General features: G+C 65.0%; 53 protein-coding genes, 1 tRNA gene and 1 riboswitch (2 of these 55 cut by a window edge). Of the genes, 27 read left to right on the top strand and 27 right to left on the bottom strand.

Translation table 11 applies throughout. From position 1 onward, the window contains the following. The 3 genes from BTJ49_RS02840 to BTJ49_RS02830 all read left to right on the top strand — a co-directional run. Positions 1–189, top strand: the 3' end of a protein-coding gene (locus BTJ49_RS02840) for an ABC transporter ATP-binding protein (RefSeq protein WP_113063820.1). The gene continues 498 nt to the left of window position 1, outside the view; the window shows 189 of its 687 coding nt (coding positions 499–687); its start codon lies beyond the left edge, outside the window; its stop codon occupies positions 187–189. A gap of 37 nt (positions 190–226) precedes the next feature. Beyond that, a complete protein-coding gene (locus BTJ49_RS02835; RefSeq protein WP_113063819.1) occupies positions 227–1,390 on the top strand; it encodes an ABC transporter permease in 1,164 nt (387 codons plus the stop codon). Between the two features lie 112 nt (positions 1,391–1,502). After that, complete coding sequence (locus tag BTJ49_RS02830; RefSeq protein ID WP_113063818.1) at positions 1,503–2,858, top strand: ABC transporter permease; 1,356 nt, start codon at positions 1,503–1,505, stop codon at positions 2,856–2,858. Between the two features lie 11 nt (positions 2,859–2,869). On the opposite strand, the gene yedA is transcribed toward BTJ49_RS02830, so the two are convergent. Continuing rightward, positions 2,870–3,790 (bottom strand): drug/metabolite exporter YedA, encoded by a 921-nt coding sequence (gene yedA, locus BTJ49_RS02825; protein ID WP_113063817.1) that lies wholly within the window; start codon positions 3,788–3,790, stop codon positions 2,870–2,872. Between the two features lie 71 nt (positions 3,791–3,861). Further along, positions 3,862–4,143 (bottom strand): hypothetical protein, encoded by a 282-nt coding sequence (locus BTJ49_RS02820; RefSeq protein WP_113063816.1) that lies wholly within the window; start codon positions 4,141–4,143, stop codon positions 3,862–3,864. Here BTJ49_RS02820 and BTJ49_RS02815 point away from each other — a divergent pair. Beyond that, positions 4,142–4,564, top strand: a complete 423-nt coding sequence (locus BTJ49_RS02815) for a Rieske 2Fe-2S domain-containing protein (RefSeq protein ID WP_113063815.1) — start codon at positions 4,142–4,144, stop codon at positions 4,562–4,564. The genes BTJ49_RS02820 and BTJ49_RS02815 overlap by 2 nt on opposite strands. A 7-nt stretch (positions 4,565–4,571) precedes the next feature. On the opposite strand, the gene BTJ49_RS02810 is transcribed toward BTJ49_RS02815, so the two are convergent. Both BTJ49_RS02810 and trmB read right to left on the bottom strand, forming a co-directional pair. Beyond that, entirely contained in the window at positions 4,572–6,428 is a 1,857-nt protein-coding gene (locus BTJ49_RS02810) for an SLC13 family permease (RefSeq protein ID WP_193568467.1), read from the bottom strand. Positions 6,429–6,555: 127 nt separating this feature from the next. Continuing rightward, positions 6,556–7,269: a tRNA (guanosine(46)-N7)-methyltransferase TrmB gene (trmB, locus tag BTJ49_RS02805; protein WP_113063814.1), complete on the bottom strand. Its 714-nt coding sequence runs from the start codon at positions 7,267–7,269 to the stop codon at positions 6,556–6,558. Positions 7,270–7,546: 277 nt separating this feature from the next. Here trmB and BTJ49_RS02795 point away from each other — a divergent pair. The 3 genes from BTJ49_RS02795 (at position 7,547) to BTJ49_RS02785 (ending at position 9,878) form a co-directional block, all read left to right on the top strand. After that, a tRNA-Gly gene (locus BTJ49_RS02795) sits at positions 7,547–7,620 on the top strand. 289 nt (positions 7,621–7,909) lie between these two features. Further along, a complete protein-coding gene (locus BTJ49_RS02790) occupies positions 7,910–8,596 on the top strand; it encodes a response regulator transcription factor (RefSeq protein ID WP_113063812.1) in 687 nt (228 codons plus the stop codon). Continuing rightward, the gene (locus tag BTJ49_RS02785) at positions 8,580–9,878 is read left to right on the top strand and encodes a sensor histidine kinase (RefSeq protein WP_113063811.1); all 1,299 of its coding nucleotides are present in this window, start codon (positions 8,580–8,582) and stop codon (positions 9,876–9,878) included. Before BTJ49_RS02790 ends, BTJ49_RS02785 begins: the two co-directional genes overlap by 17 nt. A 246-nt stretch (positions 9,879–10,124) precedes the next feature. On the opposite strand, the gene BTJ49_RS02780 is transcribed toward BTJ49_RS02785, so the two are convergent. From BTJ49_RS02780 to BTJ49_RS02735, 10 genes are all read right to left on the bottom strand, one after another. Then, positions 10,125–11,888, bottom strand: a complete 1,764-nt coding sequence (locus BTJ49_RS02780) for a GGDEF domain-containing protein (protein WP_168184640.1) — start codon at positions 11,886–11,888, stop codon at positions 10,125–10,127. A 45-nt stretch (positions 11,889–11,933) separates the two neighbouring features. Then, the gene (locus BTJ49_RS02775; RefSeq protein ID WP_146742244.1) at positions 11,934–12,221 is read right to left on the bottom strand and encodes a hypothetical protein; all 288 of its coding nucleotides are present in this window, start codon (positions 12,219–12,221) and stop codon (positions 11,934–11,936) included. Between the two features lie 196 nt (positions 12,222–12,417). After that, on the bottom strand, positions 12,418–13,236 hold the full coding sequence (locus BTJ49_RS02770; protein ID WP_255420368.1) for an SAM-dependent methyltransferase: 819 nt from the start codon (positions 13,234–13,236) through the stop codon (positions 12,418–12,420). Positions 13,237–13,294: 58 nt separating this feature from the next. After that, entirely contained in the window at positions 13,295–15,112 is a 1,818-nt protein-coding gene (locus BTJ49_RS02765) for a GGDEF domain-containing protein (protein WP_168184639.1), read from the bottom strand. Between the two features lie 22 nt (positions 15,113–15,134). Beyond that, the gene (locus BTJ49_RS02760) at positions 15,135–15,410 is read right to left on the bottom strand and encodes a hypothetical protein (RefSeq protein ID WP_113063806.1); all 276 of its coding nucleotides are present in this window, start codon (positions 15,408–15,410) and stop codon (positions 15,135–15,137) included. Positions 15,411–15,530: 120 nt separating this feature from the next. Continuing rightward, complete coding sequence (locus tag BTJ49_RS02755) at positions 15,531–16,373, bottom strand: SAM-dependent methyltransferase (RefSeq protein WP_206098355.1); 843 nt, start codon at positions 16,371–16,373, stop codon at positions 15,531–15,533. Positions 16,374–16,462: 89 nt separating this feature from the next. Next, positions 16,463–17,380 carry a branched-chain amino acid transaminase gene (locus BTJ49_RS02750; protein WP_113063805.1) on the bottom strand — a complete coding sequence of 306 codons (918 nt, stop codon included), beginning with the start codon at positions 17,378–17,380 and terminating at the stop codon, positions 16,463–16,465. 84 nt (positions 17,381–17,464) lie between these two features. Then, entirely contained in the window at positions 17,465–18,004 is a 540-nt protein-coding gene (locus BTJ49_RS02745) for a DUF4124 domain-containing protein (protein ID WP_113063804.1), read from the bottom strand. 46 nt (positions 18,005–18,050) lie between these two features. Further along, a complete protein-coding gene (gene metF, locus BTJ49_RS02740) occupies positions 18,051–18,872 on the bottom strand; it encodes a methylenetetrahydrofolate reductase [NAD(P)H] (RefSeq protein WP_113063803.1) in 822 nt (273 codons plus the stop codon). Between the two features lie 19 nt (positions 18,873–18,891). Continuing rightward, positions 18,892–19,158, bottom strand: coding sequence for a hypothetical protein (locus BTJ49_RS02735; protein WP_146742243.1), 267 nt, complete (start codon positions 19,156–19,158; stop codon positions 18,892–18,894). Between the two features lie 18 nt (positions 19,159–19,176). On the opposite strand from BTJ49_RS02735, the gene BTJ49_RS02730 reads away from it, so the two are divergent. The 4 genes from BTJ49_RS02730 to arsB are packed head-to-tail and all read left to right on the top strand — an operon-like array spanning position 19,177 to position 21,545. Next, entirely contained in the window at positions 19,177–19,518 is a 342-nt protein-coding gene (locus BTJ49_RS02730) for a metalloregulator ArsR/SmtB family transcription factor (RefSeq protein WP_113063801.1), read from the top strand. Next, entirely contained in the window at positions 19,515–19,967 is a 453-nt protein-coding gene (locus tag BTJ49_RS02725) for an ArsI/CadI family heavy metal resistance metalloenzyme (protein ID WP_113063800.1), read from the top strand. Before BTJ49_RS02730 ends, BTJ49_RS02725 begins: the two co-directional genes overlap by 4 nt. 1 nt (position 19,968) lies before the next feature. Further along, positions 19,969–20,472 (top strand): arsenate reductase ArsC, encoded by a 504-nt coding sequence (locus BTJ49_RS02720; protein ID WP_113063799.1) that lies wholly within the window; start codon positions 19,969–19,971, stop codon positions 20,470–20,472. Further along, positions 20,469–21,545: an ACR3 family arsenite efflux transporter gene (arsB, locus tag BTJ49_RS02715; RefSeq protein ID WP_113063798.1), complete on the top strand. Its 1,077-nt coding sequence runs from the start codon at positions 20,469–20,471 to the stop codon at positions 21,543–21,545. Before BTJ49_RS02720 ends, arsB begins: the two co-directional genes overlap by 4 nt. A gap of 83 nt (positions 21,546–21,628) precedes the next feature. Here the strand turns inward: arsB and BTJ49_RS02710 are convergent, their stop codons facing one another. Next, a complete protein-coding gene (locus BTJ49_RS02710; RefSeq protein WP_255420367.1) occupies positions 21,629–22,060 on the bottom strand; it encodes a VOC family protein in 432 nt (143 codons plus the stop codon). 16 nt (positions 22,061–22,076) lie between these two features. Continuing rightward, complete coding sequence (gene ahcY / locus BTJ49_RS02705; protein WP_113063797.1) at positions 22,077–23,504, bottom strand: adenosylhomocysteinase; 1,428 nt, start codon at positions 23,502–23,504, stop codon at positions 22,077–22,079. Positions 23,505–23,523: 19 nt separating this feature from the next. Beyond that, positions 23,524–23,628, bottom strand: a riboswitch (S-adenosyl-L-homocysteine riboswitch). Positions 23,629–23,753: 125 nt separating this feature from the next. Here ahcY and ppc point away from each other — a divergent pair. The 3 genes from ppc to BTJ49_RS02690 all read left to right on the top strand — a co-directional run bounded on the left by ppc (position 23,754) and on the right by BTJ49_RS02690 (position 27,334). Beyond that, positions 23,754–26,477: a phosphoenolpyruvate carboxylase gene (gene ppc, locus BTJ49_RS02700; protein ID WP_113063796.1), complete on the top strand. Its 2,724-nt coding sequence runs from the start codon at positions 23,754–23,756 to the stop codon at positions 26,475–26,477. Between the two features lie 2 nt (positions 26,478–26,479). Next, positions 26,480–26,953, top strand: coding sequence for a hypothetical protein (locus tag BTJ49_RS02695; protein ID WP_113063795.1), 474 nt, complete (start codon positions 26,480–26,482; stop codon positions 26,951–26,953). Positions 26,954–27,025: 72 nt separating this feature from the next. Beyond that, positions 27,026–27,334, top strand: a complete 309-nt coding sequence (locus BTJ49_RS02690; protein ID WP_113063794.1) for a hypothetical protein — start codon at positions 27,026–27,028, stop codon at positions 27,332–27,334. Between the two features lie 6 nt (positions 27,335–27,340). Here BTJ49_RS02690 and BTJ49_RS02685 read toward each other — a convergent pair whose 3' ends face one another. Both BTJ49_RS02685 and BTJ49_RS02680 read right to left on the bottom strand, forming a co-directional pair. Next, entirely contained in the window at positions 27,341–27,610 is a 270-nt protein-coding gene (locus BTJ49_RS02685; protein ID WP_240601699.1) for a GIY-YIG nuclease family protein, read from the bottom strand. Then, positions 27,607–28,236, bottom strand: coding sequence for a glutathione S-transferase family protein (locus tag BTJ49_RS02680; protein WP_113063792.1), 630 nt, complete (start codon positions 28,234–28,236; stop codon positions 27,607–27,609). Before BTJ49_RS02680 ends, BTJ49_RS02685 begins: the two co-directional genes overlap by 4 nt. Before the next feature lie 231 nt (positions 28,237–28,467). Between BTJ49_RS02680 and BTJ49_RS02675 the strand changes: the two genes are divergently transcribed. The 9 genes from BTJ49_RS02675 to BTJ49_RS02635 all read left to right on the top strand — a co-directional run bounded on the left by BTJ49_RS02675 (position 28,468) and on the right by BTJ49_RS02635 (position 43,599). Then, entirely contained in the window at positions 28,468–29,721 is a 1,254-nt protein-coding gene (locus BTJ49_RS02675) for an HlyD family efflux transporter periplasmic adaptor subunit (RefSeq protein WP_113063791.1), read from the top strand. A 279-nt stretch (positions 29,722–30,000) separates the two neighbouring features. Then, positions 30,001–30,762 (top strand): ABC transporter ATP-binding protein, encoded by a 762-nt coding sequence (locus BTJ49_RS02670; RefSeq protein ID WP_113063790.1) that lies wholly within the window; start codon positions 30,001–30,003, stop codon positions 30,760–30,762. Further along, positions 30,762–33,212, top strand: a complete 2,451-nt coding sequence (locus tag BTJ49_RS02665; protein ID WP_113063789.1) for an ABC transporter permease — start codon at positions 30,762–30,764, stop codon at positions 33,210–33,212. Before BTJ49_RS02670 ends, BTJ49_RS02665 begins: the two co-directional genes overlap by 1 nt. Beyond that, entirely contained in the window at positions 33,164–35,683 is a 2,520-nt protein-coding gene (locus BTJ49_RS02660; protein ID WP_240601698.1) for an ABC transporter permease, read from the top strand. Before BTJ49_RS02665 ends, BTJ49_RS02660 begins: the two co-directional genes overlap by 49 nt. A gap of 16 nt (positions 35,684–35,699) precedes the next feature. Next, entirely contained in the window at positions 35,700–38,120 is a 2,421-nt protein-coding gene (locus BTJ49_RS02655) for an ABC transporter permease (RefSeq protein WP_240601697.1), read from the top strand. A gap of 4 nt (positions 38,121–38,124) precedes the next feature. Then, entirely contained in the window at positions 38,125–40,560 is a 2,436-nt protein-coding gene (locus BTJ49_RS02650; protein WP_113063787.1) for an ABC transporter permease, read from the top strand. A gap of 4 nt (positions 40,561–40,564) precedes the next feature. Further along, positions 40,565–40,837 carry a hypothetical protein gene (locus BTJ49_RS02645; protein WP_146742242.1) on the top strand — a complete coding sequence of 91 codons (273 nt, stop codon included), beginning with the start codon at positions 40,565–40,567 and terminating at the stop codon, positions 40,835–40,837. Between the two features lie 28 nt (positions 40,838–40,865). Next, positions 40,866–42,266: a sigma-54 dependent transcriptional regulator gene (locus BTJ49_RS02640; protein WP_240151727.1), complete on the top strand. Its 1,401-nt coding sequence runs from the start codon at positions 40,866–40,868 to the stop codon at positions 42,264–42,266. Then, the gene (locus tag BTJ49_RS02635) at positions 42,256–43,599 is read left to right on the top strand and encodes an ATP-binding protein (RefSeq protein WP_240601696.1); all 1,344 of its coding nucleotides are present in this window, start codon (positions 42,256–42,258) and stop codon (positions 43,597–43,599) included. Before BTJ49_RS02640 ends, BTJ49_RS02635 begins: the two co-directional genes overlap by 11 nt. Before the next feature lie 236 nt (positions 43,600–43,835). On the opposite strand, the gene BTJ49_RS02630 is transcribed toward BTJ49_RS02635, so the two are convergent. Beyond that, on the bottom strand, positions 43,836–45,728 hold the full coding sequence (locus tag BTJ49_RS02630) for an ATP-binding cassette domain-containing protein (protein WP_113063784.1): 1,893 nt from the start codon (positions 45,726–45,728) through the stop codon (positions 43,836–43,838). A 67-nt stretch (positions 45,729–45,795) separates the two neighbouring features. On the opposite strand from BTJ49_RS02630, the gene BTJ49_RS02625 reads away from it, so the two are divergent. The 4 genes from BTJ49_RS02625 (at position 45,796) to BTJ49_RS02610 (ending at position 49,455) form a co-directional block, all read left to right on the top strand. Then, complete coding sequence (locus BTJ49_RS02625) at positions 45,796–46,401, top strand: class I SAM-dependent methyltransferase (RefSeq protein WP_113063783.1); 606 nt, start codon at positions 45,796–45,798, stop codon at positions 46,399–46,401. A 68-nt stretch (positions 46,402–46,469) separates the two neighbouring features. Continuing rightward, complete coding sequence (locus tag BTJ49_RS02620) at positions 46,470–47,258, top strand: glutaminyl-peptide cyclotransferase (protein WP_113063782.1); 789 nt, start codon at positions 46,470–46,472, stop codon at positions 47,256–47,258. Between the two features lie 91 nt (positions 47,259–47,349). Beyond that, the gene (locus BTJ49_RS02615; RefSeq protein ID WP_113063781.1) at positions 47,350–48,480 is read left to right on the top strand and encodes an oxidoreductase; all 1,131 of its coding nucleotides are present in this window, start codon (positions 47,350–47,352) and stop codon (positions 48,478–48,480) included. An 87-nt stretch (positions 48,481–48,567) separates the two neighbouring features. Further along, positions 48,568–49,455, top strand: coding sequence for an alpha/beta hydrolase (locus tag BTJ49_RS02610; RefSeq protein ID WP_113063780.1), 888 nt, complete (start codon positions 48,568–48,570; stop codon positions 49,453–49,455). A 134-nt stretch (positions 49,456–49,589) separates the two neighbouring features. Here BTJ49_RS02610 and BTJ49_RS02605 read toward each other — a convergent pair whose 3' ends face one another. From BTJ49_RS02605 to BTJ49_RS02570, 8 genes are all read right to left on the bottom strand, one after another. Beyond that, positions 49,590–50,525, bottom strand: a complete 936-nt coding sequence (locus BTJ49_RS02605) for an SPFH domain-containing protein (protein ID WP_113063779.1) — start codon at positions 50,523–50,525, stop codon at positions 49,590–49,592. A gap of 42 nt (positions 50,526–50,567) precedes the next feature. Next, complete coding sequence (locus tag BTJ49_RS02600; RefSeq protein ID WP_113063778.1) at positions 50,568–51,008, bottom strand: NfeD family protein; 441 nt, start codon at positions 51,006–51,008, stop codon at positions 50,568–50,570. A 268-nt stretch (positions 51,009–51,276) separates the two neighbouring features. Next, positions 51,277–52,158, bottom strand: a complete 882-nt coding sequence (locus tag BTJ49_RS02595) for an aldo/keto reductase (protein WP_240601695.1) — start codon at positions 52,156–52,158, stop codon at positions 51,277–51,279. A gap of 73 nt (positions 52,159–52,231) precedes the next feature. Beyond that, on the bottom strand, positions 52,232–52,663 hold the full coding sequence (locus tag BTJ49_RS02590) for a hypothetical protein (RefSeq protein ID WP_113063777.1): 432 nt from the start codon (positions 52,661–52,663) through the stop codon (positions 52,232–52,234). Next, the gene (locus tag BTJ49_RS02585) at positions 52,664–53,020 is read right to left on the bottom strand and encodes a DUF1304 domain-containing protein (RefSeq protein ID WP_113063776.1); all 357 of its coding nucleotides are present in this window, start codon (positions 53,018–53,020) and stop codon (positions 52,664–52,666) included. Between the two features lie 67 nt (positions 53,021–53,087). Next, on the bottom strand, positions 53,088–55,298 hold the full coding sequence (locus BTJ49_RS02580) for a patatin-like phospholipase family protein (protein WP_146742241.1): 2,211 nt from the start codon (positions 55,296–55,298) through the stop codon (positions 53,088–53,090). 243 nt (positions 55,299–55,541) lie between these two features. Beyond that, the gene (locus BTJ49_RS02575; RefSeq protein ID WP_113063774.1) at positions 55,542–56,300 is read right to left on the bottom strand and encodes a siderophore-interacting protein; all 759 of its coding nucleotides are present in this window, start codon (positions 56,298–56,300) and stop codon (positions 55,542–55,544) included. Between the two features lie 2 nt (positions 56,301–56,302). Further along, a protein-coding gene (locus BTJ49_RS02570) for a MarR family winged helix-turn-helix transcriptional regulator (RefSeq protein WP_113063773.1) crosses the window boundary here: on the bottom strand, positions 56,303–56,344 show its 3' portion. It continues 393 nt past the right edge of the window; the window shows 42 of its 435 coding nt (coding positions 394–435); the start codon falls outside the window, past its right edge — the gene reads right to left on this strand; its stop codon occupies positions 56,303–56,305.

Below are 56,344 nucleotides of genomic sequence, written 5' to 3'. Positions count from 1 at the left end.
GTCTGCGACGAACCGACCGGCGACCTGGATCGCGAATCGGCCGAGGAGGTGCTCGGCCTGCTGCGCACGCTCAATCGCGAGCACGGCAAGACCATCGTGATGGTCACGCATGACCCCAAGGCGGCCGAGTACGCCGATCACATCCTGCATCTGGACAAGGGCACGCTGGTGGAGCAGGCCACGGCCTGAGGGTCGTGAATGCCGTTTCCGTGGGAGGGGACGCCACATGAAATACCTGCATCTGATTTGGGCCGCGCTGTTCCGTCGCAAGACGCGGACGATCCTGACCATCGTCTCGATCGTCGCGGCCTTTCTGTTGTTCGGCATGCTGGACTCGGTGCGCACGGCGTTCGAGAGCGGCAGCACCAGCGCGGTCGGCGCGCGACGGCTGGTCACTTCGTCGCGTTACTCGATCATTCAGCCGCTGCCGCAGGCGCTGCGCAACCGCATCGCCGCGATACCCGGCGTGCGCAAGGTCGGCTACGCGAACTGGTTCGGCGGTGTGTATCAGGACCCGAAGAACTTCGTCTTCAGCTATGCCATCAGCCCGGAATACCTGGACCTGTATCCGGAGATCCTGCTCGATCCGGCGCAGCGCAAGGCGTTCGACGCCACGCGCACCGGCGCGGTGGTCGGGCGCACGCTGGCCAAGCGCTATGGCTGGAAGGTCGGCGACAAGATTCCGCTGCAATCGACCATTTTCCCGCAGAAGAATGGCGACAAGACCTGGCCGATGGACATCGTCGGCATCTTCGATGTGAGCAAGGACGCGGCCAACGGACTGGATCAGGCGTTGTTCTTCCACTGGACCTATTTCAACGAGGCCAACGCCTTCGGTCAGGGCACGGTGGGTTGGTACATCGAGGAACTGTCCGATCCGGCACTGGCCGACCGAACCGCCAACCGCATCGACGCGCTTTCGGCCAACTCGCCCAACGAGACCAAGACGCAGACCGAGCAGGCCTTCCAGGCTTCCTTCGCCAAGCAGATCGGCAACATCGGCCTGATCGTGGTCGGCATCATGGGCGCCGTGTTCTTCACCCTGATTCTGCTGGCCGGCAACACCATGGCGCAGGCGGTGCGCGAGCGCACTTCGGAGCTGGCGGTGCTGAAGACCATCGGGTTCTCCAGTCGCAGCGTCCTGATGATGGTACTTGCCGAATCCGTGCTGCTGCTGCTGATCGGTGGGCTCATCGGGCTCGGCGTGGCGTCGGCGCTCGGACCGCTGGTTACCCAGGGCAGCGGCGGGCTGGTGAATCTGCCGTCACTGGGAGCGGCCACCTGGGGCATGGGCGTCGCGCTGATGGTGCTGATCGGGCTGCTGGTCGGTGCGCTGCCGGCCCTGCGCGGCATGCGTCTGAACATTGTCGATGCACTGGCTGGACGTTGAGGAGAAAGTTATGAGGAGCTTTCTTGCCCATTCCTTCATACAGCTCTTGTTGATAGCTGCATTGATTACATGGATCGCTTTCCCTGCGTTGCCGAGAGCGGGGCTGGTTTCCATGGGTGTGGTCACGGTTATCGTGTTGTGGTTGTGGACGGCATTCACTTCAGCACGAGTCCATCCGACCCTGATCACGGCTGGCGCCGTATTGCTCTTCGGCTGGACGCGCATGCCCTGGTATGGCGCGGTGGCGCTGGTGGTGGTCATGGGAATTTGGCTGGCGCTTTCACGGCAGGGTAGGCAGTCGGCTTCGGCCACTGCTGTCGGCATTAGCACACTGCGCCAGCGCCTCGGCGCCTCGTCGGTCATCGTCATCGGCATCGCCGGTGTGGTCGGCGTGCTGGTCGCGCTGCTGGCCATGGCCGAAGGCTTCCAGAGCACCCTGCAGCGCACCGGTTCGGATGACACCGCCATCGTGCTGCGCGGTGGCTCGCAGGCCGAGCTCAACTCGGTGCTCGGCCGCAACGACGTGGACATCATCTCGCAGGCGGCGGGCGTCGCCCGCGACGCGTCCGGCAAGCCGATCGCCTCGCCGGAAGTGGTGGTGGTCGCCAATCTGCCGAAGAAGAGCGACGCCAGCATCGAGGCGAATGTGCAGATCCGCGGCGTTGGCGAGCAGGCGTGGGCGTTGCGGCCGAACGTCACCCTGATCGACGGTCGGCGATTCAAGCCGGGATTGCGCGAACTGGTGGTCGGCCAGGGCGCGCAGCGCCAGTTTGCCGGGCTGACGGTGGGCCACCAGCTGCGCCTGGGCGGTCAGGAATGGACCGTGGTCGGCACGTTCGTCTCCCATGACTCGCATGATTCCGAACTCTGGGGCGATGTGAAGACCGTGGCCTCCGCCTACCGGCGCGGCAGCAGCGTGCAATCGGTGACGGCCAAGCTGACATCGCCGGCGGCCTTCGACACGTTCAAGGCGGCGCTGACCAGCGATCCGCGCCTGAAGGTCGACGCCAGTACCACGCGTACCTATTTCGCCAAGCAGTCAGAGAACCTGACCAAGACGCTGCGCATCGTCGGACTCGTGGTCGGTATCATCATGGCGATCGGCGCGGTGTTCGGCGCGCTCAACACCATGTTCGCGGCCGTTGCGACGCGGGCGCGCGAGATCGCGACCCTGCGCGCGATCGGCTTCCGCAGCGTGCCGGTGGTGGTGTCGGTGATGCTGGAGACGCTGCTGCTGGCGGCGCTGGGTGGTCTGCTCGGCGGGCTGGTGACGTGGTTGATCTTCAATGGCTACACCGCATCCACACTGGGTGCGAATTTCAGCCAGGTGGTGTTCCAGTTCCGCGTCTCCCCGGGACTGCTCTGGAACGGACTGAAGTGGGCGCTGGCCATCGGCTTCATCGGCGGACTGTTCCCTGCCGTGCGCGCGGCGCGGTTGCCGGTGACGACGGCTCTGCGCGAGTCCTGACGGAGCGAGCTTCAGCCGCCGGCTTTCGCGGCACGCGCCGCGCGTCCGCGCGAGAAGATCACGATGGCGACGCCGACCAGGATCACCGCCATGCCCGCCAGGTCGACTGGGCCGACGTGTTCGCCGCCGAGCATCAGGCCGAACAGCACGGCCACGGGCGGATTGACGTAGGCGTAGCTGGTCGACAGCGCCGGGCGCACGGTCTTCAGCAGATAGACATAGGAGCTGAAGCCGATCAGCGAACCGAACACGACCAGGTAGCCGATCGCCAGCGTGGCATGCAGTTCGGGATGCGCGGGCAGGCGCTCGCCGGTGAGGAAGGCCGTGAGGGTGAGTGCGATGCTGGCGCACAGCATCTGCGCGGCGGTGTTCATGGGGCCGGCCGGCATGTCCTGGCGGCGGCTCCACGAGGAGCCGAAGGCCCACAGCGCAGCGGCACTGACGAGTGCCAGTGCGCCGAGACGCGATCCGGACAGCGTGCTGCCAAGATTCAGCACCACCACGCCGATGAAGCCGATGACCAGACCGAGGATTTCATTGCGTTGCGGCCACTCGCCGTAGAAACCGTTGAACAGCGTGGCGAACAGCGGCATCGAGGCCACCGCGACGGCGGCGATGCCCGAACTGACGCTCTGCTCCGCGTAGCAGACCAGGCCGTTGCCGCCGAGCAGCAGGAGGGTGCCGGTGATGGCGGCATTGCGCCATTGCCGTCGCGTCGGCGGCGCCGCGCCGCGCAGTCGCAGCCAGGCATACAGCAGGACGCCGGCGAGGGCGAAGCGGATCGCCGCCAGCATGAACGGGGGCCAGCTGACCAGCGCGAAACGGATGCCGAGGTAGGTCGAGCCCCACACCACGTACAGCGAGACCAGCGCCAGAGGCACCAGCCAGCGTTGCTCGGCCGGGGCAGCCGGGGAGTCTGCGGTCGGGGTCATGCGCGCATCGGATCAGGGGACGGGCGCGCAGTGTAGCGCTGTCGGGCCGGCAACGCCCGAGTGAACGCGGGTCAGGAGTGCCGGACGTGGCGACTTTCGCGGATCACCACGTACTCGCCTTCCAGCACCTCTGGATCGGCCGGGCGTGAGCCGTCATCCGGCGCGTTGCCGTCGGCATGGCGGCCGCGCCAGGCGCGTACCAGCATCAGCACGCCGCCGACGGCCACCAGCACGGCCAGCGCGATCAGACCGAAGACCAGCAGGGCGCCGAACACGGCCAAGCCCAGCAGCGCCAGCGCCAGACGGGCGAGTGGGTGGCGGGGGCGTTGCAGGATGAACAAGCGCGTGCGCATGGCAATTCTCGCAAGAAGCTACAATCTCGCCTTCCACCATGAGGTCGATGACGCCGTGACACAAGTGCCAGAGGTTGCCGATTCCGTTTTTCCCGTGCATCTGTGTGCGGTGGAAGATGTCGCCGAAGGTGCCGCGATCGGCATCGAAAAGGAGCTTTCCGGCGAGCAACATGCCTTCATCGTGACCTGTGCGGACGGCCAGATCCACGCTTACCACAATGTCTGCCCCCACGCGGGCCGGCGGCTGGACTGGGCGCCGGGCCGTTTCCTGCTGAAGGACCGTGTGCTGGTCTGCGCTGCGCACGGCGCCAGCTTCCGCATCGAGAGCGGCCTGTGCACGGGTGGCCCGTGTCAGGGCGACCATCTGGCGCGCGTGGGCATCGAGATCGAGAACGACGAGGTGCTCCTGACCGGCCTCTAGGCGCGGGTCAGTGGTACATCAGATTGATGCCGACCAGTGTTGCAGCCAGCATCAGAATGGTCAGCGGCAGGCCGACGCGAAGGAAATCGCGTGAGCGGTAGCCGCCCGGTCCGGCGATCATCATCAGCGCCGGGTGACCCGAGCTGATCAGGAAGGTGTTGGACGAGGACAGCGCCACGATCAGCGCGTAGGCGGCCGGGTTGCCGCCGGTCGCCACGGCCACGCTGATGGCGATGGGCACCATCATCACCGTGGCGCCGACGTTCGACATCACCTGCGAGAACAGCAGCGTCAGTACGGCGATGGCCAGCTGCAGCGACCATTGCGGGGCGCCGTGCGAGTAGTGCAGCACTTCCTGCGCCAACCAGGCGGCGGCGCCCGTGGAGTCCATCGACCAGCCCAGCGGAATCAGGCAGGCGGTGACGAAGATGGTCTTCCAGTTCACTGCGCGGTAGGCCTCGTCCATGGTCAGCACGCCCGTGAGCAGCATGCCGATCGCGCCGCTCATCATGGCCACCGGCAGGTCCAGGTCGGTGAACAGGGCCAGCCCCATCGCCAGCAGGAAGAAGCCCAGCGCCTGCCACAGCTTGCCCGGGCGCTGCTCGACCTTGGGCACGTCGGTGATGACGACCAGGTCGCGGTCGGCCTGCATCATCGCCAGGTCGTTCCAGTGGCTGTGCAGCACCAGGGTGTCGCCGGCGCGCAGGCTGATGCCGCGGATGTCCTCGCGGAACACCTGCTCGCCGCGGTTGACCGCCAGCACTGCAATGCCGAAGCGCTTGCGCAGGTGCAGGTCGCCGATGCGCTGCTTGATGACGCTGGAGCTGGGCGGTACCACCGCCTCGGAAATGCCCGCACGGGCCGGGTTGAACAGGTCGGCCAGCTGGCGCATGCGCGGCGAGACCCGGCACAGCTGATTGTTGGCGAATTCGTTGACCTGTTCGCGCGCGCCGAGCACGCCGAGCACGGTGCCGACCCAGATCATCTCCTCGGCCGGCGGCGCCATGCGCGATTCGTTGCCGTTCTTCATGGCCAGGATCAGCGGCGCGCCGTGCAGCTGTTCCACCTCGCCCACGCTCATGCCGACCAGCGCGCTCTCGGCGGTGACGGTCAGTTCGGCGGGTGTGCCGACGATGCCGTAGGTCTCGGCGAAGTAGCTCTCGGTACGGCCCGGCGTGACTTTCTGCCGGTCGTCCTCGCGCGCCGGCAGCAGGCGTTTGGCGAACAGTGCGAAGTAGGTAACGCCGATCACGGCCAGGGTCACACCGATGGGGGTCACGCTGAACAGGCTGAAGCGGGCGATGGTGTGCGCGCCGGGCGGCAGATTGCGGTTGGCGCTGGCGATCAGGTCGTTCAGCAGGATCAGCGGCGAGTTGGCGATCAGCGTGGTGTTGGTGGCGGTGAGGATGCAGAACGCCATCGGTAGCAGCATGCGCGTCAGCGGCACGCCGGTGCGTGCGGACAGGCGGCTGGTGACCGGAATCATCAGCGCCGCCAGCGCCTGGCTGGGGATGATGGCGCTGAACACGCTGGTCACGCCGTTGACGACGATGCCCAGCCGCGACTCGCGTCCGCCGGACATGCGCATGACGAAGGCCGCGGCCTTGGACAGCGCGCCGGCGCGATCCAGTCCCGCGCCCATGATCATGATCGCCAGGATGGCGATCACCGCGTTGCCGGCGAAACCCTGAAACACCTGCGTGGCCGGCATGAGTCCGGTCAGGCCGATCACCACCACCACCAGCAGCGCGACCATGTCCGCGCGGATCCACTCCAGCACCAACATGGCCATGGTGAAGGCCACCAGCCCGAGGACCAGGATCATGTCGGGAGTCAGTGTCATGCCGGCGGCGGTGCTGTCCATGGGGGCGTCGTCGTGGCGAACCGTTCAGCGCCGCTCGCGTGCGGCCGGGCGCTGCGTGGCGGGTGGAATCGGGCGTCGGATCAATGAGTTCACCGCGATGCGTGTCCGAGGGGGCTCGTGAAAAGGCTCATTGGCGTTCGTAGATCAGGTCGCAGACGTCGTGACCGAGTCGCAGGCCACGGCGTTCGAAATGCGTCTCGATGCGCCAGGCCGGTCGTTCCGATACGTTGCCCGGTCCTTCCCGGTTGCGCCATGCGGAGGAGGCTTCCATGACTTCGATCATGTGTTCAGCATACTCGGCCCAGTCGGTGGCCAGGTGCAACAGGCCGCCTGGCCGTACGCGCGTGGCGATCAGGGCGACGAAGTCGGGCTGGATCAGGCGTCGCTTGTGGTGCCGCTTCTTCGGCCACGGGTCGGGGAACCACACGCGCACTTCGTCCAGGCTCTCGGGCGCGATCTCCTCGCGCAGCACTTCGACGGCGTCATGGCGGTAGATGCGCACGTTCGTGGCTTCGGCCTCGGCCAGAGCGTTCATGAGTCGTCCGACGCCCGGTCGGTGCACTTCGACGCCGATGTAGTCACGGTCCGGATCGTGGGTCGCCGCCCAGGCCAGGGCCTCGCCGTTGCCGAAGCCGATCTCCAGCACACGCGGTGCACGGCGGTCGAACACCGCGTCCAGATCCCGTGGCTGGCCCTTGTAGTCCAGGCCGAAACGCGCCCAGTGCGCATCGAAGGCGCGTTGCTGGGCCGGCGTGATGCGGCCTTCACGCAGCACGAAGCTGCGCACGGGACGGCGGCGGTCGGTGTCCTTGTGGTCGCTGGACGGATCGGAACCAGTCATCGCTCGCGCTCCGGGGCGGCGATCGACGCGAAGATGTGCATCGGAATACCTTGTCGAATCGGGTGTTTCGGGCGTGCGCGCCTATCGGTCGAAGCGTGCGCGTTCCGGACGGCCGGCAACAGCCGGGTGCCGGATCGCGATGCGCGGTCGAGAAGGCGGACCCCCATGCGCGCATTGTAGCCGAGCGTGCCGCGCCGATGCGTGTCGTCGGTTCGCGCGTTTGCGACATCGGGCTTGCGCGGACGAAGCAAACCCGATGTAATCGCCCTGCATCCGCGCGGGTGTAGTTCAATGGTAGAACCTCAGCTTCCCAAGCTGATGACACGGGTTCGATTCCCGTCACCCGCTCCACCTCGGCCATTCGGCCGAGTGTCCCCTGATTTAACGCTTCCATCTCTGGCGGTTAACGGCCGTTTAAACCGTGCGCGCCTAGAAAGGAATCGTCACGGGTCCGCGACCGGCCTTCCCCAGGCCGCACGCTTCGCGACCGTGACGATCGGGGCAGCGACTTGGGCCCGGACGCGGCGACTTCCCCCAGCCTTCCGTCCGGGCCTTTTCTTGTCCGGTGTCCCGGTTTGCCCCGATTCCCGTTAAGCTTGAACCGCCGGCGTCATGTCCGGCGCTGTACCGAGGACGTCGCATGCGCGTATTGGTCATCGAAGACAACAACGACCTGGCCACCAACATCGGTGACTATCTGGAGGATCGTCACCACATCGTCGATTTCGCCGGCGACGGCGTGACAGGGCTGCATCTGGCCGTGGTGCACGATTTCGACGTCATTGTGCTGGATCTGACCCTGCCAGGGATGGACGGCCTGGAAGTGGCCCGCAAGCTGCGTCACGAGGCGCACAAGCAGACGCCGATTCTGATGCTGACCGCGCGCGACGCGCTGGAGCAGAAGATCACCGGTTTCGAATCGGGCGCCGACGACTACATGACCAAACCCTTCGCGCTGCAGGAACTGGGCGTGCGCCTTGAAGTGCTGGCGCGACGCGGAAAGGGGCCGCAGAGCCGCGTGCTCAAGGTCGCCGATCTGACCTACAACCTCGACACGCTCACGGTGACCCGCGCCGGGACCTCGATCCAGCTCAATCCGATCGGCCTGAAGTTGCTGCAGGCGTTGATGGACGCCAGCCCGTCCGTGGTCACCCGGCACGATCTGGAGCAGAAGGTCTGGGGCGAGGAATTGCCCGACAGCGACAGCCTGCGTGTGCATATCCACGGTCTGCGCGCGGCCATCGACAAGCCGTTCGAGAAGCCGCTGATCCACACCCGCCACGGCATCGGTTACCGCATGGTCGATCCGGATGCGCTCCCGACGTAAGCTGCGCACTCGCCTGATCGTCTCGTTCGCGCTGTTCGGCATCGGCCTTTCGGTGCTGTTCGCCATGGCCGCGCTCTACGTGCGCGCCAAGGTCGAGGACCAGTTGGTCGTCAATGCCTTGCAGCATGATGTCGACAACAACATCGAGCGGCTGCACGCCAATCCCAACTATCAGGCGCACTCGGAGCTGGTGGAAGGCTGGTTCAAGAGCGATCGCACCTTGTACAAGATGCCGCTGGCCTGGCAGGACCTGGCCAGCGGCGTGCACGATATTTCCGAGGTCGGGCCGGACGGCAACATGCACCACTACAAGCTGGCGGTGCGGCGCAAGTACGGCCTGATCGGCTTCATCCGCTACGACGTCAGTCGCGACGAGCAGGGCAAGCGCCAGTTGATGATCGGCCTGGTCGCGGCGGTGGTGCTGTTCAGCCTGTTTTCGCTGGCGCTGGGAATCTGGTTGTCGAGACGGGTATTGCGCCCGGTGACCGAGTTGGCCGCCCGGCTCCGGGATTTCCGCCGCATCGGCAAGGCCGAGCCGCTGGCGCCGCATGTCGCCGATGACGAGATCGGCGAATTGGCCCAGGCGCTGGACGAATATTCCGAGCGCCTGACGGCGCTGGTCGAGCGTGATCGCGAGTTCAATTCCGACGTCAGCCACGAGCTGCGCACGCCGCTGGCGGTGATTTCCAGTACTACCGAATTGCTGCAGGCCTCGCCGGATCTCAACGACAAGCTGCGTGAGCGGCTCAAGCGCATCGAGCGATCCTCGCGGCAGGCGACGGAGATGATCGAGGCACTGCTGCTGCTGTCGCGCGCCGAGCGCCGCGGTCCGACGTTCGGTGAAATCACCGAGGCCGCGAAGGTGGCCGAAGACGTGATCGAGAGCCAGCGCCCGCACATGCGTGGCAAGCCGGTCGATCTGCGCCTGCGCAGCGTGCAGCCGTTGAAGGTGGACGCGCCGGCTTCAGTGCTGGCGGTGGTGCTGACGAACCTGGTCGGCAATGCGATCAAGTACACGCAGCACGGCGAAGTGGAAGTCAGCATTCTCGAGGATCGCATCGTCATCGAGGACACCGGGCGCGGCATCAAGGCGGAAGAGGCCGACGCGCTGTTCCAGCGCGGCACGCGCGGCGAGGGTGCGACAGGCAGCGGTGCCGGATTGGGACTGGCCATCGTGCGTCGACTCTGCGAGCTGTATGGCTGGCACGTGGCCATCCGTCCGCGCGAGGATGTGGTGGGCGTGGTCGCGACCGTGCTGTTCCCGCGCACGCACCGTTCCTGACGGATCTTTTCAGCTGGTTGCGTTCTTGGTCGGGCTTCCGTGATGCCGCGGATCGGTCGACTGTGACCATTGTGCTGGGCCATTGAAGCGCTGTGCAGACCCCCTTGTATCAAGAGACGGCACGCATCGGTTGTTGCCGTGGGTGTCGGAGGTGTGGGGCTTCATGCTTTTGGATGGGCCCGAGCGATGGGGACGTGTGCCTGCTCCGGGCGGCATGGGGCGCTGTCGAGTCGTATTTCCAGTTGCTCAGGCCATCGCCGTGGCAGTGTTTCCCGAGCTGATCATGAGCTGATTGCGGCCATTGCGCTTGGCTTCGTAAAGCGCTTCGTCAGCGTGAAGCATCATGCGCATGAGCTGATACCCGGATGTGCGCGTACTGGCCAGCCCGATGCTGGCGGTGATCGTCAGGCTCTCGTTTTCCAGTACGCGGACCGGGGCATTCATCAATGCGCGACGCATACGGTCGCCGATTTCCTTGCCCTGTTGCGGCGTGCAGCCGGGCATCAGGACACCGAACTCCTCGCCGCCGAGGCGGCCGAACACATCCGAGGAGCGAAGTTCATGCTGGCATATGCTTGTCGCGTGCTTGAGTACGGAATCGCCCGTGATGTGCCCGTACACGTCGTTCACGCGTTTGAAGTGATCCATGTCGAGGATCATCAGGCAGGCTTCGTTGTCGTTTTTCTGCATACGACGCAGAATGTGTTCGGCCTGTTCGAAAAAGTGCTGACGAGTGAACGCTCCGGTCAGATCGTCCTCGCGCGCCATGCGCCGGAACCGGAGCTGCGAATGCTTGATCTTGTACAGCAGGAATCCGATGCTGGCGAGCAGTAGAAGCAGGATCAGCACGTACAGGCGATTGGTTTCGGCTTGCTTGGAATCGAGGGCGTGACGCAGTTGCAGGATGCGATTCTGCTTGCTGAGGGTATCCAGCTTCGTCTTCTTGGCCAACACCTCTTGTTTGACCATCTGGTAAGCCAGTGCGCGTGCTTTGGCCTTTCGAGTGGAAGCTTGGTCGAGCGCCACATATTTCTCGTAATAGGCAAGCGCATCGGCTTGCTGCCCGGTCCTTTTGTTGACCAGGTAGAGGGTGTGGTAGGCCTCGCTGATGTCTTCCTCGAAATTTTCGGCATGCTCGAGAGACAGCGTCTCCAATGCATACCGACGTGCGCGAACATCGTCGTTTTTTTTCAGATAAGCCTTTGCGAGAAGCACGTGGTATTCGACTACGTGGCGCTGGTATCCACTTTTGCGTGCACTCGGGGCAAGCTGTTCCAGCAATGCGATAGCCGGGTCCGGGTGACCTTCCTTGATCAGCAGGTTCGCTTTGTCTATGCGCAAGACATTGGCATAGACGATCTGTTTGGCCTTCAGGCAGGAATCGATGGCCCGGTTGAGGGCGGGGCTCGAGGATCGCAGTGTGTGGCTTTCGATTTGTGTACTGGCTTCCAGGGTCAACGCTTTGCACTTGCTTGCGCCCTGCGGAAGTTCGTCTTCGATCTGTCGGGCGTATTTCAACGCAAGTTCGTACTGTCCGGCCAGCGCGAGCATCTGTGACACTTGCACCAGGACCACGATTCGGGTTTTGGAGTCGTTGATTCTCGGAAGGTCCGCTATTAATCGACTGGCCAGTTTGTACGAGGCCTCATAGTGCTGACCTGCGTTCAGGATATAGATCCGCAGGGCCGACGCCCTTGCAGATACGGAAGGGTCCGTGGAATCGGAAATGATCTTTCGGAGTGCTTTATCGGACTCGCGATAATTCCCATCGAATGCGACCTGCCATGCGTCGAGGTATCGCAACCTCCAGCGCTGGCTGTCAGACAGCGAACTCTCCCGCTGATGCAACAATCCCAGCGTACGCATGAATTCAGCATGGTTCTTTGTCTTGATTTCGTCTGCGCGTTCCAGCAGCGCATGGGATGTTGTCGAGGCGGGCGCCGGCACGCTTCGTGTGCTCGCACTCGCCATGACGGGTACGAAGGCGATCGAGAATGCGGCGATGAACATCCAGTGTCTTCGCATCGGGAAACCCTGCCTGCAGAACGCTGATCCTCAGGAGTCCGGCGAGGATGGCGTCCTTTCGTCTTCACCGTCTCGCTCCGGACACGGCTCTTCGTCTTCCTGATCTTCCTCGTACCCGCCCTGGATCTGACTTTGGACCATGGACACGATCTCTTGTCCGAATTCGGCCACGAGATAGTGTTGATTTCCGGTTTTCGCGGTGCGTCTGAGACTCTCGCTGGCACTCATTTCGGAAAGAATTTCACCCAGACGTTCGCTGGATGCATGGCGGTATGATGCATTCTTGCCGATGGCTTCCAATATTTCGATGGTGTCCACCGTATCCCCCTTTCATCGTCGTCAGTCCGCGGTCTCCAGTTCCGTATGATCGGACAGGAGGCGTTCCATTCAACTACAGCCGTACTCAATCGTACGGCTCTGAATGGGAGCCGGTTCCGGGATCATGCGCTGAAAGGCGCAGACCGGCTCAGGGTACAAGATCAGCGCCAGACTGGCATGAGGTTGTCCTGCACGTCTATCTCTGGTCCTGGAACAGGCGGTCCAGTGCATCCAGTCGTGCCATCATCGCTCGATTGCGACGTGGTCGCGAGAGCGGAGGAATCACCACCGTTTCCTCTGCCGTAAGGTCGACGTTGGGCAGTTCGCCGAGCGTGATCCGACGAACACGAGCTTGCTCTATGGGCAATGTCGCGCCGCGATAGACGATCGCTTCATGACTCAGCGGATAGTCCTTGTTCAGTACCTCGACAAGCAACTGGCGATAGGCCGGTTCTGTCCTCAGGCGCTTGAATGAGCGGTCTCCGACCAGTCCTGCTTGCCACAGTATGAGATAGGCGTCGGTATTGATGCGGGTATCGAAGAACAGCAGCTGGTTGGCCTCGAAGTGCTGACACCCGCAGCGCCCTGGATCGATGCCGAGGTCGGCGTACAGGCAGTCATCGGCGGAGATGCCGGGTTCCATGTGCGCTTCATACCCTTCTGATCGCGCGGCCTCGATCACCGCATGGGGTGACCAGGCGAATATGCCGGGGTGGCCGTAGAACACGCCGCAAACGACTTTTCCCTTGCGTACTTCGGCCATCATCACGTCGACCCATTCCTGGTAGGTCACCTTGCGCGATTTATCGCCCTTGCCGTAATAGGGCTGCAGACTGCGTACGTCGGGGTGCATGCGCTCCAGCCACTTTTCGACGATGCCGTTGGACAGGGCGGCGAAGATCACGTCCGCCTGTTCGATGTGGCTGCGGGCCAGTGGGGTGAGGTGCGATCCAAGTACCATGCCCAAGCCGACGCAGGCGATGCTGCCGCGTCGAGATGGGGGTTCGGAAAGCATGGAAGGCGTGTTCATGCCGTTCTGTCCAAGTGGCCGCAGGTGCCGACGATCATGCGTCCTAGCCCGGCTGCGCCGCGGTTTCGGGATTTGCTGCGCCGGAGCTGATCATCAACTGGTTGCGGCCATTGCGCTTGGCTTCGTAAAGCGCTTCGTCGGCATGAACCAGCAGGCGCTTGAGCTGATAGCCGGATGTGCGCGTGCTGGCCAGTCCGATGCTGGCAGTGATCGTCAGGCTTTCGTTCTCCAGTACCTGGATCGGCGCATTCACCAGTGCGCGACGCATGCGGTCGCCGATTTCCTTGCCCTGCTGGGGCGTGCATCCCGGCATCAGAATGCCGAATTCTTCGCCGCCGAGCCGGCCGAACACGTCCGAGGTTCGGAGTTCGTGTCGGCAGATGTTCGTGACGTGCTTGAGTACGACATCGCCGGTGATGTGGCCGTACATGTCGTTGACGCGCTTGAAATGATCCATGTCGAGAATCATCAGGCACGCCTCGTTGTCGGTCTTCTGCATGCGTTGCAGCAGGCGCGACGCGCAGTCCAGAAAGTGCTGTCGATTGAAGGTGCCCGTCAGATCGTCTTCGCGCGCCATGCGGCGGAACCGCAGTTGCGAATGCTTGGTCCGGTAGGCCCAGAAACCGATCGAGGCGAGCACGAAGAGAAGAAGCAGGATGTACAGGCGGCTGGTTTCCGCAGACTTGCGATCCAGCGACTGACGCAACTGAAGGATACGATTCTGCTTGCTCAATTCCTGTAGCTTCAACCGCTTGGTCAGCACTTCCTGTTGAACGATTTGGTAGGCCAGCGCTTGAGCCTTGGCATCGCTTGTAGATTTCTTGTACTGGTCGATGTACTTCTTGTAACTGGAAAGAGCAGCGAAGTACTGGCCTTCGTGCTCTTGTACTTTATAGAGCACTTCATAGGCTGCCTGCACGGTCCAGTTGAAATTGTTCGGAGCGTTTGCAGCCAGAGTCTTGTTTGCCCACTGGCTCGCGAGCGCATAATTGCGCTGGATCAGATAGGCTTGCGCGCGCGTGACGTAGAGAGATGCTATCTGTGCTTGGTATCCGGTTTTGATGATGTCGGGCGCGATTCGGTTCAGATATGCAAGGGCTTGCTCTGTGTGGCCTTCGTCATCCATGAGGCTCGCCCAGTTTAGACGCAAGGCATTGGCATAGGAGAGCATGTCAGCGGCCAAGCACTGGTCGATTGTTTCGTGGAACTGGGGGCTGGATGACGTCAGTACGTTGAGGCGCTGAAGTTGCGTATTGGTCACGAAATAACTGCCCTGACATTTCCTCGTGTCCGTGGTGGCAGTGGATTTCAGTTGTTTTGCGTAGCTCAGCGCTTGGTCGTACTGCTTCTGCGAGACCAGCATCTGGATCATTTGCACCAGCACGCGGTCGTGCAGGTCGGGGTCGGCCACCGTATTGAGAGATTTCGTTAGCGTATTGGCTAGCGTGAAGGCCTGTACATACTTCTGGCTAGCCATATACTTGTGGATGAGTAGAAGCTTGGCGCGAGCGTCCAGGGACGGGTCATCCGTATGATCTGCGATTTGCTCCAACATGAGGATGGAGCGCGTAACATCGCCTTTGTTACCAGCCTCCCAAGCTTCCCAGTACGCGACATGTTGCTGCTGCCGTTTGTTCAAATGTGGCTTTAGCTTTTGCAACCGGCGCAGGACAGGGAGGAATCGGGCGTGGTCGCCGTTCGAGTATTGTTCTGCTTTCTCCAGTAACGCATGGATTGATGCGTTTACAACGGACGTCTGCGTGCTTGCTTGAATCGGCGCTGCTCGGGATGCCGCTACCAAAAGACAAAGCAGCGCCAGCCCGAGGCCGGCGCGCCATTGCATGTGTCGAAAGAGAAGCATGCTCTGCAAGTCGGGCGATGCTCTACGATTTCTCGTGGTGCTCCTGATCTGGCTTCTTGTCAGCTGTGCCTTCTTCTTCGTCTTCTTCACAGCCGCCATTCACAGGCGTGTTGTTTACCCCCATTACCTTGGCACCTAGCTCTTGCTTAAGGTGCTCGGCATTGCGGGTGCTTGCTGCGTGCTTGAGTGCATCGCTTGCCTGCATCTCATTGAGCATCTTCTCCAGGTCGGAATCGGATGCGTGACGCAGGGAGGCATTCTTGCCAATGGACTCCAGCAACTCGATCGTGTTTGCCATGATTTCCCCCTTGGGCTTGTGACAGATGGTTGGCCACGGAAGCCGTGGAACTTCCGCTGGGTGTATATATCAGGGTGCCTGATATCCCTTATCGTTTATCACAGTTCTGTGGATTGTGTCTCAGTTTTCTGCAATGTTCTCGGTCTGCCTCCGGTCCAAGCGCGCCAAGCGATTTCTGATCTCCTCATTGCGGCGCAGCTTGGATGCAGGCGGGAGAACGACGGTTTCCTCACTGCTGATGTCGATGCCGGGGAGTCCGCCCAGGGTTGTTTCTCGGATTCTAGGCTGCTCAATCGGCAAGGTCGCACCGCGATAGATGATCACCCTGTGATCCAGCGTGTAGTCGCGTGCTAGCACGTCTACTAGCACCTGACGATACTCCGGGCCAGTGGAAAAGCGTTTCATGGACATATCGCCTACAAGGCCGGCTTGCCACAGAATGAGAAATGCTTGGGCATTGATCGGTGTATCGTAGAAAAGTAACTGGCTGGCTTCGTAGTGTTGACAGCCGCGCCGCCCTGGATCGATACCGAGATCGGCGTAAAGGCAATCTTCCGCAGAAATGCCGGGTTCCATGTGCGTGCGATAGCCCTCTGCCTTTGCAACCTTGATGATCTCGTGCGGAGACCAGGCGAAAATGCCTGGGTGGCCGTAGAAGACTGCGCACACATTCTTGCCTGCACGCACTTCGGTCATCATCACGTCGACCCACTCTTGATACGTGACCTTTCGAGATTTTTTGCCTTCGTTGTAGTAGGGCTGCAGGCTGCGTACGTCCGGGTGCATGCGTTTGAGCCACATTTCCACAATACCGTCCGACAGCGCGGCAAAGACCACATCAGCTTGTTCGATGTGGCTGCGCGCGAGTGGGCTGAGGTGCGACCCCAGCACCATGCCCAGGCCCACGCAGGCGATGCTGCCGCGCGATGGGGCGGCAGTGGATTCGTTCGGTGCGGTATTCATGTCCCGAATACTATGACAGGAGTCACAGATTGAGGCATCCCGGTCGTGCGGGATGCCTCGGAATGTCTTCTTGTGGCGCTATTCCGGGGTCAGACCGGTTCCAGCCAGCCTTCCGGATCCGGAGTGCGGCCATCGAACAGTCCGAAGAACAGTTCCTGCATGCGTCGCGTGACCGGACCGGCCTTGCCGGTGCCGACCGGCTTGCCGTCGACCGAGCGGATCGGCGTGATCTCGGCGGCGGTGCCGCACATGAACACTTCATCGGCCAGGTACAGATATTCACGTGGCATGTCGCGCTCGATCACCTCGATGCCGTCGATGCGCGCCAGTTTCATCAGGGTGTCGCGGGTGATGCCGTTGAGGATGGCTGCGCTGACCGGCACGGTGAACACCTGCTTGCCGAAGACGAGGAAGATGTTCTCGCCCGCGCCTTCGCTGAGCAGCCCGGTCGAGGCCAGGGCGATGCCTTCGCCGAAGCCCAGACGGCGCGCCTCGCGCGCGACCAGCTGGCCGGACAGGTAGTTGCCGCCGGCCTTGGCACCGGCCGGAATGGTGTTGGGCGCGAAGCGCTGCCAGCTCGACACGCAGGCATCGATGCCGTTCTCCAGCGCCTCGGCGCCGAGGTAGGTGCCCATTTCCCAGGCGGCCACGGTGACTTCAGTCGGGCAGTCCGCCGACAGCGACAGGCCGCCCAGGCTGCGGAAGGCCAGCGGGCGCAGATAGGCCTTCTCGAGACCGTTGCGCTGGATGACTTCGTGGCAGGCGGCGCTCAGCTGTTCCTGGGTGAACGGTATGTCCATGTCGTAGATCTTGGCCGAATGGAACAGGCGCTTGAGGTGATCCTGAAGGCGGAAGATGGCCGGTCCGTCCGGCGTCACGTAGCTGCGGATGCCCTCGAACACCGACGACCCGTAATGCAGCGCGTGCGCCATGACATGCACGGTGGCGTTCTGCCAGGGCATGATTTCGCCGTTGTGCCAGATCCACTCGGGGTAGTTGGTCGCCATGGTGTTTTCTCCTCGGACAATCCGCCCATGATAGCGGCTGCGCGTTACAGGGGCATGTGCCCGCGGACATCCTGATATCAAGCTTCAGGGCTGCAGCCAGTAGCAACCGGCCCGGAACAGCACACGGAAGCGCAGCGGTCCGCCCTCCTGTGCGGCCACGCCGCCCAGGTGAACATTCAGCTCGGTCGCGGAAGATGGAGCGGCGGTGCTCGAAGACGGTGCGTCCACCGTGAGGGGTGCCTGCGATGTGGATGCGGGTGGTGGTGCGCCGTCATCGGTCACGCCCAGCAGGGGCTGGTGCATCCGCGCGCGCATCTGTGCGATCTCGCGCACGGCTTCACGGTCGTCGTAGCCTTCCCACAGCATCAGCCCCGCCAGAGCGTTGGCATCGTGCGCGGCAAAGGCGGCCGCCACGCGCTGACGCAGGGCTTCGCGCGTGGCGGGACAGGCATGCGGCGTCGCGGAAGGCTGGACGGCACCGATGCGGGCGGCCTGCATGCTGCCGCAGGGTTGGTCGGTGAACACCGGCGTGCCGTCGGCCGACACGCAGCGGTGGACCGTAGTCTGCGCAAGGCCGGTAGTCGCGGCGGTCAGCAGCAGGAGAAGGAGGGCCAGTCGCGGCATGGTCGAAGCATACGCCGCGGGCTCCGACCCGGGACTGAACGGTCGCTCAGTTCAGGCGTTCGACCACCGCCATGGTCGCCACGGCGCGGTTCAGTGTGTACAGATGCAGGCCGGGAGCACCGCCATCGAGCAGCCGTCGGCACATCTCGGCGACGATGTCCGCGCCCAGCGCGCGCACGCTCTCGACGTCGTCGTAGTACGCCTGCATGCGCTTGACGATCCAGCGCGGAATCTCGGCGCCGCAGGTGTCGGAGAAGCGCTTGAGCTGAGTGAAGTTCGAGATCGGCATGATGCCCGGCACGATCGGCACCTCGATACCCGCTTTGCGCGCGTCGTCGACGAAGCGGAAATACGCGTCCGGATTGAAGAAGTACTGCGTGATGGCGCCGTTCGCTCCGCATTCCACCTTGTGCTTGAAGTGGCGCAGATCGGCCAGTGCGTCGTCTGCCTGCGGGTGCGTTTCCGGGTAGCAGGCGACTTCGATGTGGAAGTGGTCGCCCGCGTACTCGCGGATGAAGGCGACCAGTTCGGAGGCGTAGGTGAAGTCGCCCGGTCCGGCCATGCCTGACGGCATGTCGCCACGCAGCGCTACCAGGCGTCGACAGCCCATGGCTTTGTAGTCGTCCAGCAGCGCGGCGATCTCGGCGCGCGTGCCGCCCATGCACGACAGATGCGGCGCGCCGTCCAGTCCGGCATCCATGAGCGCCTTCACGGTCTGGGGCGTGTAGCTGAGCGTCGAGCCGCCGGCGCCGAAGGTGACGCTGGCGTAGTCGGGGTCGAGCGTGCGGAGCTTGGGCAGGGCGCTCTCGAATTGGGCGCGTTGCTTCTCGGTCTTGGGTGGGAAGAATTCCAGCGAAATTGGGGTCATCGGGCCGTTCCCTGAATATTTATCTCTTCATCAAGATAAAGAGAATGGTGTAGGAACCGGGCAGGATGTGCAAGCGCGGCTGCAAGGACTCGCGCGGATGGTGGGAGAGGGCAGCGCAGAGAATCCGCGTTGCTGTCCGTTGTCCGGTTGCGCCAGGGGGCTGGAAGGGGTGTTCATCGTGGTGGATCGCATCACGGTTCGTTTTCTGGGTGTTTGCATCAGAAAACGAATCGGGCCGGGTAAGTCTTGCGGATGCGGTGTCGATCGGCTTGACGGCGGCAAACATTTCCATAATTCTAGAAATATGGAATCGAATAATGCTCTGGAATGCCTGACCGCCCTGGCGCACGAACATCGCCTGGCCCTTTTCCGTCTGCTGGTCCAGGCCGGCGGCGAGGGCATGGCGGTGGGGGAGCTGGCCGGCGCGACTGGCTTGGCGGGCGCCACGCTCAATCATCATCTGAATCAGCTTCGTCAGGCCGGGCTGGTGGCGGACGAGCGACAAGGCCGCGTCATCCGCTGTCGCGCGAACTACAACCGCATGAACGGTCTGCTCGACTTTCTCACCGACAACTGTTGCGCCGGTTCGGCGGACGTGGCGTGCTCGCCGCGTGCCTCCGGCTCCTGCAAGGAAACTTCGTCATGAAACGCTTTCACGTACACGTCAATGTCGAGAATCTGGAGGCCAGCATCGGCTTCTACCGCACGCTGTTCGGTACCGACCCGACCGTGGTCGAAGCCGACTACGCGAAATGGATGCTGGACGATCCGCGCGTGAATTTCGCCATTTCGCAGCGCGGCGGTGCGGCCGGCATCGATCATCTGGGACTGCAGGCCGACGAAGCGGGCGAGCTGGCCGAACTGGGTGATCGCCTGCAGACGGCGGATGCGGTGACCCTGGCCGAACAGGGCACGGTGTGCTGTTACGCGCGTTCGGACAAGTTCTGGGCGCAGGACCCACAGGGCGTGCGCTGGGAGACCTTCCGCACCCTGGGAACGGCCACGACTTATACGGATGCGCCCGATGCCGCATCGACCGACGGGCCGTGCTGCGGCGCGTCCGCGAAGCCGGCCACTGAAAAGGCGTGCTGCTGACATGGAAGCACCGATCCGACATGTGCTTTTCCTATGCACGGGCAATTCCGCGCGCAGCGTGATGGCCGAGGCGATGCTCAATGTGCTCGGCGCGGGGCGCTTCGCCGCGCACAGCGCGGGCAGTCATCCGGGTGGCCGTGTGCAGCCGATGGCCGAGACGCTGGCGCGCGAGTTCGGCTACGAAGGTGCGCTGCGCAGCAAGAGTTGGGATGAATTCGCGACACCGGAAGCCCCGGCGATGGATATCGTCATCACCGTCTGTGACAACGCGGCCGGCGAGGTCTGCCCGGTCTGGCCCGGCCATCCGGTGAGTGCGCACTGGGGTGTGCCCGATCCGGCGGCGGTCGAAGGCGATGAGGAGACGCGTCGTCGCGCGTATCTGCAGGCGTGGGTGCTGCTGCGGCGCCGGGTGGACCTGCTGCTGGCTCTGCCGGTGGACAAGCTGGATCGGCTGACGCTGCAGGGTGCATTGCGCGACATCGGACAAGGCGGAGACGACGCATGAACGCGACATCGGAAACGGTGCGCGAAGCGCAGCCGGCCATCGGTTTCTTCGCCCGCTATCTGAGCGTATGGGTGCTGTTGTGCATCGTGGCCGGTATCGCGCTGGGCCATGTGCTGCCGCATGCTTTTGCGAGTTTGGCGGCGATGGAAGTGCATCAGATCAACTTGCCGGTCGCCGGACTGGTCTGGTTGATGATCGTGCCGATGCTGCTGCGTATCGACTTCGCCGAATTGTCGAGGGTCCGCAAGCAGGTGCGCGGCATCGGCGTGACGCTGTTCGTGAACTGGGCGGTGAAGCCGTTCTCGATGGCGTTGCTGGGCTGGCTGTTCGTGCGCCACGTGTTCGCGGCCTGGCTGCCGGCCGGCGAGCATGACGCCTACATTGCCGGTCTGGTGCTGCTGGCGGCGGCGCCGTGCACGGCCATGGTGTTCGTGTGGTCGCGGCTGTGCGGCGGCGAGCCGCATTTCACGCTGGCGCAGGTGGCGCTCAATGACGCCATCATGGTGGTCGCGTTCGCGCCCATCGTGGCGGTGCTGCTGGGTGTCGCGGCGATCCATGTGCCGTGGGCGACGCTGCTGCTGTCGGTCGGCCTGTACATTGTGGCGCCGGTGGCGATCGCGCAGATTTGGCGGCGCGCGCGGCTGGCGCGTGGCGGCGAGGCGGCGCTGGCGCGGACACTCAAACGAATCGACCCGTGGTCAACGGCGGCACTGCTGGCGACGCTGGTGCTGCTGTTCGGTTTCCAGGGCGAGGCGATCCTGCGTCAGCCGCTGGTGATCGTGCTGCTGGCTGTGCCGATCATCATCCAGGTCTATTTCAACGCCGGGCTGGCCTATGTGCTGAGCCGTCGTCTGGGCGTACCGCACTGCGTGGCCGGGCCGTCCGCGCTGATCGGCGCCAGTAATTTCTTCGAGTTGGCCGTGGCCACCGCGATCAGCCTGTTCGGCCTGCGTTCGGGTGCGGCGCTGGCGACAGTCGTCGGCGTGCTGGTCGAGGTGCCGGTGATGCTGTCGGTGGTGCGTGTGGTCAACCGCACCGCGCACTGGTTCGAGGCGGGAGTGTCGGATGCATGAAGGTGTGGCGGGCGGGATCTTCGCCACATCTGCGGCGGGCTTGGTTGCTCGCCGCCGGGGTGTCGCTCGGGCGATGATCTCGTCTAGGGCGCGGGGAGTTCGTTGGAAACCTCGATGAGGTTGCCGTCGGGATCGCGGAAATAAACGGAATGCAGCGGTGCACGAGCTCCCGTTCGCTGTATCGGGGCAGCGCCTTCGAGCGGGACACCACAGGCATGCAGGTGCCGCATGACCGACTTGATCGGTGTGCGGGTGATGAAGCACAGGTCGGCGGAGCCGCGAGTGGGGTGGGTCGCTTCGCAGTCGGCCGCCGCGAGTTCCGGAGTCCAGCGCTTGACGTTGATCTTCTGCGCGCCGAATCCGAGGGCCAGACGCCCGGCGCCGAATTCGATCCGGCGCATGCCCAGCACGCGTTCGTAGAACGCCATGGTGGTTTCGACATCGGCCACGACGATCACCAGGTGATCGAGGTGGTCGATGTCGAAACGCGTGTCGACGGGCGTGGCCGTGTTCACGGAACCGCCCGCGTCATCAGTAGCGGTAGTGTTCCGGCTTGAACGGACCTTCCACCGGCACACCGATGTAGTCGGCCTGATCCTGCGTGAGCTTGGTCAGCTTCACGCCGATCTGCTCCAGATGCAGGCGCGCGACTTCCTCGTCCAGCTTCTTCGGCAGGCGGTAGACGGTCTTCTCGTAGCTGTCCTTGTTGGCCCACAGGTCGATCTGCGCCAGCGTCTGGTTGGAGAAGCTGTTGGACATCACGAAGGCCGGATGGCCGTGCGCGCAGCCCAGGTTCACCAGACGACCCTCGGCCAGCAGGTAGATGCTGTTGCCGGTCGGGAAGGTATAGCGGTCCACTTGCGGCTTGATGTTCTCGTGCTTGATGGACGTGTCGGACTGCAGCTTCTCGACCTGGATCTCGTTGTCGAAGTGGCCGATGTTGCAAACCAGTGCGTTGTCCTTCATCGCCTTCATGTGCTCGAGGGTGATGATGTCGCGGTTGCCGGTGGTGGTGACGTAGATGTCGCCCTTGCCGAGGGTGTCCTCAATCGTGGAGACCTCGAAGCCTTCCATCGCCGCCTGCAGGGCGCAGATCGGATCGATCTCGGTGACGATCACGCGCGCGCCGAAGCCCTTCAGCGAATGCGCGCAGCCCTTGCCGACGTCGCCGTAGCCGCAGACCACCGCGACCTTGCCGGCGACCATCAGGTCGGTGGCGCGCTTGATGCCGTCGGCCAGCGACTCGCGGCAGCCGTACAGGTTGTCGAACTTGGACTTGGTGACCGAATCGTTGACGTTGATCGCCGGGATCAGCAGCTTGCCCTGTTCGGCCAGCTGGTACAGGCGATGCACGCCGGTGGTGGTTTCTTCGGACACACCCTTCCAGTCGGCGGCGGCCTTCTTCCAGAAGCCGGGACGCTCGGTACGGGTCTTCTTCAGCAGGTTCTTGATGACCTGCTCCTCGGTGCTGGCGCCGGGCTGGTCGACCCAGTCCGAACCGTCTTCCATCTCCACGCCCTTGTGGATCAGCAGCGTGGCGTCGCCGCCGTCGTCGACGATCAGCTCGGGACCCTGCATGCCCGGATGGGTCAGCATGTCCAGCGTGCACTGCCAGTACTCTTCCAGCGTCTCGCCCTTCCAGGCGAACACGGGAATGCCACTGGCGGCGATGGCGGCGGCGCAGTCGTCCTGCGTCGAGAAGATGTTGCACGAGGCCCAGCGTACCGAGGCGCCGAGGGCGCTCAGGGTCTCGATCAGGACCGCGGTTTCCTTGGTCATGTGCAGCGAGCCGGACAGGCGCACGCCCTTCAGCGGCTGCTGCGGCGCGTACTTCTCGCGGATGGACATCAGGCCAGGCATTTCCTGCTCGGCCATGCGGATGCGGCGACGGCCGGCATCGGCCAGGGAAATGTCGCGGACCTTGTAGTCCTGGGTGGCGTCGTTGGCGACGGCGTTCATGTTGGTACTCCGTGGCGGATTGAGATGGGCGCAGTTGCGAAAGGGATGCCGAGCCTGACCCTGCGAACGCGGCCGTCGCATCCGGGCGACGCCGTTCCACAGGGACGCAACGCCCCTCGGCCAAGATTGGAAGCGCCATTATATCGCTTCATGCGGATGCATACGTATTCGTTCTATGCGCGGATGCCTTACTCAGCGTTCATGCACGTACGCACCCGTATGATGTAGGGAATGACTACAGGAGGACGCATGACTGCATCGCACGATCACGACGACGCCCGTAACCTGGAATTCCTGCCCAACGACGGCCCATTGCGCGAGAACGTGCGCACGCTGGGCGCGATGGTGGGTCGCATGCTGGCCGAGCAGGGCGGCGAGGCTTTCTTCGAACGCGTCGAGAACGTGCGCACTGCGGCCATCCGGCGACGCGAGGCCGGTGCGGGAATCAGCGGTCTGGCCGGACGTCTGGCCGGTCTGAGTGCCGACGACGCCGAGGCACTGGCGCGCGCCTTCGCCACCTACTTCCAGATGGTCAACGTTGCTGAGCGCGTGCATCGCATCCGTCGCCGCCGCGACTACCAGCTGGCCGGGGCCGCCGTGCAACCCGAATCGCTGGCCGACGTGCTCGGTCAGCTCAAGGAGCGCGGCGTGGATGCCGACGAGCTGCTGGCCTGGATCGGCAAGCTCGACGTCGAGCCGGTGTTCACGGCGCATCCGACCGAGGCCGTGCGTGCCTCGCTGCTGGAGAAGGAAGAGGCCATCGTCAAGGCGCTGGTCGCCGACTTCGACGCCCATCGTCCGCCGCCCGAGCGCGAGGCCGACGCCGCGCGCATGCAGATGGCGCTGACCGCCGGCTGGCAGACCGCCGAGGCTTCGCCGGTGCGCCCCAGCGTGCAGGATGAGTTCGATCACGTCGGTTACTACCTGACCGGTTCGCTGTATCGCGTGCTGCCGGTGTTCTACGAGGCGCTGGAGCGGGAGCTGAAGAATGTCTACGGTCTGGAGGCCGAACTGCCGCGTCTGCTGCGCTTCGCCTCGTGGGTCGGCGGCGACATGGACGGCAATCCGAACGTCGGCGCCGACACCATTTCCGAGACCCTGCGCGCGCAGCGCGCCATGGTGTTGGAGCGCTACATCGGCGAATGCGCGCATCTGCAGCGATCGCTGAGCCAGACCGAGGACCGCGTCGAGGTCAGCGCCGCGCTGCGCGAGCGCCTGGCACAGTACACCGACCAGTTCCTCGAAGACGCGATGGCGATCCGCCCGCGTCATCGCGACATGCCTTATCGTTGCCTGCTGACGCTGATGCGCGCGCGCCTGGAAGCGACGCTGGAAGACGCGGACAGCGGCTATCCGAATGCCGCCGCCTTCGAGGCCGACGTCGCGCTGATCGCCGACAGCCTGGCCACGCACAAGGGCGAGCACGCCGGCCTGTTCGCGGTGCAGCGCCTGCTGCGTCGCGTGCGCACCTTCGGCTTCCATCTGGCGCGGCTCGATGTGCGGCAGGACTCGCGTGTGCACGATGATGCGCTGGCGGCGCTGATCGGCGACGCTGGCTGGATCGAGCGTCCGAAGGCCGAGCGCGCCGAGCGCCTGCGCGCGCTGGCGGCCGGCGACGAGACCTTCGGCGACAACGACGACGAAACCGCCGAGCGCCTGCGCGCGGTGTTCGCGACGCTGGCCGATGCGCGCCAGCGCTACGGCGTCACCGCCACCGGGCCGTACATCATCAGCATGGCCGAGTCTGCCGCCGACGTGTTGGCGGTGCTGGCGCTGGCGCGCCACGGCGGGCTGGTCGACGACGAAGGCCGCGTACCGCTGGATGTGGCGCCGCTGTTCGAGACGGTCGACGATCTCACCAACGGCCCCGACACCCTGCGCGCGCTGCTGGCCGACCCGGTCTATCGCGCGCATCTGGCTGCGCGTGGCGATCGCCAGCTGATCATGCTGGGCTACTCCGACAGCGGCAAGGACGGCGGCATCCTGGCCGCGCGCTGGGGTTTGCAGCGCGCTCAGGTCGAGCTGCTGGAGGTGGCCGAGCAGGCCGGCATCGAGCTGACCTTCTTCCACGGACGCGGCGGCTCGGCCAGCCGCGGCGGTGCGCGCATCACGCCGGCGCTGATGGCGTCGCCGCGCGGCAGCGTCGGCGGCCGCCTGCGCATGACCGAGCAGGGCGAGGTGATCCATCGCAAATACGGCATCCGCGCGCTGGCGCTGCGCAACCTGGAACAGACCGTCGGCGCCGCGCTGCACGCCAGTCTGCGCCCGCGCGATCCGGAGGAACGCGAGGACCTGTGGCGCGAGCGCATGGTCACGCTCGCCGCCTGGGGCCGCGAGGCCTATCGCGAGCTGGTCGGCGACGAGCAGTTCGTGCCGTACTTCCGCACGGCCACGCCGATCGATGTGATCGAGCGCATGACCCTGGGCTCGCGTCCATCGCGTCGTCGTTCGATGCGTGGCGTCGAGGACCTGCGCGCCATTCCGTGGGTGTTCTCGTGGACCCAGTGTCGCGCGATCATGCCGGGCTGGTACGGTCTGGGGTCGGCGCTGCAGCGCGGCATCGAGGCATTCGGTTTCGATGCCATGGCCGAGATGGCGCGCGACTGGCCGTTCCTGTCGACCCTGATCGACGATGTGGAAATGGTGCTGGCCAAGGCCGACCTGGGCATCGCCGAGGCGTTCTCGGAACTGTCCGGCGAACTGCACGAGCATTTCTTCCCGCGCATCCGCGGCGAGTTCGAGCGCACCCGTGACGTGCTGTTGAAGCTGAAGCAGGCCGACGCTCTGCTGGACGATGACAAGCGTCTGTCGCTGTCGATTCGCCTGCGCAATCCGTACGTCGACCCGATGAGCCTGCTGCAAGTCGATCTGCTCAAGCGCTGGCGCGCCGAGGGCAGTGAGGACGGTCCGCTGCTGCGCGCGCTGGTGGCCTGCGTCAACGGCGTTTCGCAGGGTCTGCAGAATACGGGCTGATCGTGACCGAGGCCGCCCCCATCGCCCGTCTGCGCCGATGGCGCGCGCGCCTGCTGAAGGTGTATGTCTTCCATGTCGGCTGGCTGACGTCGACCTGTGCCTTCGCGGCCACCGGTGCGACCCACGCTACGGTGGCCACCACGCTGTGGCTGACCCTGGTCACGATTCCGCCGGTACTGATCTACACGGTGATCGTGCATCGGGCCTGCCGCGCTGTCGATCCGTCGGCGCGCAGCGTGGGCGCCGGACGCGTGATCTTCATGTCGCTCTTCCTGACGCCGTTGGAGTCGGGTCTGGTGCTGCCGGCGAAGAATCTTCTGGTCGCGACACGCCTGCTGCGGCGTCATGGCACTTCATCAGGCGCGCACCCGGAGCACCGGCGCCGCGTGGCCACTTCGGGTGCCGGGCCGCCGGATACCTGCACCCAAGCGACGTCTGAACTGCGTTCGCGTTTCCCGTATCCTGACGAACCGTGACCGCTGCAGGCGCGGTGCGCGAACCGTTGCCCGTGCGGCCAGCAGGCCGTCATCGTCCGAGGAGAGCACGCCATGAGAACACGCTACCGCTACTGGATCGTCTGCGCGTTATCGCTGCTGCTGACGCTGTTCGCCTTGCTGGTGTTTCCGCAGATGAACCCGTCGACGATGACGGTACGCATCGTGGTGGTGGTGGCCTGGATTGCGGCCCTGGTCTGGGTACTGCAGCCGCAGGCGAGGCAGGCCGGCGGCTGGGCACATCTGCCGCCGATGCGCTTTGCGGTCAATGCGCTGGGTGTGATCGTCGGCATCGCGCTGTTCGCCGGGCTTGGCGTGATGCTGGCCTCGATGTTCCACGCGCAATTTCTGGCGGCTGCCTGAGCACGTTTACGCGGTGTGCAGGGCCTCGATTCGCGCGGCACGCGGCAGACGTTTCCAGGCGATTTCCAGTTTCAGTGCGGCACTCTTCGATTCGACCCAGACCCACCCCAGCAGTCGTCGCGGCGGGTTGCTGCGGGTGAAGCGCGCGCCCTTGCCGGCGACGTGCTGGGCATAGCGCTTCTCCGGGTCGCGGGCGATACCGGTGTAGACGCGACCATCGGCGCATTCGAGCAGGTAGACGGCCCAGGCCTCCGGCCCGGGCGGTGCCGCATTCACGCCCATTCGCTGAGCTGTTCGCGCTCGTAGAGCATCTTCCACGACGGGCGTGCCTTCACCTTCGCAGCGAGCGCGGCCAGCGATGGCCAGTCGGTGGCCGGCCGCGGCATATTGCGCGCCCAGCGCATCAGCATGACGACGTACAGGTCGACGACGCTGAAGGTCTCGCCGAGCATGTACGGGCCATGCGTGTCGAGGTGTTCGGCGATATGCGTCCAGGAGGCCTCGATGCGGCGGCGGCCGGCTTCGGCAATGCTCTCGGCGCTCTCGGGCACGAACTCGTCGGCATAGAACCACTGCCGGAAACCCGGTTGCAGCGTGTCGGCCAGGTAGAACATCCATTGCAGATAGTCGGCGCGCTTGGCATCACCGATGGCCGGGGCGAGTTTCGCTTCGGGGTGGCGCTCGGTCAGCAGCATGGCCAGGGCCGCGGTTTCGCCATGCGAGGCGCCGTCCACGATCAGCGTCGGCACGGTGCCGGCGGGATTGAGCGCCAGATAGGCCTCGCTCCGCTGTTCGCCGGCGGCCAGATCCACCGCCTTCAGTTCGTAGGGAGCGCCGCATTCGATCAGCGTCAGGTGCGTCAGCATGGCGGCGGTGCCGGGGGCGAAGTAGAGGGTGTACATGCGTCACTCCGTGGCGGTCGTTGCGTGCATCTTACGTGGCTCGTTGGTGGACGCCAGCGTTGCGCCGGCGCTGCGCCATCCGCGTGGCTGGCGTACGCATGCGGATGATGATGTCCGGATTCGGACATGCCCGCGTTTGATTCTGGCTGAACACGAAAAGGCTAGTGGATTGTTATTTCATGCATTTTTCAGTGTTCGCTGGCGTGGCACGGTGTTTGCTGTATCTGGGTTATGGATATCGCCAACCCGAAACTGAAGCAACGTAAGAAGCGAAAACGCCTGCTGCTGATCGGCGGCAGCGTGCTGGCATTGGCCGTCGTCGTCTCCGCAGCAGCCTGGATGGGGCCGGCGCTGCCGAGTGCCGATCGTTCGAGTCTGTGGATCGGTACGGTCAAGCGCGGCGACATGCTGCGCGAGGTGCGCGCCACCGGCACGCTGGTATCGCGTCACAAGCGCTGGATCTCGGCCGTCACGGCGGCCCAGGTCGACAGCATCCGGGTGTGGCCCGGCGCCAAGGTGAAGCCGGACACGGTGCTGATGAAGCTCAGCAATCCGGAGGTGGCCGATGCTTTGCGCAATGCGCAGGCGCAGGTGGCTGCGGCCGAGGCGGATGTCGCTTCCAAGCGCGCGCAATTGCAGTCGCAGTTGCTGGACGAGCGCTCCGAACTGGCCAAGGCGCAGTCCGATTACGCTTCGGCCAAGGTCAAGGCCGACGCGGATGCCAAGGCCGAGAAGTTGAACCTGATCCCGCGCGTGGAGTTTCAGCAGGGCCAGATCGCGCTGAAGCAACTGAAGGCGCGGATGGAGATCGAGAAGCAGCGCGTGGCGTCGTTCGCGGCCAGCCTGCATGCGCAGATGGATGCGGTCGAAGCGCATCTCGCGCAGCAGCGCAGCAATCTGCAGCTGCGCCAGCGTCAGGCCGATGCGCTGGATGTGAAGGCGGGCATCGCCGGCGTTTTGCAGCAGGTGGCCGTGCAGGAGGGTGCGCAGGTCGCGGCCGGCGCCAACCTGGCGCAGGTGGCGCGTCCGGACGTGCTGATCGCGCGGCTCAAGGTGCCCGAGGTGCAGGCCAAGGACGTTGCCATGGGCATGCCGGTCAGCGTGGATACCCACAACGGTGTCGTATCGGGTCAGGTCGAGCGCATCGATCCGGCGGTGACCGATGGCAGCGTGCAGGTGGACGTGCGTCTGCTCGGCAAGCTGCCGCCGGGTGCGCGTCCGGATCTGTCGGTCGACGGTCGCATCCGCATCGCGCAATTGAAGAACGTACTGTCGGTGGGCCGCCCGGCACTGGCCAAGGCCGACAGCGACATCAGTCTGTTCCGTCTCGACGGCGACGGCGGCACCGCAACGCGTGTGCCGGTGCGTGTGGGTGCGACGTCGGTGGACCGTGTGCAGGTCCTGCGTGGCCTGAAGGCCGGCGACAAGGTGATCCTGTCCGACGCCAGTCAGTGGGACGGCTACGACCGCATCCGGGTGCATTGAAGTGGGGGCGAGGGGAAACCCGGCAGGCTGGGGACGCCGTGGCCGGGCAAGGATCGAAGCGTTCACAACAAGGCGTGTAATGGTCAGGGAAGGCACCCAAGCCGAACTTCGCGGGGGTGCGAAGTTCGGTGCTCCGTGGTTCTCGAGCGAGGCGTGGAGTGTTTACAGCAGGGAGTTCAAGGGCCAGGGAAGGCATCTGGATACGGGGCTTCGCGAAGAAATGGGCGTGTCACCGTTGTGCCGCCATACGTTCGAACATCCAAAAATCATGGTGATTGCATGAACGAGAATCGAAAAGTCATCGCCCTGGAGGGCGTGCGCAAGGTGTTTCAGGCCGACGAGGTGGAAACGCACGCGTTGTCCGATGTGCACCTCTCTATCGAGCGTGGCGAATACGTGTCGATCTCCGGCCCGTCCGGCTGCGGCAAGACCACGCTGCTGTCGATCCTGGGGCTGCTCGACACGGCGTCGGAGGGCAACTACACGCTCAATGGCCACGACGTGGCCGGCCTCAATGCCGCCGAGCGTGCTCGCATCCGCAACGCGGAGATTGGTTTCATCTTTCAGGCCTTCAATCTGATCGGTGATCTCAGCGTGGAGGAAAACGTCGAGCTGCCGCTGACCTACCGCAGCGGTATCGACCGCGGCGAGCGTCGCCAGCGCGTGCGCGAAGCGCTGGAGCGCGTGGGTATGGCGCATCGCCTGCGGCACTACCCGGCGCAGCTGTCGGGCGGTCAGCAGCAGCGTGTCGCGGTGGCGCGCGCGCTGGTCGGCAAACCGGCGATCCTGCTGGCCGACGAACCGACCGGCAATCTGGATTCGCGCAACGGCGAGGCCGTGATGGCCCTGCTCGACGAACTGCATCAGGGCGGCGCCACCATCTGCATGGTCACCCATGACGCACGCTACGCCGAATTGGCCGAGCGCAAGGTGCGTCTGTTCGACGGCCGTGTGGTCGACGAGGAAACCTTCGAGCGTCTGCGCCGCGAGGACGAAGCACGCCTGGACGACCTGATCGGCAACCGGGTTGGAGTGGCCTGATGCCAATCTGGCTGACCGAGATCTGGCATTCCTGGCGCTCCAGCCTGCGCCGGCCAGGCTTCCTGTTGCTGGCGACCGGCGTGCTGGCGCTGGGCATCGGCGCCAGCGTGGCCGTGTTTGTGTTGATCAACGGTACCTTGCTGCAACGCCTGCCCTTTCCGCAGGCATCACGGGTAGTGGTCCTGGGCAAGATTTTCTCGGGTGAGGTGGGGCCGATCTCGCCGCACGAGTACCAGTTCCTGAAGAACATCCCGGGCGTGAAGGCGCTGGGACTCATCCGGCCGGGCTCGGTGGCCAATATTTCCGGTGCCGGCGTACCACAACAGGTACCGGTGACGTACATGGATCGCGGCATGCTTCCCGCGCTGGGCATCCAGCCCATACTGGGGCGAAATTTCAATGCCGCCGAGGATCGTCCCGGTGGTCCGCCCGTGGTGATGCTAAGCCATGGCCTCTGGCAGCGCCGTTATGGCGGCGCCCGCGACATGGTGGGTCACCGCATGCTGGTGGAAGGGCGTGCGGCGACCATCATCGGTGTGCTGCCCAAGGGGTTGGATACCTTGTCCCACGGTGGCGGTATCTTTTTGCCATTGGCTTTGCCCGCGGCCAGTCGCGATTACGACCACAGCGGCCACATGGCCATTGCACGCCTGGAGGCCGGGGTGCCCATTCGCAGCATCGCGGCGCAAGTCGACGCGCGTGAGCGGGCCATGTATCGCGACATGGGCATGGGCGGTCGTTGGGACAGGCCGCAGTTTGGCACTGCCACATTGGATGTCACCCTGCATCGTGGCGAGCGGCCGCTGTTGATGCTGTTCACGGCCAGCGCCGCCATGGTGCTGCTGATTGCACTGGTCAATCTGACCAATCTGATGTTGCTGCGCACGCTGTCGCGAACCCATGACATCGCCGTTCGGCACGCCTTGGGCGCGCCGTTCCTGCGCCTGTTGCTACCCGCCGTGGGCGAGGGCCTGCTGGTGGGCATGGGCGGTGCTTTCATCGGCATGGCTCTAGCATGGGGCGGCTTGGCGGTGCTGCGACAGCGCATTCCTGTCGAGTGGCTACATGGTGGCCAGATCACGGTGGGGGCGATGGCGTGGTTGTTCGCCTTTGCGGTAGCTGTCATTGGCGCGCTGTTGGCGGCATGGCTGGGCGTTTGGCGCAGCCGTCAGGCGATGGGCGTGGATACGTTGCGCGAAGGCGGGCGCAGCGGGTTGGGGCTGCGCAGTGGCCGACTGGGACGCGCGCTCGTGGTGGCCCAGGTAGCCATGGCCGTGGCTCTGCTGAGCTCGGCCGGTGTTATCGCGCACAGTCTTTATGTCGCCTCACGCACGCATCTTGGTTTTTCCAGCGATCACATTCTTACCTTCGAGTTGGCGCCGGTAAAAGCACACTATCCGGATGCCGCGTCGATCCAGGCAATGTCGCAGCGTTTGGTGCAGCGCTTGCGCCTGATGCCTGGCGTTACCGGTGCGGCTGTGACCACCAATCTGCCCACGGGCGATGGGCTCTACGATCAATTCAACAACCGTGTTGAAACGGCTGGGGGCAAACAGTTCTATGCCCAGCTGCATGGCGTGGGGAACGGCTTTTTCCGAGTGTTTTCCATCGCCAGGTATCAGGGGCGGGTGTTCACGCATGACGACACGCGCGGCAGCGAGCCGGTCGCCGTGGTCAGCCGCGACCTGGCCAGGAAGTATTACGACGGCGACGCGGTCGGCAAGCTCATCAAGATTGACATGAACGAAGGTCCGGCCATTCCGGTGCGCATTGTCGGGGTGGTCGCCAGCACGTATCAGTATGGGCCACTGGCGCCGATGCAGCCGGTGCTCTACGTGCCCTTGGTGCAGATGCCCGCATCCACGTTCGAGGTTGTGCAGAAGATTGAGCCGCTGCGTTTTGCACTTCACGTCCAGGGCCGTGTGGCCGGATGGCGCGCAGCGGTGCAAAAGGCCGTGGCTGAAGTGGTACCCGGTCAACCCATTTCCCATCTGCGAGCCATGCGCGCCATCGTCAGGCAGACCACCGCCAATGGCCGCCTCAGCATGTGGCTGGTCAGTCTGTTCGCTTCGTTGGCGCTGCTGCTGGCAGTGGCGGGGCTGTATGCGGTGATGGCGGTGGCCGTGGCTTCCCGTGAACGCGAGTTCGGCACCCGTATGGCGCTAGGCGCCTCACCTGCGCGGCTGATCCAACTGGTGGTGCGTGGCGGTATGTATCAGGTGGCCATCGGCTTGGTGCTGGGCATGGTGCTGGCGTGGGGCGCGGCTCGCGTGTTGGCACATATGTCGGAGGCCCTTTCCGTCACGGGTGTGGGGCACATTGATCAGGTGGACCCGTTGGCGTGGGTACTGGTCTGCGTGGTGCTCGCACTGGCTGGTTTTGCGGCTTGCCTGCGGCCGGCATGGCGCGCATCGCGCGTGCCGCCGATGCGCGCATTGCGAGGGGAGTGAGGGGCGTTATGGGTATCGCATGGAGTGAAATGTGGCGGGCTTGGCGGGCCAGTGTGCGTCGGCCCGGCTTCCTGCTGCTGGCGAGCGGCGTGCTGGCGCTGGGCATTGGCGTCATGAGTACCGTGTTCAGCATGATCGATGGCGTTCTGCTGGAGCCTCTGCCTTATCCGCAGGCGCAGCAACTGGCAGCATTGGGTCCGGTCGAGCAGGGGGATGTCGGCCTGGTTTCGTCCCAGCAATACCAGCAGCTCGCCGATCTTCCAGGTGTCGCCAAGCATGGACTTTTCAGGGTTCTTCCGACCGTGAATGTCGCTGGTAGCGATTCGCCCGTCATGGTCTCGGCGCTCGAGATGGATCGCGGGTTGCTGCCCACGTTGCGCGTGCGACCCGTGCTGGGGCGCAACTTCGATCTTGCCGAGGATCGGCCGCATGGAGCGCCGGCGGTCCTGCTCTTCCACGGCTTCTGGAAGCGGCATTTTGGTGGGAATCCGTCGGTGATAGGGCGCAGCATGCGCGTGGAAGGTGTTGCGCACACGATCGTCGGCGTGCTGCCCGCGGGGTTCGATCTCGGCCGGGCGCAGATCGCCCTGCCTTCGGCGCTGCCCAGCCAATCGCACGATGACAGCAATGTCTTCACGATGGTCGTGCGCAGGCAGCCCGGAAGCACACTGCACGGACTGGGTGCGCAGGCGGTGACGCGGATGCGCGGCGTCCACACCGAAAGGGGGCAACGGGAGACCGACCTGAGGCGCGAACCTTTCGGTGCTCAGGACTTCGGCGAGCAACAGCATGCGGGACAACGTGCCATGGCGGTCATGTGGCTGGCCTGTGCCGCGTTGCTGCTGCTGCTCGTGGTGGTCAATCTGACCAACTTGATGGTCCTGCGCAGCATGAACCGTGACCACGAGGCTTCGATTCGAGGCGCACTCGGCGCATCGCCCTGGCGGATGGCGCTGCCGTTGATCGCTGAGGGGCTGCTCATCGGTCTGGTCGCCCTGCTGATCGGACAGGCGCTGGCGGCATCCGGCCTGCTGGCACTGCGAACCTGTATGCCCGTGGACTGGATGGCCGTGGAATGGACGCGTCCGGATGGTTTGCGTCTGGGAGGACGCGCGTGGGCGCTGGCCGGATTCATCAGCGTACTTAGCGCGCTGATGGCGGCTTCGCTCGGGCTGTGGCGCGGCAGAGCCGCATTGTCGATGACCAGCTTGCGCGAAGGCGGGCGCAGTGGTCTGGGCCGTCGCGGCGCGTGGGTCGGACGTGTTTTGGTGATCGCCCAGGTGGCGCTGGCGTCTCTGCTTCTGTGTGCGGTGGGCATTTTCTTGCATACGCTGCTCGACAATGCACGAACCAACCTGGGGTTCGATCCCCGTGGCGTGCTGACATTCGAGCTGGCCCCGGTCGAAAGGACCTATCCCGATGCAAGTGCGGTGCAAACGCTTTCCCGGCGTTTGACCGAACGTCTTCAGCGGATACCGGGCGTCGAACAGGCCACCATGACGACCAATCTACCAGCCGGTGACGATCGGGGGCAGTTCAATATCGGCGGCTTGCACCTGCCGGGAGGCGAGGAATTCAACGAACAGTTCCGCGGTGTAGGTCCCGGCTATTTCCACCTGTTCGGTATCCACGTACTGAAGGGGCGAGCCTTTGCAGACGGTGATGTGCGTGGCGGTGAGGCGGTCGCGATCGTCAATCAGCGATTCGCCGACGTCCATTACGGCGGACACGCGCTTGGCAAGACCATCCAGCAGTTCGCGCTGAAGCGGCCGCGCACGAACGTCAACATTCTTTCCGCTCGAATCGTCGGTGTCGTGGCCAACACCTACCAGTTCGGCCCTGAGGACCCCGATTCGGTGCGCCCGATTCTGTATCTGCCGTTCGCACAGATGCCGGAGGACGATCTGCTGGTCTTCCGCGGCATCGAGCCGCTGCGTTTCGCGCTCAAGGTCCATGGTCGACCGGAGCGTTATCGCGCGGCAGTCCGTCGGGCGGTGGCGGAAGTCGCGCCCGACCAGCCCATCAGTCGTCTCTACAGCATGGCTGACATCGTTCATGACATCACGTCGGATACCAAATTCAGCCTACTGCTAGTGGGGGTTCTGGGCAGCTTGGCGCTGCTGCTGGCTAGCGTAGGCATGTACGCGGTGATGGCCATGGCGGTCACCGCGCGTGCACGGGAATTCGGAGTGCGCGCGGCAATGGGGGCCTCGCCGCGAGGTCTGCTGCTTCAAGTCGTGCGCAGCGGTCTGGTGCAGATCGCCTGGGGCTTGATCATCGGCTTGCTGATGGGTGTCGCCGGCTCGGGCCTGCTGCACGCAGCGGTCGCGCAGCTGGGGCGTCGGATGTTTGATCCCTGGTCCATGGCGGCGGTCTGTCTAGTTCTCGGTGCGGCGGGTGTCATGGCTTGTCTAGCCCCGGCGCGCCGCGCCGGGCGCGTACAGCCGATGCTTGTATTGCGTGGGGAGTGAAGTGATGCCGATATGGATGATTGAGATCGTACGTTCCTGGCGTGCCAGTGTGCGTCGGCCTGGCTTCCTGCTGCTGGCGAGCGGCGTGCTGGCGCTGGGCATCGGCGCCAGTGTGGCGGTGTTCACGCTGATCGAGCAGACCCTGCTAAAGCCGTTACCGATACCGCAGGCTTCGCGGGTGGTGATGATGGGCCGCAGCCGTGCCGGCAGCGTGGGCACGGTCACGGTCCGTCAGTACCGGCACATGCAGTCGCTGCCGGGTGTCGCCTCGATCGGTCTGGCCGAGAAGTGGTCGACGGTCAACGTGGCGGGCGATGGCGATCCGGCGTTGGTACCGGCGGTGCACGTGACGCCGTCGTGGTTGTCGACGCTGGGCGTGGTACCGCGGTTGGGGCGTAATTTCACCGCCGACGAGGCGCGCGCGCATGGTCCGCATGTGGTGATCCTGGGCCACGGTTTCTGGCAGCGCCGGTTCGCGGGACGCGCCGACGCGATCGGGCGCAGCCTGCGGATCGAGGGTGCGCGCTACACCATCGTCGGCGTGCTGCCCGCGCGCTACGACCGGATGGGGTTTGGCGGCGACGTGATGCTGCCGTTCATCCCGCCGCCGGAAGGGTCGGTGGAGGCGACATCCGCCAACCAGTTCGCCGTGGCGCGGCTGAATGAAGGTGTCGGTCTGGACGCCATGTCGGCGCGCCTGGATGCGCGCATTCACGGGATGTATCGGCAGCTGGGCAGTCATCGCGACGAGCACACACGGTTCATTGTCCGCCCGTTGAGCACTTGGCTGCATGCCGATGCGCGGCCGGTGCTGCTGCTGTTTCTCGGCAGTGCCCTGTGCGTGCTGATGATCGCGCTGGTGAATCTGACCAACCTGATGCTGACGCGCGCTTTGCTACGCCAGCATGATGCCGCGGTGCGCGGTGCGTTGGGGGCGCCGCGGTTACGGCAGGCGTTGCCGACGCTGGCCGAAGGCGCGCTGGTGGGGCTGCTCGGCGCAGGGCTGGGCATCGCCCTGGCGGAGCTGGCGTTGGCGCTGGCGCAGGGATGGATTCCTGACGCGTGGCGACCGCAAGGCATTCTGCATCCCGCCTTGCTGGCCAGTGTGCTTGGCATCGTGGTGGGTGTGGTTGGCGCTGTGCTGGCGGCGGCACTGGGGCTGTGGCGCAGTCTGGCGGCGAACGCTCTGGAAACGCTGCGTGAAGGCGGTCGCAATGGACTGAATCGTCGCAGCCGTCGCCTGGGTCGCGTGCTGGTGGTGATCCAGGTGGCGTTGGCCACAGCCTTGCTTAGCAGCAGCGGCATGTTGCTGCACACGCTCTACGATGCCGCGCACACGCCGCTGGGGTTTTCCAGTCAGGGCATCCTTACTTTCGAGTTGAAGCCGGTGAAGGGTGACTATCCGGACACGGCTTCCGTGCTGGATCTGTCGCGGCGGCTGCAAGAGCGCCTGCATGCGGTGGCCGGTGTGACGCAGGTCGCCATGACCACCAATCTGCCTTCGGGCGTTGGCGTTTCCAGCCAGCTGGAGGCGGGCATGCAATCGCCGGACGGTCCGGTCTTCAATACGCAGTTCCACGCTGTCAGTCCGGGGTTCTTCAAGCTGTTTGGCATCCGTCAACGCAAGGGCCGTCTGTTTGCGTCTACCGACGCGCAGGGCGCCGAGGCCGTGGCCGTAGTCAGTGCGAGTGCGGTCAAACGCGGCTACGACGGGCATGCCCTGGGCCAGCAGATTCAATTCGGCGGCCATGCTTTCCAGTGGTCGGCGCGCATCGTCGGCGTGGTCGACGATACGCATCAATACGGTCCGTTGAAGCAGGCACCGTCCACGGTCTACGTGCCGCTGCAGCAGATACCGGACGCCATGATGAAGATGCTGCGCAAGTTCGAGCCACTGCGCGTCGCCTTGCGCGTGCACGGCGATCCGCAGGACTACCGGGCGCGCGTGCGTCAGGCGGTGGCGGACATCGCCCCGCAGCAGCCGATTGCGCAGATGCGCACGATGCGGGCCATTGTCCACGGCACGACGGCAGCCATGCGTCTGAACCTGACGCTGATCGGTATTTTCGCGGTGCTGGCACTGCTGCTGGCGGCGGCCGGTCTGTATGCGGTGATGTCGGTGACGGTGGCCGCGCGCGAGCGCGAGTTCGGCGTGCGCATGGCGCTCGGTTCGTCGCCGATCGGCTTGACCGGTCTGGTGCTGCGTGGCGGGCTGCTGCAGATCGCCATTGGGCTGGCCCTGGGCGTGATCCTCGCGCTGTCGCTTTCGGGTGTGGAGCGTTCGGTGATCGGTGCCCTGGGCAACCGTTCACTGTTCGATCCACTGGCATTGTCCGGCGTGTGTCTCACCCTGCTGCTTGCCGGTCTGATGGCCTGTCTTGCGCCCGGTCTGCGCGCGTCGCGCGTGCAACCGATGCGCGCATTGCGAGGAGAGTGAAACCATGAGCATCGTGTTCAACGAGATTCTGCGGTCGTGGCGCGCGAGTCTGCGCAGACCCAGATTCCTGCTGCTGGCGACCGCGGTGCTGGCGTTGGGCATCGGTTCGAGCACTGCGGTGTTCGCGCTGATCCGGGGCACGCTGATGCAGCCCTTACCGTATCCGCAGGCACAACGTCTGGCTGCTGTCGGCATGATTCTGGACAATGGCATGGCGTCGACTTCGCCGCAGATGTACCAACATCTGCAGGGCATGCAGGGCGTGGCGTCGATGGGCATCGGCACTTCGCTGGCGCCGTCCAATGTGTTCGTCGAGGGGCATCCGGTGCAGGTGCCGACGATGCTCGCTGACCGCCATCTGCTACCGACACTGGGCGTGACGCCGTTCCTGGGCCGCACTTTCACAGCGGACGAGGATCGCCCGCATGGCGCGCCGGCGGTGATGCTCAGCTACACCTTCTGGCAGCGCTATTACGGTGCGGATCGTGGCGTGATCGGGCAGCAGCTTTCCATCGAGGGGGCGCCGCATACCGTGATCGGCGTGCTGCCGAAGGGATTCGATCTGTTCGGCAAGACTTCGTTGGTGTTGCCGACGGCTTTTTCGACCAACAGCCGGGACAACGGCACCAACTTCCTCACCGTTGTCCGCTTGAAGCCGGGCTCGAGCCTGGCGTCGGTGTCGGCCCAGGTCGAAGCACGGGTTCGCCCGCTGTACGAACAGAGCGACATGTCAGCGCAGGCGCGTGCGTGGTACAGCCGTCGGCAGTTCCGCGCTATCAGTCTGCACGACAACCAGCACGCGGGACAGCGCGGCGTGCTGCTGCTATTCATGGCTAGCGCGCTGCTGGTGCTGCTGATCGCACTGGTGAATCTGGGGAATTTGATGCTGCTACGCGCGTTGGCGCGAGGCCATGACGGTGCCGTGCGCCGCGCGCTGGGTGCGTCAGCGTGGCGGCAGGCGCTGCCGGCGCTGGCCGACGCCGTGCTGGTCGGTCTGCTTGCGTCGCTGCTCGGCGTACTGATGGCGGACTTCGGACTGCGTCTGCTGCGACATGTGGTGTCGACCGACGTGGTGGACCTGAGCGCCGCTGTGCTCGACACGGGCACGCTGACGCTGGCGTTCCTGGCCGGCGTGGCGGCCGCGCTGATTGCCGCGGGTTTGGGTGTGTGGCGTAGTGGCAGGCTGGGCGACGTCGATCGTTTGCGCGAGGGAGGGCGCAACGGTATCGGGCGCGGCGACCAGCGTCTGGGGCGACTGCTGGTGGTGACGCAGGTGACGCTGGCGACGGTGCTGCTGGTGGCCGCCGGCGTGTTCTTGCATACGCTCTACGATGCGGCGCGGACTCAGCTCGGTTTTTCCGATCGCGGCATCCTGACCTTCGAACTGGCACCGGTGAAGGCGACCTACCCCGATGCGCAGAGTGTCCAGCATCTGTCGCAGCAGGTGCTGGATCGGTTGCGCATGCAACCGGGCGTGCGTGCGGCCGTGGTGACCACGAACTTGCCAGTCGGGCAGCAATTCAACATCGGCACGGTGCATCGTCCCGGCGGCGAGCGTTTCGGCAGCACGCAATTCCGCGCGATCAGTCCCGGTTTCTTCGCGACGTTCGATATCGCCGTGCGCAAGGGGCGGGCGTTTAATGCGCAGGACATCCGCGGCGGCGAACCGGTGGCGATCATCAACCGCGTGCTGGCCGACCGCGAGTACGGTGGCAAGGCGCTGGGTAAGCTGATCGACATGGACGTGGACAAGGGCGTCGTCGAGGCACGTATCGTCGGTGTGGTGGACAGCACCAGCCAGTACGGTCCGCTCGGCTCGCAGCCGCCGATCTTGTACGTGCCGCTGGCGCAGGCGCCGGATGCGCTGATCAATGCGTTCCGCTACTTCGAACCGATGCGCTTCGCGCTGCGTGTGCAGGGCGAGCCGATGCATGATCGCGACATGGTTCGCCGGGTCGTGGCCAGTGTGGCGCCGACACAGCCGATCGCACACCTGCGCACGTTGCGTTCCATCGTCGACGCGCAGACGGCGGACGTGCGCATGAATCTGCTGCTGATCGGCGTGTTCGCCGTGCTCGCCCTGGCGCTGGCCAGCGCCGGCCTGTATGCGGTGATGGCGGTGTCGGTGGCGGCGAGGGAGCAGGAAATCGGTGTGCGCATGGCGCTGGGAGCCAGGCCCTCGACACTGCTTGCGTGGGTGCTGCGCGGCGGCCTGCTCCAGGTCGGCGCGGGACTGCTGCTCGGCTTCGCGGTTACGCTCGGCGTTGCGCGTCCGCTGCGTAGCGTGATGCTGGAATTGCTCGGGCGCAGCGGGGTGCTCGATCCCGCCGCGATGATCGTGGTCGCGGTGCTGCTGGTGCTGGCGAGTTTGGCGGCCTGCCTGATTCCGGCATTGCGCGCGGCGCGCACGCCGCCCATGCATGCCTTGCGCGGAGAGTGATCCGATGTTGACCCGGGAAGTGCGTCAGGCCGGAAGGCGTCTGTCGAGGCGGCCGGGATACACCTTGCCGGCGGTGGCCGTGATTGACGTCGGGCTGGGGTTGTTCTGGCCGGGGTCGAAGCTGCTGGCCGATCCGGGGCTGTGCACTTGTGCCCACGACCTGGGCGTGTTCGTGCCGGTACTGGCGGCGTTGATCGGCATTTCCGCATTCCCCACGCTGGTGTCGATGCTACGCGACCTGCGCGTGGCCCGGGCGGTCGCGCTGCGTTACGAGTGAGCACTACACTGCAAAGATGGATGAAGTCATGAAGCGCCCGACGAACCCCAGCGTGCTGGTTGCCGACGATCAGGCCGACGTGCGCGAAGCGCTGCGCATGTTGTTGAAGGCCGAGGGCATGGGTGCGGTTGGTGTGGATGGTCCGGCGACGGCGCTGGAGCAGGCGCGCCGTCGCAGCTTCGACGCCGCACTGATCGATCTCAACTACACCCGGGACACAACGTCCGGTGAGGAAGGGTTGGAGCTGCTCGAACAGCTTCGCCAGCACGTGCCGGAGATGCCGGTGATCGTGATGACGGCCTGGGGCAATGTGCCGCTGGCGGTCGAGGCGATGCGTCTGGGTGCTGCCGATTTCATCGAGAAGCCGTGGGAGAACATGCGTCTGATGGGTGTGCTTCGCGCGCAGATCGCGCTGGGCGAGAGCGCGCGCCGGCAGCGACGCCTGGAGGCCGAGAATGCGCTCCTTCGGGGTGACGAGCCGGACGCGCTGATTGCCGAATCGGCGCCGATGCGACGTGTGCTGGATCTGATCGCACGTATCGCACCCAGTGATGCGAATGTGCTGGTGCTGGGCGAGAACGGCACCGGCAAGGGCGTGATCGCGCAGCGCATTCATGCGCTTTCGCCGCGCGCGGAACGCTCGCTGGTCAAGGTCAACATGGGCGGCATCGCCGAGAGCGTGTTCGAGTCGGAGATGTTCGGTCACGTGCGCGGCGCCTACACCGACGCCAAGGGCGAGCGCATTGGTCGCTTCGAACTGGCCGATGGCGGCACGCTGTTTCTGGATGAGGTCGGCAACGTGCCGGCTTCGCAGCAGCCCAAGCTGCTGCGTGTCCTGGAAGATGGCGAATTCGAGCGGCTCGGTTGCTCGCGGACACAGTCCACCGACGTGCGGCTGGTGTCGGCGACCAACGCAGACCTGGACGCGGAGGTCGCGGCCGGGCGATTCCGCAAGGATCTGCTGTATCGCCTCAACACACTGGAAGTGCGGCTGCCTCCGTTGCGCGAGCGGCGCGACGACATCCCGCCGCTGGCGCGTGCCTTTCTTGCGCGAAGCGCCGCGCGGCACGGACGCGATCCACTGCATCTGACCGCTTCGGCCGAACGCGCGCTGCTGGCCTGGCGCTGGCCCGGCAACGTGCGCGAATTGCAGCACCTGATGGAACGCGCGGCGCTGCTGGCCGAGCACGATCAGGTCAGCGCGGCGGCGTTGACGTTCGGCGCGCCGGGCGAAGTCGATGCTGGCGGCGGAAGAGATTTCGAAGGCATGACGCTGGATCAGGCCGAGGCGGTGCTGGTGCAGCGCGCGCTGGAGCGTCACGAAGGCAACCTGCAGCAGGCCGCCGACGCGCTGGGCATCACCCGGCAGACACTGTATCGACGCATGGAAAAGCACGGTTTGCGCGATACTGCGGGACATGCCGACTGACTCCACCCCGACGCCGCGCACGCGCGGGCAGATGCCGCGTTTCGAGGCGCGCGTGCTTTACGGCGGCCTGCTGATCGCCGCGCCGGCGCTGTTGGCGTTGGTGGGTGTGTTGACCTTCGGGCTGCCGGTTGCGCGGTGGATCGTGCCGTCCGCGCTAGCGGTGCTGGCGTTGACCGCATGGGTCGCACGATGGCAGTACCGCCGCGTGATCCATCCGATGTACACCTTGTCGAGCCTGATCGAGGCGCTGCGGCAGGGCGATTACAGCCTGCGCGGTACCCGCGGAAGTGTGCTCGGCGACATGACTGACGATGTCAATCGGCTCGCCGAGCGTCTGCAGCGGGAGCGGTTGGAATTCGAGGAGTCCTCGTATCTGCTGAGCAAGACGCTGGCGGCGCTGGACAGTGCGGTGTTTGTCTTCGACGAGTCGCGCTGCCTACGTCTGGTGAATCCGGTCGGGCAGCAGTTGCTCAATGCCGAAAAGCATCGCCTGTTCGGGGCGAGCGCGGCCGAGTTGGGGCTGGCCGCACTGCTGGATGCACCGCCCATTCAGACCATCACCCGTGCGTTTCCGGGTCGTACCGGTCGTTTCGAGGTGCGTCATGCACCGCTGCGTAGCGGCGGACGCGGCGGGCGGCTGCTGGTCGTGAACGACGTCGGCCGAGTGCTGCGCGAGGAAGAGCGACAGGCCTGGCAGCGCTTGCTGCGCGTGTTGGGGCACGAGGTCAACAATTCGCTGGCGCCGATCCAGTCCATGGCCGACACCCTCGCCACGCTGGCCGCGCGCGATCCGTTGCCGGACGACTGGCGCGAAGACTTCCGGACCGGACTGGACGTGATCGGCAAGCGCGCTGGCGCGCTTGCGCGCTTCCTGGCCGGATACAGCAGTCTGGCGCGTCTGCCTTCGCCGAACATGCGCGACGTCGATCTGGCGCAGCTGGCGAAGAAGGCCGCGCACTTGCAGCAGCGCTGCCCGGTGCAGGTGGAAGACGGCGAAGCGCTGCGGGTGCAGGCCGACCCTGACCAGATCGAGCAGGCATTGATCAACCTGTTGCGCAACGCGGTCGAGGCGGCGCCGGCCGAGGGCGGTCTCGTGCGCGTGCGTTGGCGGCGCGAGGACGCACGAGCGCTGATCGAAGTCATCGACAATGGGCCGGGTCCGCCGCGCAGCGACAATCTCTTCGTGCCGTTCTTCACCACCAAGCCGGGCGGCTCCGGTATCGGGCTGGCGCTGGTGCGCCAGATCACCGAGGCCCATGAGGGCGGCGTCAGTCTGGTGGCGAGAAAGGACGCACGCGGGGCGCTTGCGCGGATCTGGCTCCCGGTCGGCTGATGCGTATCCATGCCGACAGGTGCATGCGCCATGTCACGTTGGTCGTCAGCGGTAGCGAGCGTTGCGCGGCGGTTTCAGCGCGGCCTGCGGACCGGTGGCGTGGTTCGGCGGCGGCGTGCGACGTGCAAGTCGGCCAGCGTCTGCTCGATTGGCCAGGGTCGATCTGGCACCCGCTGTCTTCCTGCAGCATCGGGCAACGTCTGCTGCAGACGCGTTGTCTTGATTCGCGGGGTCGTTCAGTCCTCTAGTTCTTCCCAGCGGGCGTAGGCGGATTCCAGTTCGCTCTGCAGGGCGGCGAGCGCCTCGTTGGCGGCGACAATGGCATCGCTGTCCTGCTGGTAGAAGCCGGGGTCGTTCATCGCTTCGGTGCGCGCGGCGATGTCGGTCTCCAGTTGCTCGATGCGGGCGGGCAGCTGTTGCAGTTCACGCTGGTCCTTGTAGCTGAGCTTGCGCGCGGGTTGTTTGCTGTCCTTTCGTTGCGCAGGACTGCTTGCGTCTGTCTCGGATGGCGGCGTGACTTTCGCGGGGGCCCGGGTTGCGTCGGGGGAACGGGCTTGCGGACGCTGGCGCAGCCAGTCGGCATAGCCGCCGACGTATTCGCCGATGTGGCCGTTGCCTTCCATCACCAGGGTGCTGGTGACCACGTTGTCGAGGAATTCGCGGTCGTGCGAGACCAGGAGCAGCGTGCCCTTGTAGTCGGCCAGCAGGTCTTCCAGAAGCTCCAGCGTCTCGACGTCGAGATCGTTGGTGGGTTCGTCCATCACCAGCAGGTTGGACGGCTGGGCGAACAGCTTGGCCAGCAGCAGGCGGTTGCGTTCGCCGCCGGACAGCCGCGTGATCGGTGCGCGGGCGCGTTCGGGCGCGAACAGGAAGTCCTGCAGGTAACCCATGATGTGGGTGCGCTTGCCGTTGAGTTCGATGAATTCGCGGCCCTCGGCGACGTTGTCGGCGGCGCTGAGGTTTTCGTCCAGGCGCGCGCGGTGCTGGTCGAAGTAGGCCACTTCCAGGCCCTGGCCGATCTTCACGCTGCCGTGGTCGGGCGGGTTCTGGCCGAGCAGCAGGCGGATCAGTGTGGTCTTGCCGGCGCCGTTGGGACCGATGATGCCGATGCGGTCGCCGCGCATCACGGTGGTGGAGAAGTCCTTCACCAGCACCCGGTCGCCGTAGCGGAAGGCGATGTCCTTCGCTTCGATGACTTTGCGGCCCGAGGCCTGCGCGTCGGCCAGCTGCATCTTCGCGGTGCCGGTTTTCTCGCGGCGTTCGGCGCGTTCGGCGCGTAGCGCCTTCAGCGCGCGCACGCGGCCCTCGTTGCGGGTACGGCGGGCTTTGATGCCCTGGCGGATCCACGCTTCCTCCTGCGCCAGGCGTTTGTCGAACAGGGCGTTGGCCTGGGCCTCGGCGTGGGCGCGTTCCTCGCGCCGGCGCAGGTAGTTGTCGTAGTCGCCGGGCCAGTCGGTGAGTCGGCCGCGATCGATTTCGACGATGCGTGTGGCCAGCTGGCGCAGGAAGCGGCGGTCATGGGTGACGAACACGATGCTGCCGCTGAAATTGCGCAGGAACTCCTGCAGCCAGTCGATGGCTTCGATGTCGAGATGGTTGGTCGGCTCGTCCAGCAGCAGCACGTCGGGCGCACACACCAGAGCCTGCGCCAGCAGCACGCGGCGCTTCATGCCGCCGGAAAGGGCGGCGAAGTCGGCGTCGCCGTCGAGCTCCAGGCGCGACAGGGTCTGGCTGACGCGAGTGTCCAGGTCCCAGCCGTGACCGGCCTCGATGCGTTCCTGCGCGCGGGCCATGGCCTCGGTGTCGCCTTCGTGGGCGGCGTGGTGGAAGGCGGCCAGCTGCGCGCCCAGATCGCCCAGTCCGGAGGCGACCACGTCGAACACGCTGCCGTCGGCATCCTGCGGCACTTCCTGGGTCAGGCGCGCCACGCGAATGCCGGTCTGGCGGCGAATTTCGCCGTCGTCAGGCACGATGGTGCCGTCCAGCAGCCGCAGTAGCGTGGATTTGCCGGCCCCGTTGCGACCGACCACGCAGACGCGTTCGTTGCTTTCCAGGGTGAAGTCGATGCCGTCGAGCAGCAAGGGGCCGCCGACGCTGTAGTCGACCTTGAGAAGTTGAATCAGGGACATGACGTCATTGTACCGGGGTCGGACGCGTAGAATGCGCACGATTCCCCCCACGCAAGGAGAAACGTTCATGGTGGACTGGAACGAGCGCTATGCCGGCGACGGCTACCTGTTCGGCACGGCGCCGAGCGCGTTCATGGTCGCGCAGCAGTCGCGTCTGCCGAAGCAGGGCACGGCCCTGGCGGTGGCCGATGGCGACGGCCGCAACGGCGTATGGCTGGCCGAGCAGGGGCTGGACGTGCTGGCCGTGGACGGCTCGCAGGTCGGGCTGGACAAGAGCCGACGACTGGCCGCCGAGCGCGGCGTGCAGCTGCGCTACGAGCTGGCGGATCTGGCGAACTGGGATTTCGGCCGCGAGCGCTTCGACGTGATTGCGGGCATCTTCATCCAGTTTGCCGACCCGGATTTCCGCGCGCGGATGTTCGCGGACATGCAGCGCGCGCTCAAGCCGGGCGGTCTGCTGCTGTTGCAGGGCTACCGTCCCGAGCAGCTGGAGTACGGCACCGGCGGCCCGCCCGAGGCGGAGAACATGTACACCGAGCCGATGCTGCGCGAAGCCTTCGCGGACCTGCAGATCGAGCACCTGGCCATTTACGACGCCGAGTTGCACGAGGGGCGGCATGAGGGCATGTCTGCGCTGATCGACCTGGTGGCGCGCAAGCCGGCGGTTGCGTGAACGCGAAGCGTGCGGTGAGCCCTGGTCCGCGGCGCGGCCCGGTATGCGGACGCATCGCCGTCCGCTCGATGCTGGCGGTGCTGTCGATCCTGTTGCTTGCGTCGTCGCCGCTGTACGCGGCGATTCCGGTCTACGGCTTCAAGGTCGTGCACCGGTATCCGCACGACAGCAATGCGTTCACCGAAGGGCTGTTCTACCGGGACGGGTTTCTCTACGAGAGCACCGGCATGGAGGGCGCTTCGTCCGTGCGCAAGGTCGCGCTACGCAGTGGCAAGGTCGTGCAGCAGTCCTGGCTGCCACCGAAGATCTTCGGCGAGGGCATCGTCGCCTGGAAGGATCGTCTGATCCAGCTGACCTGGCGTCAGCACATGGGGCTGGTCTACGACCTGCATACGCTCAAGCCCGTGCGCCTGTTCCGTTATCCCGGCGAGGGCTGGGCGCTGACACGGCACGGTGACCGGCTGTACATGAGCGACGGCACGCCGAATCTGCGCGTGCTCGATGCGGACACGCTGCGCCAGATCGGCACGATCCATGTCACTGCGGACGGCCAGCCGGTGCACAACCTCAATGAGCTGGAGTGGGTCGACGGCCAGTTGTTCGCCAACATCTGGCAGTCCACACGCATCGCGCGCATCGATCCGGCCACCGGGCACGTCGTCGGCTGGATCGAGCTGAAAGGATTGCTGGATGTGAGCAAGCTGCCCAATCCCGAGGACGATGTGCTCAACGGGATCGCCTGGGATGTCGAGCACAGGCGGCTGTTCGTGACCGGCAAGTGCTGGCCGACGCTGTTCCAGATTCGCCTGGTGCCGCCGCGGCAACGGCGCGTGGCGGCGCTTCGGCTCGGACGATGACGGGCGCATCGTGCGTGGATGACGATTGCAAGCGCATGTCCGTGTGCGCCGTGCACTCGCTTCGGCGCGCGGAAGCGGGCACGATCACAACATGAGTACTCCCAACGCATCCCGCCCTCTTCGCGTCGGTCTGATCGGTTACGGCTACGCCGGCTGCACTTTTCATGCGCCGTTGATCGGCGCTGTGGATGGCATGGACGTCGCGGTGGTGGCATCCAGTCAGCCGGTGCAGGTGCAGCGCGACATCCCGCATGCGGAAGTCGTGGCCGATGCGGCGGCGCTGATCGCGCACGAGGATGTCGATCTGGTTGTGATCGCCGCCCCCAATGCGGCGCATGCGCCCTTGGCCGAGGCGGCCTTGCGCGCGGGGAAGCATGTGGTCGTGGACAAGCCCTTCGTGCTGGACCTGGCGCAGGCTCGCCACGTGACGCGACTGGCGAAGGAGTCGGGGTGCGTGCTTTCGGTGTTCCAGAACCGGCGCTGGGACAGTGATTTTCTCGCCGTGAGCGAGGCCATTGCCGCCGGGCGGATCGGTCGCGTGGTGCAGTTCGAATCGCGCATCGATCGTTTCCGTCCCGAGGTGCGCGAGCGCTGGCGCGAACAGGCCGTGCCGGGCGCCGGACTCTGGTTCGACCTCGGCCCGCATCTGATCGATCAGGCACTGGTGCTGTTCGGGCTGCCTCAACGCGTCACGCTGCACCGCCTGGCGCAACGCAGCGGAGGTGTGGTCGACGACTGGTTTCACGCGGTGCTCGATTACGGCGTGCTGCAGGTGATCCTGCACGCCGGCATGTTGGTGGCGGGCGACACGCCCCGGTTTCTGGTGCATGGCGAGCGCGGCAGTCTTTGCAAGCAGGCTGCCGACCCGCAGGAGACCCAGTTGCGAGAAGGCATGCGGCCGGGCGCGGAGGGGTGGGGAGAAGATTCCGATCCGCTGCGGCTCACCGATGGCAACGGCGAACAGGTTTCCCTGGCTGCACCGTCCGGCGATCATCGTCTTTATTATGCTGCCGTGCGTGACGCCGTCCTTGGCATTGCGCAGCCTCCAGTTACACCGGTGCAGGCGCTTGCGCTCATGGCCGTGCTCGAGGCCGGTGCGAAATCGGCACGTGCCGGTGCCAGCGAAGATCTGGATCTGAGTTCCGAGGAGTGGGCGGCGGCGCAGGCGGATTTTCCCGCGCTGCAATCAGCGGCAGTCGCTTTGCGCAGCGTGCCGGACTGACTCTCTCTGTTCGCCACATCCGCGCAGGAAGTTGGCGTGACGCGCGTGACATAGGATGATCGGTCCGGAGCCATCGAGGGCGATTCGATGAACACTGCATTGCGCGCCGACCCGCTGCCGGGACCGCAGGGACAGTTCGATCATGTGCGGATGGCCGACGGTCAGCTGCTTTTCCGTCGTCGCTGGCCGGACCCTTCCGCGCAGCGAGGCGTGCTTCTGGTGCACGGACTGGGCGAGCACAGCGGCCGCTACCGGCACATCGCTGCATGGTTTTCCGGCCGCGGTTGGGATGTCTGCAGCTACGATCAACGCGGTCACGGACAGTCACCTGGGCCGCGCGGCGCCTTGCGGCGCAGCGACGATCTGCTGACCGATCTGGCGGCGATGTACGCCGCGTACGCCATCGACTTCGAAACGCCGCCGCTACTGTTCGGGCACAGCATGGGTGGACTGGTCGCGGCGCATGCCGTGCTCGAAGGGCGGGTACGACCGTCGGCGATGGTGCTCTCCTCGCCGGCGTTCCGCAGTCACGAGTCGGCCTTCATGCAGCGTCTGGCCGGTGTGCTCGCGAGCGTGATGCCGAATCTTCCGCTTCGAAACGGAATCAAGCGACAGTACCTGTCCCATGACGCCGCGGTGGCACCGTTCTACGACGACGATCCGAACTGCGACAACCGCATTACGCCGCGACTGGCCGATTTCATCTTCCGTTCCGGCGCCTACTGCATCGCGCAGGCCGATGATCTCTCCGTGCCGGCGTTGTTGTTGGCTGCCGGTGACGATCATCTGGTCGATGCCTCGGGAAGTTGCGACTTCATTGCCGCGGGTCCGCCGTCGAGGCTGGACGGCCGAGTGCTCGACGGGCTGTATCACGAAATCTTCAATGAGGCCGAGCCGGCGCGCAGCCGCGTGTTCGCGCAGTTGGGCGAATGGCTGGACGAGCAGTTCGCGTCGGACGACGCGGGGACGGAATGAGTCGGTCAGGCAGTAGGGCGGTCGCGGATGTGTTCGACGCACCCAGCGGCATCTCGAAGAAGCGGATCTACAACCGCTTACGAAAAAGGCGCCCGAATCGGGCGCCTTTTTCTTGATGTGCGGTCGAAGCGGGATCAGTTCGCCGCACTTGCGGGCTTTACACCGTCGACAATTTTGAACGCGGTGCCGACGACCTTGGACAGATCGCCCATGTCCGATGGCACGATCATCACGTTGGACTCCTTGGCGATGCCGCCCCACTGGCTGATGAAGTCCTGCGCCACCTGCATCTTCATGGCGTCCTGTGCGCCGGCCTGCTGCAGTCCGGCGCCGACGGTCGCCAGCGCGCGGGCAGTGGCTTCGGCCACGGTGGTCACGGCCTGAGCGTCGCCCTCGGCCTGCAGGATCTTGGCGCGTTTGGCGCCTTCGGCACGGTTGATCTGCTGCTGGCGTTCGCCCTCGGACACGTTCACCGCCTGCTGCTTTTCGCCCTCGGACTTGGCGATCAGCGCGCGTTTCTGGCGCTCGGCGGTGATCTGCAGTTCCATCGCGCGGATCACTTCCTGCGGCGGGTTGATGTCGCGGATTTCGTAGCGCAGCACTTTCACGCCCCAGTTGGTGGCGGCGCGGTCCAGTTCGCTGACGATCGATTCGTTCAATTCGGTGCGCGAGGACAGCACTTCGTCGAGCTGCTTCTTGCCGACGTCCGAACGCATGATGGTCTGCGCCAGCTGCTCGACCGAGGACATCGGGTCGGAAGTGCCGTAGGCGGCCGCCTTGGGGTCGGTGATCTGCAGATACAGCACGCCGTCGATGGAAATCTGCGTGTTGTCCTTGGTGATACAGACCTGCTTTTCGACGTCCATCGGCGTCTCGCGCAGATCGAATTTGTAGGCGACGTTGTCGACAATCGGAATCAGCAGATTGAGGCCGGGTTCCAGCACGCGATGGAAACGGCCGAGACGTTCGACCACCCAGGCGTGCTGCTGCGGCACGATGCGCAGGCCGCGACTGATCAGGGTAAGCGCGATCACCACCAGGACGATGGCGAAAACAAGACTCACGGACATGGAGCTCTCCTTGTCAAAAAGAAATGGAAGGCCGCGCTGAGGTTATGCAGCGTCGGCGGCCAGGACCAGCACGTTGCCCTCGCGGGCGACGATGCGCAGGGTCTGGCCCGGATGCGGGGAGGCGGCGGATGCGTCCTGCATGCGCGCGTGCCAGGCCGTGCCGCGGTAGGACACGCGCAGGTGATCGTCGTTGATCGACGTGACCTGCACGGTACGTCCGACATCGTCATGGGTGACGTGCTCGGACGCATGATTGCGCAAGCGGCCGCGCATCCAGTGCGCCACGGGCATGCCCAGCACGGCGACCACCGCCGTGATGCCCAGGGTCATAGGCAGGCTTGCGCCGGCAAAGGCTGCGCCGGCGCCGACGAAGCAGGCGACCGCCACGGCAATCAGATAGATGGTGAGTGTGTGCATTTCGGACACGGCGACGATCGCGCCGACCACCAGCAAGGCGGTGCCGAGCATCTGCGAAGCGTTCATGGTTTCCCCTCCTTCGCACCGATTCTGCGGGCGCGTTCGAGGGTGCGCTGCTAGGGAATCAGGCAGGTGTGCATTTTACCGCAAATGGGGCGCCGTTGCCGGATTTTCGGGGGGCGATTCCGGGCGGTGCCGTGGGGGTGCGCCGCGTGCCTGCGTAGGTCTTCGACGACGCTGTTCGAAGCGTGTGCAGCGTGTGTCGAAAGTGATGTCCGCATGGCGGTGGTGCGCCGCGAGCGTGCATTGCGCGCACCCTTGCGGCAGTAGTGATTCAGGGTACGGGGTGTCCGGTGCTGGCGGTCCAGATCGCGTACCAGTCTTCGGTGGAAAGGGGTACGTCGAGTGCCGCCACGGCATCGCGCAGACCGTCGATGCGGCCGCTTCCGGTGATCGGGTGCGGACGGGACGGATGGCGAAGCATCCACGCATAGGCCAGCGTCGCCAGCGACACGCCGAGCCGTTCGGCCATCGGTTGCATGACATCGCGCACGCGCACGGCGGTCGCGTCCTCGCCGGTGAAAAGCCGACCGCCGCCGAGCGGCGACCAGATCATCGGCCGCAGCCCCAGCCGTTGCGCCTGGTCCAGCGTGCCGTCGTCCAGCGCATCGAGATGCAGCGGCGACAGTTCGATCTGGTTGGTGACCAGCGGGTGATGTGCCTGCAACAACTCGAACTGGCTCGTGGTGTGGTTGGACACGCCCCAGTGCGCGACCTTGCCTTCGTTCGTGAGCGCGGCGAAGGTCCCGGCCAGCATTTCGGCGTCCATCAGATAGTCCGGGCGATGGATCAGGACCAGGTCCAGTTGATCGACATGCAGCTTGCGCAGCGACGCTTCGACCTGCGCGCGCACGTATGCAGGCGAAGTGTCGTAGTGCTGCACGGCCACACCGCGCTGTGTCGACTTCAGCCGGATGCCGCATTTGGTGACGATGCGCAGGTGCGCGCGCAGCGAGGGCGATGCCTTCAGCGCTTCGCCGAACAGCGTCTCGACCGCGTGGTCGCCGTAGATGTCGGCATGGTCGAACGTATGGATGCCCAGCTCTAACGCCTGCTCGATCCAGCGCACGCGCGCCGGCACATCCAGATTCCACTCGGCCATGCGCCACATGCCGGCGACGATGGGGGAGAGCAGGGTTTTGTCCATGGTGTTCATGCGCGTTCGCTGCGGGATCGGTCGCTCAGTGTCGCAATCGGTCGGAGCGCTCTCAAGCGTCCAGTGATGTCGTTTACGACGCCCAGCGCATCTTCGTGCCGACCCATTGCCAGCGACCGGCGACGAGCCGGAAGTACACGGTATACCCATTGCCGGCCATCGGTCCCGCGTGGATGTCGAGATTCGCTTCCGCGCGATCTGCTTCGGTCCGATGAAAATGGAATGTGCTGATCAGCACGGCGCGCTCGCCGGTGAGGCGATAGGTCACGGGCACCGATGCTGCGGTGCAGGCCGAGGCGGGAACGGTGCCGGGTACGTTGCGCTGCACCCGTTTCAGCAAGGCGGGCGAGGGGTCGCGATCATCGACGCGGAGGCACGTATACGCATACCCGCCGGCGAAGGTCGCGTGTTCGAGTGCTTCGAATGCGGCATGTTCCGGGAATGTCCGCGATGGCGTGCCGCTGGCAGCGAGCATTCCGCCAAGCAGCAAGATGTGCATGAACATTCAGGCCATCCACATCAGGAACAGCGCCACCGCGGCCGGCAGCGCCTGGACCACAATAATGCGGCGACTGGCGGTGAAGCCGCCGAACAGTCCGGCGAGGACCACGCAGGCCAGGAAGAAGGTCTTGATCGCCAGCCCATGCGCGTTGTCGACCAGTCCCCAGACCAGCCCTGTGGCGAGAAAGCCGTTGTACAACCCCTGGTTGGCGGCGAGCACGCGGGTCGCTTGCGCCTGCTCGCGGCGCATGCCGAACACGCGGCGACCGACCGGCGTAGTCCACAGGAACATTTCGAGAATCAGAAAGCCCCCGTGCAGCACGGCGATCAGACCCACCAGGATATCGGCGCTTGTGGACATGCGTTGATCCCTCATGCGTGGTGAACGCGAATGACGGCATCATGCCATTCGCGTTCGGGTGGCGCTTTCATTCGTCGCTGCGCAACAGCGAACCGAAAGTCAGATAGAGCGCGCGGTGACCGCCCTGGGCCTGTCCGTAGCCGAGGAAGATGGGCCCCAGGTAGGTGTCGATGCCGAGGAACAGGCTTCCCGCGAAAATCGGGTCGCGACCGATCTGGCTGCGTTTGTCCCAGTCGCCGCCCGCTTCCAGGCTTCCGCCCAGATAGACCGGGACGCTGAACAGGTGCTGCGCGTTGGTCAGTCGGCGATAGTAGACTGCGCGCGCCAGAGCCGTCTGTCGTGCATAGATCTGGTTGTCCGCATAACCGGAAAGGTGGGTCAGGCCGCCGAGAGCGCCGTAGTCGATGAAGCGGATGTCACGAGGGGACCCGCTGGCCGAATGGGCACTTGCGCCCAGCAGCAAATGGTTGGCGCCGGACGACAGGGCTGTATCCCAGCGCAGACGACTGATGCGCTGGGTATCCGGGGAACCCAGCTGACGCAGAAGGATTTCCTGGGACAGGTCCAGGCGTGTGCCGCGGGAAGGGAAGGCGGAGCTGTCCAGGGAATCATGCGACACGCGCAGCAGCACGCCGCCGAAGTCCGAAGAGAAGTTGGGAAAGACGGGCAGTCCTACGCGCAGGCGCGTACTGTCGTGGCCGCGTTCCAGGGCGGCGGAAAGCTGCCACATCGCGTTGGGTGTCCAGCCCAGTTCCAGTGCGGCGCGGCTGCGGTGCTGGCGGTATTCGGCGTAATTGATCGAGCCGCCGCCTTGCAGCGGGACATCGTAGGCCCTGTATTGCAGATAGGGTGCAACGTAGAAACGCCCGCGTTTGCCGAATGGCTGCAGGAATTCGCTGAACAGTTCAGTCACTTCGCCCAGCTGCACGCGGTTGCGCAGTTGGCCGCCATGGTCGTTGAGACCGGTCAGGTTGGCTTCGGTGAACAATCGGTAGCTGTTGCGTCCGGCGAAGTTGTCGGAAAGGCGCATGCCGAAGCGCAGGTAGTTCGGTCCCCAGTCCTTGTCGACCGGCTCCACTTTCAGTCCGGTCTTGCCGTCCCGTTCTTCCAGGTCGTAGGCGATGCGCTGGTAGGTGCCGTAGCCGTAGGCGCGGCCGATGGCCTTGTCCAGCCGGCGCGGGTCGAAACGCCGGCCGACTTCGTCGGAGAGGCGTTGCTCGATGTAACCCGATGTGCGGCTGCCATCGTGAAGCACATCCAGGAATGCGATCAGCGGCGGATCGAAGGGCGCTGGATGATGCGCTGTGGCGAAGCGGGCATAGGTGGCCACATCCACCGCGTCCCGTTGCAAGGACGAAGCGCTCTTCTGTGCGGCCTGTTCGCCGAGTTCGATGGCCTGCGACGCCCGGTCGAAACTGGCGCTGGTCAAGTCGCCCAGCGCCGGCGTGATCAGGATGTCGTCGGGACCGAGCGTGGCCAGTTGCTTGTCGGTCTCGCGCTTCATCATCACGGTCAGCATCTGATTGGCGATGTGGAAGGGCGAATTCAGTTCCTTCTCGGCGGCAAGCGGCTGGCTGACGTCGACCACGATCATCCGCTGCGCGCCCATCTCGCGGGCCAGGTCGATGGGCACGTTGTCGACCATGCCACCGTCGACCATCAGGTGGCCGCGATAGCGGATGGGCGCAAAGGCGCCCGGCACGGACATGCTGGCGCGGATGGCCAGGGCCAGATCGCCTTTCGAAAAGACCACTTTGCGGCCTGTTCCGATTTCGGTGGCGACGGCGCGGAAAGGGATGGGAAGGTGGTCGAAGTCGGGTATCTGGTGTGTCGACAGCAGCAGCCGACGCAGCAGCAGTTGCATCTTCTGGCCCTGAATGACGCCGCGGGGCAGGGCGATGCGACCGTCGTGCAGGCCCAGTTCGATGCCGCCCAGGAAGCGCAGCTCGTCGCGCTTGCGGCGCATCGGGAGGTCCTCGCGGGGTGGGTCGTCGCGGAACATGTCCTTCCAGTCGATGCGCTGGAGGATGTCCTGAATCTGATCGGCCGAATAGCCGGCCGCGTACAGGCCGCCGACGATGGCCCCCATTGATGTGCCGGCGATGCAGTCGATGGGCACGTGCTCGCGTTCGAGCACCTTGAGTACGCCGATGTGCGCTGCACCGCGGGCGCCGCCGCCGCCCAGCACCAGACAGGTCTTCGGACGTTGCGCATGCGCGCTGGCAGCCAGCCCGAAAAGCACGGCGGCGGCGATCCAGACTCGGGTCCGGTGAAGCATGTCCAACTCCCCTCGCGCCCTGCCGGTCGGCCGGTGCCGGCTTCGTGCGGGCTTGCTGCAAGCCTATCGGAGAGTGGACGCTCGGGCATCCCGCACCGTGAGGGGCGTGGCCTGTGCTCGTGGCGGTGGGCGCAATGGCCTGCACGCGGCATGTCGTGTAGGCCGAGTCGGTGTGGGTCGGTGTGGGTTTGTCTGTCTCGGACAAGCGGCGATTTCGTCGGAATGATCGCAGCAGGCCGGGACTCAGGCGGCGCGGGTTTCGTTCTGCTCGGCGTCGGTGCGTTTCAGCGATTTGTGCGATTCCTCGTCGCTGCCCTGCTTCCAGTAGCTGGAGATGTACACCTGCTTCCGCGTCATGCCGCGGATGTCACGGAAGTGCGTGCGCAGCGCGAGCATGCTGGTGAATTCGCAGGCTGCCCAGATGTTGACCTCACCTTGTGGCCACGTGAGCGCTTCGACTGCGTCCAGAAGCGGTGTCGTGTACCCGGGGCGCGGATTGAGGACCCATTGCAGCTCGAATCCGGTGGGAGCGGGCAGCGTCTGGATATCGGCTTCGTCCGGCACTTCGATGATCGCGCGGCCGTGAGCGTCCGGAGGCAGTTGTTCGAGGTTCACGCTGAGCGCGGGCAGGGCGGTCATGTCGCCGACCATCAATATCCAGTCGGCTTTGGGATCGACCTGTTTCTTGGGACCGGGGCCGGCAATTTCGATGGCGTCGCCGGGAGCGCAGCTCAGTGCCCAGCCGGAAGCCGGGCCGCCGCCATCCTCGCCGTGCAGCGCGAAGTCGATGTCGATGGCGTCGTCGCGCTGCGCGCGCACGGTGTAGGTGCGCAGAAGCGGACGATCCTGGCCAGGAACCGGGAGAAGCAGTTTGACGTAGGCACTGGCCTGATCGTCGGGAAAGCGTTGCATGCCTTCGCCGCCCAGGGTCACGCGCAGCATGCGTGGAGTGACGGCATGTTTGCCGAGAACGGTGAAGCGGTAGGGGGCGGGACGATTCATGTTTAGGACTCCGTGGTGTCCAGGTTGGCCGCCATGGTTTCGGC

The sequence above is a fragment of the Oleiagrimonas sp. MCCC 1A03011 genome (assembly GCF_003267965.1).
GTDB lineage: Bacteria > Pseudomonadota > Gammaproteobacteria > Xanthomonadales > Rhodanobacteraceae > Oleiagrimonas > Oleiagrimonas citrea.
The sequence above is the reverse complement of the archived record's forward strand: the minus strand, read 5'-3'. Positions and strand labels throughout refer to the sequence as shown.

Coding starts and splice junctions, on each gene's coding strand:
- BTJ49_RS02615 (WP_113063781.1), top strand. CDS start 47,350: ATGAGTACTCCCAACGCATCCCGCCCTCTTCGCGTCGGTCTGATCGGT.
- BTJ49_RS02770 (WP_255420368.1), bottom strand. CDS start 13,236: ATGCTTTCCGAACCCCCATCTCGACGCGGCAGCATCGCCTGCGTCGGC.
- yedA (WP_113063817.1), bottom strand. CDS start 3,790: ATGACCCCGACCGCAGACTCCCCGGCTGCCCCGGCCGAGCAACGCTGG.
- BTJ49_RS02595 (WP_240601695.1), bottom strand. CDS start 52,158: ATGAACACCATGGACAAAACCCTGCTCTCCCCCATCGTCGCCGGCATG.
- BTJ49_RS02670 (WP_113063790.1), top strand. CDS start 30,001: ATGAACGAGAATCGAAAAGTCATCGCCCTGGAGGGCGTGCGCAAGGTG.
- BTJ49_RS02810 (WP_193568467.1), bottom strand. CDS start 6,428: ATGGACAGCACCGCCGCCGGCATGACACTGACTCCCGACATGATCCTG.
- BTJ49_RS02645 (WP_146742242.1), top strand. CDS start 40,565: ATGTTGACCCGGGAAGTGCGTCAGGCCGGAAGGCGTCTGTCGAGGCGG.
- ahcY (WP_113063797.1), bottom strand. CDS start 23,504: ATGAACGCCGTCGCCAACGACGCCACCCAGGACTACAAGGTCCGCGAC.
- BTJ49_RS02750 (WP_113063805.1), bottom strand. CDS start 17,380: ATGGCGACCAACTACCCCGAGTGGATCTGGCACAACGGCGAAATCATG.
- BTJ49_RS02650 (WP_113063787.1), top strand. CDS start 38,125: ATGAGCATCGTGTTCAACGAGATTCTGCGGTCGTGGCGCGCGAGTCTG.
- BTJ49_RS02755 (WP_206098355.1), bottom strand. CDS start 16,373: ATGAATACCGCACCGAACGAATCCACTGCCGCCCCATCGCGCGGCAGC.
- BTJ49_RS02765 (WP_168184639.1), bottom strand. CDS start 15,112: ATGCTTCTCTTTCGACACATGCAATGGCGCGCCGGCCTCGGGCTGGCG.
- ppc (WP_113063796.1), top strand. CDS start 23,754: ATGACTGCATCGCACGATCACGACGACGCCCGTAACCTGGAATTCCTG.
- BTJ49_RS02725 (WP_113063800.1), top strand. CDS start 19,515: ATGAAACGCTTTCACGTACACGTCAATGTCGAGAATCTGGAGGCCAGC.
- BTJ49_RS02630 (WP_113063784.1), bottom strand. CDS start 45,728: ATGTCCCTGATTCAACTTCTCAAGGTCGACTACAGCGTCGGCGGCCCC.
- BTJ49_RS02820 (WP_113063816.1), bottom strand. CDS start 4,143: ATGCGCACGCGCTTGTTCATCCTGCAACGCCCCCGCCACCCACTCGCC.
- BTJ49_RS02610 (WP_113063780.1), top strand. CDS start 48,568: ATGAACACTGCATTGCGCGCCGACCCGCTGCCGGGACCGCAGGGACAG.
- BTJ49_RS02585 (WP_113063776.1), bottom strand. CDS start 53,020: ATGTCCACAAGCGCCGATATCCTGGTGGGTCTGATCGCCGTGCTGCAC.
- BTJ49_RS02635 (WP_240601696.1), top strand. CDS start 42,256: ATGCCGACTGACTCCACCCCGACGCCGCGCACGCGCGGGCAGATGCCG.
- metF (WP_113063803.1), bottom strand. CDS start 18,872: ATGACCCCAATTTCGCTGGAATTCTTCCCACCCAAGACCGAGAAGCAA.
- BTJ49_RS02830 (WP_113063818.1), top strand. CDS start 1,503: ATGGGTGTGGTCACGGTTATCGTGTTGTGGTTGTGGACGGCATTCACT.
- arsB (WP_113063798.1), top strand. CDS start 20,469: ATGAACGCGACATCGGAAACGGTGCGCGAAGCGCAGCCGGCCATCGGT.
- BTJ49_RS02640 (WP_240151727.1), top strand. CDS start 40,866: ATGAAGCGCCCGACGAACCCCAGCGTGCTGGTTGCCGACGATCAGGCC.
- BTJ49_RS02785 (WP_113063811.1), top strand. CDS start 8,580: ATGCGCTCCCGACGTAAGCTGCGCACTCGCCTGATCGTCTCGTTCGCG.
- BTJ49_RS02625 (WP_113063783.1), top strand. CDS start 45,796: ATGGTGGACTGGAACGAGCGCTATGCCGGCGACGGCTACCTGTTCGGC.
- BTJ49_RS02745 (WP_113063804.1), bottom strand. CDS start 18,004: ATGCCGCGACTGGCCCTCCTTCTCCTGCTGCTGACCGCCGCGACTACC.
- BTJ49_RS02660 (WP_240601698.1), top strand. CDS start 33,164: ATGGCGCGCATCGCGCGTGCCGCCGATGCGCGCATTGCGAGGGGAGTG.
- BTJ49_RS02665 (WP_113063789.1), top strand. CDS start 30,762: ATGCCAATCTGGCTGACCGAGATCTGGCATTCCTGGCGCTCCAGCCTG.
- BTJ49_RS02675 (WP_113063791.1), top strand. CDS start 28,468: ATGGATATCGCCAACCCGAAACTGAAGCAACGTAAGAAGCGAAAACGC.
- BTJ49_RS02735 (WP_146742243.1), bottom strand. CDS start 19,158: ATGTTTGCCGCCGTCAAGCCGATCGACACCGCATCCGCAAGACTTACC.
- trmB (WP_113063814.1), bottom strand. CDS start 7,269: ATGACTGGTTCCGATCCGTCCAGCGACCACAAGGACACCGACCGCCGC.
- BTJ49_RS02580 (WP_146742241.1), bottom strand. CDS start 55,298: ATGCTTCACCGGACCCGAGTCTGGATCGCCGCCGCCGTGCTTTTCGGG.
- BTJ49_RS02600 (WP_113063778.1), bottom strand. CDS start 51,008: ATGAACGCTTCGCAGATGCTCGGCACCGCCTTGCTGGTGGTCGGCGCG.
- BTJ49_RS02590 (WP_113063777.1), bottom strand. CDS start 52,663: ATGTTCATGCACATCTTGCTGCTTGGCGGAATGCTCGCTGCCAGCGGC.
- BTJ49_RS02620 (WP_113063782.1), top strand. CDS start 46,470: ATGCTGGCGGTGCTGTCGATCCTGTTGCTTGCGTCGTCGCCGCTGTAC.
- BTJ49_RS02690 (WP_113063794.1), top strand. CDS start 27,026: ATGAGAACACGCTACCGCTACTGGATCGTCTGCGCGTTATCGCTGCTG.
- BTJ49_RS02575 (WP_113063774.1), bottom strand. CDS start 56,300: ATGAATCGTCCCGCCCCCTACCGCTTCACCGTTCTCGGCAAACATGCC.
- BTJ49_RS02790 (WP_113063812.1), top strand. CDS start 7,910: ATGCGCGTATTGGTCATCGAAGACAACAACGACCTGGCCACCAACATC.
- BTJ49_RS02780 (WP_168184640.1), bottom strand. CDS start 11,888: ATGTTCATCGCCGCATTCTCGATCGCCTTCGTACCCGTCATGGCGAGT.
- BTJ49_RS02815 (WP_113063815.1), top strand. CDS start 4,142: ATGGCAATTCTCGCAAGAAGCTACAATCTCGCCTTCCACCATGAGGTC.
- BTJ49_RS02680 (WP_113063792.1), bottom strand. CDS start 28,236: ATGTACACCCTCTACTTCGCCCCCGGCACCGCCGCCATGCTGACGCAC.
- BTJ49_RS02835 (WP_113063819.1), top strand. CDS start 227: ATGAAATACCTGCATCTGATTTGGGCCGCGCTGTTCCGTCGCAAGACG.
- BTJ49_RS02655 (WP_240601697.1), top strand. CDS start 35,700: ATGATTGAGATCGTACGTTCCTGGCGTGCCAGTGTGCGTCGGCCTGGC.
- BTJ49_RS02605 (WP_113063779.1), bottom strand. CDS start 50,525: ATGTCCGTGAGTCTTGTTTTCGCCATCGTCCTGGTGGTGATCGCGCTT.
- BTJ49_RS02720 (WP_113063799.1), top strand. CDS start 19,969: ATGGAAGCACCGATCCGACATGTGCTTTTCCTATGCACGGGCAATTCC.
- BTJ49_RS02730 (WP_113063801.1), top strand. CDS start 19,177: ATGGAATCGAATAATGCTCTGGAATGCCTGACCGCCCTGGCGCACGAA.
- BTJ49_RS02760 (WP_113063806.1), bottom strand. CDS start 15,410: ATGGCAAACACGATCGAGTTGCTGGAGTCCATTGGCAAGAATGCCTCC.